The organism is Clostridium fallax, from assembly GCF_900129365.1.
GTDB lineage: Bacteria > Bacillota > Clostridia > Clostridiales > Clostridiaceae > Clostridium_AH > Clostridium_AH fallax.
Genome location: NZ_FQVM01000021.1, coordinates 1 through 42,463, shown reverse-complemented (window position 1 = coordinate 42,463; position 42,463 = coordinate 1). Strand labels below are relative to the sequence as shown.

43 protein-coding genes and 1 CRISPR repeat array are annotated in these 42,463 nt (G+C 23.5%); of the genes, 7 read left to right on the top strand and 36 right to left on the bottom strand.

Going from position 1 to position 42,463, the window contains the following annotated elements:
- Positions 1–1,148: a CRISPR direct-repeat array (repeat unit 30 nt; unit sequence ATTTCAATACATCTCATGTTAAGGTTAAAC).
- Between the two features lie 183 nt (positions 1,149–1,331).
- The 13 genes from cas2 to BUA70_RS09865 all read right to left on the bottom strand — a co-directional run bounded on the left by cas2 (position 1,332) and on the right by BUA70_RS09865 (position 12,090).
- On the bottom strand, positions 1,332–1,625 hold the full coding sequence (gene cas2, locus BUA70_RS09920; RefSeq protein ID WP_072896904.1) for a CRISPR-associated endonuclease Cas2: 294 nt from the start codon (positions 1,623–1,625) through the stop codon (positions 1,332–1,334).
- 1 nt (position 1,626) lies between these two features.
- Positions 1,627–2,625 (bottom strand): type I-B CRISPR-associated endonuclease Cas1b, encoded by a 999-nt coding sequence (cas1b, locus tag BUA70_RS09915; RefSeq protein ID WP_072896902.1) that lies wholly within the window; start codon positions 2,623–2,625, stop codon positions 1,627–1,629.
- 43 nt (positions 2,626–2,668) lie between these two features.
- Entirely contained in the window at positions 2,669–3,163 is a 495-nt protein-coding gene (gene cas4 / locus BUA70_RS09910; protein WP_072896900.1) for a CRISPR-associated protein Cas4, read from the bottom strand.
- Positions 3,164–3,183: 20 nt separating this feature from the next.
- Positions 3,184–5,733 carry a CRISPR-associated helicase/endonuclease Cas3 gene (locus BUA70_RS09905; RefSeq protein ID WP_072896898.1) on the bottom strand — a complete coding sequence of 850 codons (2,550 nt, stop codon included), beginning with the start codon at positions 5,731–5,733 and terminating at the stop codon, positions 3,184–3,186.
- 15 nt (positions 5,734–5,748) lie between these two features.
- Positions 5,749–6,552: a type I-B CRISPR-associated protein Cas5b gene (gene cas5b / locus BUA70_RS09900; RefSeq protein ID WP_072896896.1), complete on the bottom strand. Its 804-nt coding sequence runs from the start codon at positions 6,550–6,552 to the stop codon at positions 5,749–5,751.
- 2 nt (positions 6,553–6,554) lie between these two features.
- Positions 6,555–7,517: a type I CRISPR-associated protein Cas7 gene (locus BUA70_RS09895; RefSeq protein WP_072896893.1), complete on the bottom strand. Its 963-nt coding sequence runs from the start codon at positions 7,515–7,517 to the stop codon at positions 6,555–6,557.
- Between the two features lies 1 nt (position 7,518).
- On the bottom strand, positions 7,519–9,234 hold the full coding sequence (locus BUA70_RS09890; RefSeq protein WP_072896891.1) for a hypothetical protein: 1,716 nt from the start codon (positions 9,232–9,234) through the stop codon (positions 7,519–7,521).
- A 17-nt stretch (positions 9,235–9,251) separates the two neighbouring features.
- Positions 9,252–9,950, bottom strand: a complete 699-nt coding sequence (gene cas6, locus BUA70_RS09885) for a CRISPR-associated endoribonuclease Cas6 (RefSeq protein WP_072896889.1) — start codon at positions 9,948–9,950, stop codon at positions 9,252–9,254.
- A 282-nt stretch (positions 9,951–10,232) separates the two neighbouring features.
- Complete coding sequence (locus BUA70_RS13310; protein ID WP_278337203.1) at positions 10,233–10,361, bottom strand: hypothetical protein; 129 nt, start codon at positions 10,359–10,361, stop codon at positions 10,233–10,235.
- A gap of 77 nt (positions 10,362–10,438) precedes the next feature.
- On the bottom strand, positions 10,439–10,759 hold the full coding sequence (locus BUA70_RS09880; RefSeq protein WP_072896886.1) for a hypothetical protein: 321 nt from the start codon (positions 10,757–10,759) through the stop codon (positions 10,439–10,441).
- Between the two features lie 320 nt (positions 10,760–11,079).
- The gene (locus BUA70_RS09875) at positions 11,080–11,649 is read right to left on the bottom strand and encodes a manganese catalase family protein (RefSeq protein WP_072896884.1); all 570 of its coding nucleotides are present in this window, start codon (positions 11,647–11,649) and stop codon (positions 11,080–11,082) included.
- Positions 11,650–11,661: 12 nt separating this feature from the next.
- Positions 11,662–11,913: a spore coat protein CotJB gene (locus BUA70_RS09870; RefSeq protein ID WP_072896881.1), complete on the bottom strand. Its 252-nt coding sequence runs from the start codon at positions 11,911–11,913 to the stop codon at positions 11,662–11,664.
- 18 nt (positions 11,914–11,931) lie between these two features.
- Entirely contained in the window at positions 11,932–12,090 is a 159-nt protein-coding gene (locus tag BUA70_RS09865) for a spore coat associated protein CotJA (protein WP_072896879.1), read from the bottom strand.
- A 376-nt stretch (positions 12,091–12,466) separates the two neighbouring features.
- Between BUA70_RS09865 and BUA70_RS09860 the strand changes: the two genes are divergently transcribed.
- The gene (locus BUA70_RS09860; RefSeq protein ID WP_083573509.1) at positions 12,467–13,333 is read left to right on the top strand and encodes a DMT family transporter; all 867 of its coding nucleotides are present in this window, start codon (positions 12,467–12,469) and stop codon (positions 13,331–13,333) included.
- Positions 13,334–13,627: 294 nt separating this feature from the next.
- On the opposite strand, the gene BUA70_RS09855 is transcribed toward BUA70_RS09860, so the two are convergent.
- The 4 genes from BUA70_RS09855 to BUA70_RS09840 all read right to left on the bottom strand — a co-directional run bounded on the left by BUA70_RS09855 (position 13,628) and on the right by BUA70_RS09840 (position 17,950).
- Entirely contained in the window at positions 13,628–14,473 is an 846-nt protein-coding gene (locus tag BUA70_RS09855; RefSeq protein ID WP_072896874.1) for a carbohydrate ABC transporter permease, read from the bottom strand.
- A gap of 16 nt (positions 14,474–14,489) precedes the next feature.
- Positions 14,490–15,356 carry a carbohydrate ABC transporter permease gene (locus BUA70_RS09850; RefSeq protein WP_072896872.1) on the bottom strand — a complete coding sequence of 289 codons (867 nt, stop codon included), beginning with the start codon at positions 15,354–15,356 and terminating at the stop codon, positions 14,490–14,492.
- Between the two features lie 87 nt (positions 15,357–15,443).
- Positions 15,444–16,715: an ABC transporter substrate-binding protein gene (locus BUA70_RS09845; RefSeq protein ID WP_072896869.1), complete on the bottom strand. Its 1,272-nt coding sequence runs from the start codon at positions 16,713–16,715 to the stop codon at positions 15,444–15,446.
- Between the two features lie 431 nt (positions 16,716–17,146).
- Positions 17,147–17,950: a class I SAM-dependent methyltransferase gene (locus BUA70_RS09840; RefSeq protein ID WP_072896867.1), complete on the bottom strand. Its 804-nt coding sequence runs from the start codon at positions 17,948–17,950 to the stop codon at positions 17,147–17,149.
- 443 nt (positions 17,951–18,393) lie between these two features.
- Between BUA70_RS09840 and BUA70_RS09835 the strand changes: the two genes are divergently transcribed.
- A complete protein-coding gene (locus BUA70_RS09835; protein ID WP_072896865.1) occupies positions 18,394–19,023 on the top strand; it encodes a hypothetical protein in 630 nt (209 codons plus the stop codon).
- Between the two features lie 166 nt (positions 19,024–19,189).
- Here BUA70_RS09835 and BUA70_RS09830 read toward each other — a convergent pair whose 3' ends face one another.
- Positions 19,190–22,432: an SNF2 helicase associated domain-containing protein gene (locus BUA70_RS09830; protein ID WP_072896863.1), complete on the bottom strand. Its 3,243-nt coding sequence runs from the start codon at positions 22,430–22,432 to the stop codon at positions 19,190–19,192.
- A gap of 438 nt (positions 22,433–22,870) precedes the next feature.
- The gene (locus BUA70_RS09825) at positions 22,871–23,911 is read right to left on the bottom strand and encodes a PTS sugar transporter subunit IIC (protein WP_072896861.1); all 1,041 of its coding nucleotides are present in this window, start codon (positions 23,909–23,911) and stop codon (positions 22,871–22,873) included.
- 556 nt (positions 23,912–24,467) lie between these two features.
- Between BUA70_RS09825 and BUA70_RS09820 the strand changes: the two genes are divergently transcribed.
- The 3 genes from BUA70_RS09820 (at position 24,468) to BUA70_RS09805 (ending at position 25,638) form a co-directional block, all read left to right on the top strand.
- Positions 24,468–25,001, top strand: coding sequence for a helix-turn-helix domain-containing protein (locus BUA70_RS09820; RefSeq protein WP_072896858.1), 534 nt, complete (start codon positions 24,468–24,470; stop codon positions 24,999–25,001).
- A 184-nt stretch (positions 25,002–25,185) separates the two neighbouring features.
- Positions 25,186–25,374, top strand: a complete 189-nt coding sequence (locus BUA70_RS09810) for a hypothetical protein (protein ID WP_072896854.1) — start codon at positions 25,186–25,188, stop codon at positions 25,372–25,374.
- A gap of 12 nt (positions 25,375–25,386) precedes the next feature.
- Entirely contained in the window at positions 25,387–25,638 is a 252-nt protein-coding gene (locus BUA70_RS09805; RefSeq protein ID WP_072896852.1) for a spore coat protein, read from the top strand.
- Positions 25,639–26,035: 397 nt separating this feature from the next.
- Here the strand turns inward: BUA70_RS09805 and BUA70_RS09800 are convergent, their stop codons facing one another.
- The 9 genes from BUA70_RS09800 to BUA70_RS09765 form a co-directional block, all read right to left on the bottom strand.
- On the bottom strand, positions 26,036–26,650 hold the full coding sequence (locus tag BUA70_RS09800) for a VanZ family protein (protein WP_072896850.1): 615 nt from the start codon (positions 26,648–26,650) through the stop codon (positions 26,036–26,038).
- A 133-nt stretch (positions 26,651–26,783) separates the two neighbouring features.
- Positions 26,784–26,993 (bottom strand): hypothetical protein, encoded by a 210-nt coding sequence (locus BUA70_RS09795; protein WP_072896848.1) that lies wholly within the window; start codon positions 26,991–26,993, stop codon positions 26,784–26,786.
- A 100-nt stretch (positions 26,994–27,093) separates the two neighbouring features.
- On the bottom strand, positions 27,094–28,293 hold the full coding sequence (locus BUA70_RS09790) for a hypothetical protein (protein ID WP_072896846.1): 1,200 nt from the start codon (positions 28,291–28,293) through the stop codon (positions 27,094–27,096).
- A gap of 90 nt (positions 28,294–28,383) precedes the next feature.
- A complete protein-coding gene (locus BUA70_RS09785) occupies positions 28,384–28,890 on the bottom strand; it encodes a GNAT family N-acetyltransferase (protein ID WP_072896844.1) in 507 nt (168 codons plus the stop codon).
- 169 nt (positions 28,891–29,059) lie between these two features.
- A complete protein-coding gene (locus BUA70_RS09780) occupies positions 29,060–29,401 on the bottom strand; it encodes a hypothetical protein (protein ID WP_072896842.1) in 342 nt (113 codons plus the stop codon).
- Positions 29,402–29,635: 234 nt separating this feature from the next.
- Complete coding sequence (locus tag BUA70_RS09775) at positions 29,636–29,818, bottom strand: hypothetical protein (RefSeq protein WP_072896840.1); 183 nt, start codon at positions 29,816–29,818, stop codon at positions 29,636–29,638.
- A gap of 233 nt (positions 29,819–30,051) precedes the next feature.
- Positions 30,052–30,498 carry a hypothetical protein gene (locus BUA70_RS09770; RefSeq protein ID WP_072896838.1) on the bottom strand — a complete coding sequence of 149 codons (447 nt, stop codon included), beginning with the start codon at positions 30,496–30,498 and terminating at the stop codon, positions 30,052–30,054.
- A 58-nt stretch (positions 30,499–30,556) separates the two neighbouring features.
- Positions 30,557–30,700 carry a hypothetical protein gene (locus BUA70_RS13075; protein WP_159429648.1) on the bottom strand — a complete coding sequence of 48 codons (144 nt, stop codon included), beginning with the start codon at positions 30,698–30,700 and terminating at the stop codon, positions 30,557–30,559.
- Between the two features lie 352 nt (positions 30,701–31,052).
- On the bottom strand, positions 31,053–31,562 hold the full coding sequence (locus BUA70_RS09765; RefSeq protein ID WP_072896836.1) for a QueT transporter family protein: 510 nt from the start codon (positions 31,560–31,562) through the stop codon (positions 31,053–31,055).
- Positions 31,563–32,344: 782 nt separating this feature from the next.
- Between BUA70_RS09765 and BUA70_RS09760 the strand changes: the two genes are divergently transcribed.
- On the top strand, positions 32,345–32,743 hold the full coding sequence (locus BUA70_RS09760; RefSeq protein WP_083573507.1) for an HsmA family protein: 399 nt from the start codon (positions 32,345–32,347) through the stop codon (positions 32,741–32,743).
- Positions 32,744–32,858: 115 nt separating this feature from the next.
- On the opposite strand, the gene BUA70_RS09755 is transcribed toward BUA70_RS09760, so the two are convergent.
- The 8 genes from BUA70_RS09755 to BUA70_RS09720 all read right to left on the bottom strand — a co-directional run bounded on the left by BUA70_RS09755 (position 32,859) and on the right by BUA70_RS09720 (position 41,525).
- Positions 32,859–33,068, bottom strand: coding sequence for a zinc ribbon domain-containing protein (locus tag BUA70_RS09755; protein WP_072896832.1), 210 nt, complete (start codon positions 33,066–33,068; stop codon positions 32,859–32,861).
- Positions 33,069–33,218: 150 nt separating this feature from the next.
- Positions 33,219–33,557 carry an inorganic diphosphatase gene (locus BUA70_RS09750; protein ID WP_072896829.1) on the bottom strand — a complete coding sequence of 113 codons (339 nt, stop codon included), beginning with the start codon at positions 33,555–33,557 and terminating at the stop codon, positions 33,219–33,221.
- A 168-nt stretch (positions 33,558–33,725) separates the two neighbouring features.
- A complete protein-coding gene (locus tag BUA70_RS09745) occupies positions 33,726–34,727 on the bottom strand; it encodes an amidase domain-containing protein (RefSeq protein WP_072896826.1) in 1,002 nt (333 codons plus the stop codon).
- A 116-nt stretch (positions 34,728–34,843) separates the two neighbouring features.
- Positions 34,844–35,686 carry an MBL fold metallo-hydrolase gene (locus tag BUA70_RS09740; protein WP_072896824.1) on the bottom strand — a complete coding sequence of 281 codons (843 nt, stop codon included), beginning with the start codon at positions 35,684–35,686 and terminating at the stop codon, positions 34,844–34,846.
- Between the two features lie 57 nt (positions 35,687–35,743).
- Entirely contained in the window at positions 35,744–36,499 is a 756-nt protein-coding gene (locus BUA70_RS09735) for a YoaP domain-containing protein (RefSeq protein WP_072896821.1), read from the bottom strand.
- A gap of 146 nt (positions 36,500–36,645) precedes the next feature.
- A complete protein-coding gene (locus BUA70_RS09730; RefSeq protein ID WP_111944827.1) occupies positions 36,646–38,379 on the bottom strand; it encodes an ABC transporter ATP-binding protein in 1,734 nt (577 codons plus the stop codon).
- The gene (locus tag BUA70_RS09725) at positions 38,376–40,187 is read right to left on the bottom strand and encodes an ABC transporter ATP-binding protein (protein WP_072896819.1); all 1,812 of its coding nucleotides are present in this window, start codon (positions 40,185–40,187) and stop codon (positions 38,376–38,378) included. The genes BUA70_RS09730 and BUA70_RS09725 overlap by 4 nt, the downstream gene beginning before the upstream one ends.
- A 351-nt stretch (positions 40,188–40,538) precedes the next feature.
- Positions 40,539–41,525 carry a helix-turn-helix domain-containing protein gene (locus BUA70_RS09720; protein ID WP_072896817.1) on the bottom strand — a complete coding sequence of 329 codons (987 nt, stop codon included), beginning with the start codon at positions 41,523–41,525 and terminating at the stop codon, positions 40,539–40,541.
- A 346-nt stretch (positions 41,526–41,871) separates the two neighbouring features.
- On the opposite strand from BUA70_RS09720, the gene BUA70_RS09715 reads away from it, so the two are divergent.
- A complete protein-coding gene (locus BUA70_RS09715) occupies positions 41,872–42,120 on the top strand; it encodes a hypothetical protein (protein ID WP_072896815.1) in 249 nt (82 codons plus the stop codon).
- The last annotated feature ends 343 nt before the right edge of the window (positions 42,121–42,463 follow it).

Genomic DNA, 42,463 nt, shown 5'->3' with positions numbered 1-42,463 from the left:
ATTTCAATACATCTCATGTTAAGGTTAAACGTAAAAGATACAGAAGAACAGAAGGAGGAATAAAAATTTCAATACATCTCATGTTAAGGTTAAACTCATCCCCTTTTAAGACTTTTATTAAAGGATCTTGATTTCAATACATCTCATGTTAAGGTTAAACTTTGACAGAAAACTCATCATCATCATATTTAAAATAATTTCAATACATCTCATGTTAAGGTTAAACAATGGGAACTAATAAAACTCTAGACTTAGATATTTCATTTCAATACATCTCATGTTAAGGTTAAACTATTGACGGAATGAAGGTTAGACACTATTGCTCCAATTTCAATACATCTCATGTTAAGGTTAAACTTCTATTCAAGCAATAAACTTCACTTAATCTTTGTTATTTCAATACATCTCATGTTAAGGTTAAACAATTAGTAAATTAGCCGACCCAGATTCCTTAGGTTGATTTCAATACATCTCATGTTAAGGTTAAACCAAAAACACAATTGAATTTTACAAGACAAGAGTTCTTATTTCAATACATCTCATGTTAAGGTTAAACTAAATTTGCTAAGTTTATGTAGGTGGTTTAAATGTTATTTCAATACATCTCATGTTAAGGTTAAACTAGCAAGTGCAAGTGTATCTGCATTTGGCAAAGATAGATTTCAATACATCTCATGTTAAGGTTAAACAACGCCATTCTTACTATCTCACTTTTGTCTATATCAATTTCAATACATCTCATGTTAAGGTTAAACATATCAGCTATATAGTCTTTATTACTCTTCATATCATTTCAATACATCTCATGTTAAGGTTAAACGCATAGAAGGTTTTGCCATAGTAATTAAATTATTAAATTTCAATACATCTCATGTTAAGGTTAAACCTTTTTAAATTAAATATTATTCCATGTTAGAAAAAATTTCAATACATCTCATGTTAAGGTTAAACTTTAAGGTTGCCTTACAGGTAGCCTTTTTTTATTTAATTTCAATACATCTCATGTTAAGGTTAAACGAACTAGCATCTAATTTCTTTGCTGTATTTAACCAAATTTCAATACATCTCATGTTAAGGTTAAACTACCAGCATAAAGTATTCCATATCTTTTACCACCCATTTCAATACATCTCATGTTAAGGTTAAACCACTGAAAACAAGCCAAATTATACATTATTCAATTTCTTGTAACATAGATAATTCAATATTAAATATAATATTTATCCCAAGTTAATTATTACATTTTAATTTTAATATATAATATTGTGAAAAACAAGTATTTGTCAATGTTTAAACAATAGTTAAGTTATTTTAGCTTGGGATAAATTAAATTATAAGATTAATGATTCTCCATTATCATCACAACTTCCTAATATTTCTTCTCCATAAACATTATTATTAAGAAGTTTTATTATGCATATAAAATCATCCTCTTTTTCTATAATTTTATTTAAGTCTCTTTTTAAACTCATTAATTTGGATGGAGTTATCTCTCCTCTAAATACAGATTTTTGAAAATGACTAAGATATTTTTTATATACTTTAAAAACTTTATTAACTCTTTTTTCTCCCACATCATAAAATAAAAAAGCATAATTATAATTTATATTTTTATTAGATGCCATTTTACATATTCTCCTTTAAAGAAAATGGTTTAAATTCTTTATCCTCTAATACAGTTTTAATAAGTTTATATCCATCAAGCTTTATTAGGCTCTTTATCTTAATTCTTCTTTTTAATTTTGGATGTTCAATGACTGTATCAAATCTTTTTTCTAAAGCTTCTATAAATATTTTCTTGCCTTCATCATTTAGTAAACAATAATTTACTTTTTTATTAAAATGCTTATGTATATTTATCTTTCTGTTGTTTACAAGATCAAAAATAGTTTTATATACTATTACAGGTTTAAAAACTTCACTTAAATCTAAACTTAAGGAAAATCTGCCTTCACTTGGTTCATGCAAAAAACTTATACTCTGATTTAAATGAGTATTATATATGGAAGTTACAGTCTTCGCATATAATATACTATTCCCAAAAGAAATCATAGCGTTTAGTGGATTATCTGGAGGTCTTTTTACTCTTTTATTAAAAACAAATTCTTCTCTTAAAATATATTTAAAGGTAGAATAAAATCTTTGCCATATATCTCCTTCAACACTAAGAATTTGTTTTATATCTTCACAACAATCTAAATTTTTTAATGCATCCTTTTTTAAATATGTTAAATCTTCCTTTATTTCATTTTTCCCATGTTTATAGTAATGATTTAAAGTTTCAATTATATTCTCTCTTATACCATTTACAAAAGCTTTAGCTATTATAATTCTTTTTTCTTCAAATGCCTTAACTTGTTTTATTGTAAGCTTTCCACTAATTAGATATTCTTTAGGATAAAAAGTCCCACTGTAGCCTCCGTAATAGTTAAAAAAATGCATAGTTATATTAGCTTTAGAAATGAAATCTAATAATTTAGAATTCAATGATACTTCATTTAAACAATATATTTCAGATGTATTTTCTATAGGTATATAGACATTCTTGCCATTTTTTCTATAGCATAAAGAATTATCTTTTCTCATAAGTTCTCCCATAGATGTTATATATTTAGTTTTTCCCATAAATTCCCTCCTGGTAATTTTTTACATCATTAAAATATTTTATTTAGATATAACAATATTCATAATATGCACACTTTTTACATCCTCTTTTTAAATCTGCTAATGGTATTTCTTTTCCTTCTATAAGACTTAAAATATCTTTTTCTATTTTTTCTAGTTCTTTCTCATTGTTATCAGTTAACTCTACTAAAATAAATTTATTATTTCCTTTCTTTTTCTCATCAAATATAATTTTACCCTTTTTATTTATACCCTTTTCTTTAAGTATTTTAAGATACAGTAGAACTTGCCACTTAGCAGCTTCTATATCCGTATCTGATTTTTTTAATTCCACTAAAAACTCATCAGTTATTTTGTCTATTTTTATATTTTCTATAGATAATTCTGTATTCTTTTTATTATCTGTTTTTATTTCATGTAACACTCTACCTATATGAACATCCTCACTATTGTCTTCTAAATTTATTCTATTACCTAAAAGCCAGCATTGTCTTTTACAATGAAAATAATAATTTATCAAAGTACCAGTAATTTTCATTATTATACTCCTTTATAAACTTATAAAATATTAAATCCATCTTGCTTTTCAAAAAGTTCTCTATCAAATTTACCTTCATTGAAATATTGCTCTCCATCTTCTATATAAAATAATTGTCCAATATTATCATTATAATCTTGATTAAATTTATTTATCTTATAAGTAAAGCAATCTACTTTTTCCATAATCTTAGAGATTTTTATTCTTTTCTCAGCATAATCCATCTTATTATCTTTTATTAACGATTTATATTCTTCCCATACTTGATCTCCATATAAAACCTCACCATTATCTAATTCTACTTTAGTGTTTAAAAATATATCATATTCTATTTGATTTTTATTTATCAGTTCCATATGTTTATTAACTTCTTTAAAATTTAGATTTCCAACTTCTTTTTTAAATTCTTTAAAACTATTATCATTAAATTCACTTTTACTTTTTTGCAAATTAAATATTACTTCAGAATAAAATTTTGAAAAATCTTTATTTTTTAAAATTTCTTTAATATCCTCATTTAAAAGTGATAGATTTTTATTATTTCTATAATCATTTTTATAAATATTATTTGCTGCATCTAAATTAAAAAAATAAGCCTTTGAGTTTTTCTTTTTACAAGATCTATTTATTCTACCTAAAAACTGCTCTTCACTATCTAATATAGATATATCTTTAAATCCTAAATCCATATCTATATCCACACCAGCTTCTATTACTTGAGTTGCTATAAGTAAAATGGATTTTTGTTTTTTAACTTTATTTATTATTTTTTTCCTATCTGCCTTACTGTCATCTCCTGTAATAAGTAAAATATCTTTTTTCTTATTTTTACTCACTTCATTTAAAATATCTTTATAAAAATTCAAAGCACTTTTTTTCTTTATAAATTCCACTACAACTTTATTATCATCCCAAGAATCTAAAACTTTCTTTTTAAGGGACTCTAGTACATATTCTTCTTCTAATAAAGAATAATCAATATTAACTCTATTCTTAAATAATGGATTAGAATAATATTTTTCTCTATTTTTAATTAAATAAATAGGTTTATTCTTTTCAGAACCTAATTTTTCTAAATTAGGTAATGTTGCAGACATAATAATAATTTTTATATTAAGTAAAGACGAATATTCTTCTAGAAATGTTATTATTTCTTTCCATATACTATTTCTATAACTTTGTATTTCATCTAAAATAACTACACTATTTGCTAAATGTGTTAACGGAAAACTTTCTTCTCTACTACACCCAAAAAGATAATTAAAAAAATTTATATGAGTTGTTAATACTATTGGATAATGGATAAATTGTCTATCTAACAATGCTTTTTCATAATCTATTTTTTTATTCTTATCACAGCTAACATTTTTTCCATCTTCTTCTTTATCTTCTACTTTTATAGGAGTTATAGAATTTATAACTGCAATATCTTTAATTAAATTATTGTTTAATAAATTTTTAAAAGTTTCACTAGTTTGTTCTACTAAAGTATTAAAGGGGAATATATAAAATATCTTGTTAAGATCTTTATTAAGTTCTAGTTGTTTAAAAGCTAAATTTATAGAAGTGATAGTTTTTCCACTGCCTGTTGGTGCCTCTAAGTAAAATAAATTTTCATTTTTATTTTTTATCAAATTCTCCTCCGCCTCTATAAACATTTCTGATCTTAATTTATTTATATCTTTATCATCAAAAACTTTCTTGCCATTACCTTTTAAATAATCCTTATGCTTTTCAATCCCGTTATAAATGGAAGATTTTTTAAATTCATCATAATATATATTAATATCTTTTATTAAACCTATTTCTTTTACCTCTTTATTATTTTTAAAATGAGATGTAGCATAAAAATCCGCTGATGTTAAAAGAGAGGAGACTAATTTACTATAAATATAGACATATATTGATATTAAATTATCTTTATCTAAATTTATTAAGATTTGATCCCAAATTTTATTAATTCTATTTATTACATTACTATCTAAATCAAAGTTAATATTTTCTTTAAAATCTTTATAAGTCTCTTGTTTACCTTGAAATTCCTTTATAATATTTTCAAAATTATTTAAATAATCTTTTAAACTTCCTAATTTTCCATGATGTTTACTTATTATATATGAATTAATAATTAAAAATAAAAGGAGAGGTTTAGAAACCTGTCCTTTTATCTCCTTTAATTTATTTAAATAAAAATCAAAATATATTATAGAGGATAGGCTAGAGTGTTTTGAATCATATTGACTTAGTTCTTTATATTTATTATTATCCATTTTATTAAATTGAAAAGATCCATTTATTTTTCCTATATCATGAAGATATATAGAATTAATTAAAAGTTCTTCAAAAAATTCTATATCTCTAGAATTATAATTATTTAAAAATATATTCTCAAAGTTATTAAAAGTTTTTATTAATCCCTTTTCTTTAATAATTTTTTTAAAGTAATATAAAGTTAAGTCTAAATGGATTTTTAAAGACTCAAGATTATTATCTTTTTTGTGAGCATATATACTATTTAAGTTATCTACATAATTTTCTAATTTAAAAATTTCTATATCGTCAAAACACATATTAAGATCTCTCCTCTAAAAGAAATATAAATTTAAATCTTTATATCTAAATATTTTTTCTTCTTTATTAACTTCTACAAAATAATTAGTGAAAACCATCGGTTCAGTTACATATTGATTAGTAATCTCCTCTAATGCTACTGGTAACCTCTCCTCATATTTCCATAGCTCTTTCATAGAAAATATAGCATTGATATCGTTTATTAATTTAAATTTATTTTTTAAGAATAGACTATTAATTTCTTCATATTTTTTTTCTTCTTCAATATTTATTATTTCTACTTCATTAATATTAGCTAAATGATCATTTTTCCCTAAATAAGGGATATATACTGCTTGTCTTTTACTTAGTCTTTCTTTAATTTCTTTTTCATAGCTTTGTCCATTTAATAATATATATATATCCCATCTAGGAGACTCTAACCATTGTTCTTTAGTTATTAGATTTCCGCCTTCTTCCTTAGAAGCATATCCTACAGAATTATTAAATACTTGTACTTTTTTGTTTATATATCCTTTATCATTTTTAGGTACTATAGCTATTTTCAAATCTTTTAACTTATAATAAAATTCAGGATATGTAATACTATATTTTATTTCATCATCTAATTGATTTTTTTTATCACTTTTTTTAATTTTCTCATACTGATTTTTATAATAATTCTGTTTTTCATATCCCCCTAATCCTATTACAGCTCCTAGTATACCTAAAAGTGCAATCTTATGAATATTTCCATAAGTAAAATATATATAATTATTTACATCCGGTTTTTTAAAGAAAGCTGTTTTTCCATTTAAAGAAAACTTTAAAGCTTTCATTTTTATACCTCTTTTCTAGTAAATATATTAAAATATTTTGCATTAGGAATTTTATTTTCTATTTCAATCTTATATGAATTATAATAAACTTCTATACTTTCTATGCTTTCTTTTACACCTTCTAATAAATCATCAAAATTAAATATTATTATGTCTTTATTATTGCTTTTTCTAAAGTCTATATATTGTGAAAGCTCGGGTAGATATAATTCTTCATTAGTCTTTATAAATAATGAGAATTCATTTTCACATCCTATTTTAGAGTTAGTATTGAAAGCTGTTGCACTAGTTAAAGCAGCTTCTTTAAATTTTTCGTAATCTTCTTCTTTGTATCCTTCAGTAACATCCATATTAATATATTGTTCATAAGCCTTAGGATTAATAGCAAAAGGATAAAAATAATGAGCTTCATTACTAACTATTTTTGTTCCTAATGTTGTTGAGTTTGCTTCATCTCCTTCTTCTGAATTTTTATTTCCTTTTTTCTTACTAGTAGCATCTCTAAAAGGAGATAAAATTTGTTGTTCTTCTGCCATTGTATCTTCATATTTATTAAATCCTTGTCCTATTTGTACTGCTCCAGTTATTCCTATATTATTTCCTGCTTCTGCAAAAGTTGCTCCAAAGTTTTTAACATCTATTGCTGTAAATAGATTTTTTAAAACCTTTTCATTATCTTTTTCATCTTTTAAATCATTAACTTGAAATATTTCTTCATATCTTTCTTTTAAGGACTTAGGTCTTACTTTAATACCTTCTTTTTTATCTTCTTCTACCTTTAAAGATTTAATATACAAAACTTTTTCTCCATTTTGTTCCCACATCTTTTTCATAGGATATTTTAAAGCTTTATCACTTCCAAAAACTTCTCCAGTTGATATTGTCTTTGGATATCCTGAAAAATCAGCATTCCAATTTGACATTATAGATTTAATTCCTATAACTCCAAAATATCTATTTTTCATATTAATTCTCCTCCTCTTTATCTTTCTTATAAATTAAGCTTGAATGTAAATATCCAGCAATTAACATATCTTGATTTATATCTTTATTTGGAACATATCCTTCTATCATTGCATATAGATTATTAAATCTCTTGCTATGCTTTTCAATTGTATAATTGTATTTTATAAATAATTTTTTTATCTCATTTTTTAGTCTCTCATCATTTCTACTATTTAAAATAGGATTTATTAATGAATGCATTTTTTTACTAGACCTATTTAATGATATTAAATAGCTAACAACTTGGCCAACACCAAAATAGTATTCTTCATCATTGTTAAAACTTTGTGTTTCTTTACTATTTATTTTTTCTTCTAAAATGTCAGATAATTTTTTTAGTTTATCCGCCATATTATCTCCTCCTTTAAAATATTCTAAAAATGCAACTCTTAAATTAAATTGCTCTTTAGCCCTTAAATAAAAACCTTTAATTATAGAATTTTTAATAAGATTTAAAGACATATTATCTATAAATCCCCTTACTATTTTATTATTTCCTTTAAAAAACCAATCAAAAAAACCTTTTCTATACTTTAATAAGGCTTCTTTAATTTTATTATCATTTAATGTTATATCTTTTGGTTCTGCAAAATAATTATTAATAAGAAATTTGTTGAAAAATATTTTATCTACATACCTTTGAAGATCTTTTAGTTCTAATATAGGACCTTTACTTAAAGTTTCATCTTTTTTTTCTTTGTAATCAATATCAATAGGCATTGTAATAAAAAATCCTTCTAAGTGAGGATTATAATCTACTATTGTATCAAAATCTAAAATCTCTACCTCTTTGCCTTTTTTTAATTTTAAGTAATATCCTGAAAATCTTCTGTCTATGTTTTCTTCATTATTTAAAAAATGTAAATCCTCATCTATATATACATTAGACTTTCCTTTAACTAAATTATTATATAAATGATCAAAAAACTTCTTTTGAAGCATTGCTTCTTCTTCAGATATTAAATAAGGAATAGAATTTTTTCTAGTTTTATGCTCTAAATATGGTTTTTTTGCATTAAGACTCATATTATCATTAGGTAATCCAAATATATAATCATTTATCTTTATATTGTAATCGTTTTTATTGAAGTTATTAGGTATTATATATTTATTACTTTCTCTTTCATATTCCTCTATATCTAAATCTAAAAAAATCTTTATATAATTTTTGTCATCTTTTACTTCATTTAATATATTTTCTAAGTTATTCTCTATCCAATTTTTTACAAAGTTAAGATCTTCTAAATTAGACTTCCCATATTTATCTAAAGCTTTATTATATAGTTCTAAAGTTTTTCCTGAATACTTTTCTGAAGGATTTTCTAAAGTCTTATAAAAGTTTTTTACAATCTTATGTATTTCTTTATTTTTTATTTTTTCTTTTAATTTATCTTTTTTCCCAATAAAAGCTAAGTAGTTGTTACTAAGAATTATTTTTTTCCTATCTACTGATTTATTAGTATCTGTAATTCTTGATAAATAATCTAAATTACATAGTTTTCTATAATTAGAATTACTTTTATCAAAATCTTTAGTAATTTCAATAGGTTCTTCATAAGTTCCATCTTTTTTTAATAAAATATAAGATCCTATTCCCAAATCATAATTATCAGTTATAAATTTTTCTCCTATCATCTTATATTTTGGCTCAAATGTATATATAACATCTTTAAGCATTTAATCACCTCTCATTCTTAAAGATATTTATAATTGACAAAGCCACACCCCCTAGAATTCAACTCATTAACACCTACTCCAATAGCCATATAAGCTAATAGTTGAGATAATTCATCATTGCAAATTCTTATCTCAATCTTATCGCCTAACAATTTTATTGATTTTATATTTATTGCTATTGGTTTTTTATTCTTAAATTCTATATAATCAAAAAGCTGAAAATTTTCATCTATTTTTTCTTTTGTAAATTCATTATATTTCTTTATAAGGTTAGATTTTATTCTATTTTCAAATTCGCAAAGACTATGATTTTTTCTCCAATATCCATCTTTGAATTTACAAACTGCTGGAGTAATGCTATAAAGTTTATCTATATTTTTTTTAGCGATAACTCTAGTTTTAATAGTTAAAACCTTTATTTTTTTTGTATAACTATTTACTAAATATTTTTCTAAAAAATCTTTTAGTGATTCATCTATAGTTCTTAACCTAAAACTATAGATACTTCCTTCTTTATAAATTCCATCTTTTTCTATTGGATATAAATTATCAAATACATAAAGTTTAAATTTATTTTCCTCATGAAACTCTTTAAAAACCTCGCTATTTAAAAAATTATTATCAATAAGTTTGCATAAATTAGAAGAACACTCCTCCTTATCTATATCTTTTGTTAGATATACTTTTATTGATAATTCATATACTTTAAAGCTCATATAATCACCTCCTTAAATTTCTTTAATTTCATTATATTACCACGAAATTTTATTTTCAATATATTTATCATCAAATTCTGATAATTATTAATTTTAAAATAAAACAAACCTATTGATAAATATATATTTATCAATAGGTTTGTTTTATTTACATCTTATGTTAAAGTTAATGTAATATGAAATATTTGTCATCAAATTCATTTCAATACATCTTATGTTAATATTAATATATATTATATATTTTTTTAATATACATATCAATATTTATATACCTAAAATATCCTATTTAATAACTCCATCTTCTATATATATTATTATATGACAGTTTTTTGCTACAACATCATCATGAGTTATTGCAATTATTGTTTTACCAAAATTATTTAATTCCTTTAGCTTGTCTAAAATATCCATTCCAGTTTTCTATTCAAAACTCCTATTGGTTCATTTTCTAAAATATTAAATTTATCAAAAATCTAAATAACTAAAAATTAATGTTCCATTTCTCCTTTAATTATTTTAAATAATCCATATATAACATCTATAAAAACAATAACTATAGCAATATATCTAATAAAAGTTATATTAGCTAAAAGAGAGGTCCCAGCTAATATACCTGAAATTCCCAATAAGCCTAATAGTATTCCAGAAAATCTACATAATTCAATATTATTTTTTAGTTTATTTTTCTCAGTCTTTGTTCCTATAATATAATTAGTCATTAAAAATGGTGGAATCTGTTTTATATAAGTTCCAATGCCAAGAGCACAACATATTAAGCCAACTCCTATTAATATAATACCTATAACCATAATTTTTCTCCCCCTTAAATCTTATAAACTTCATAGTTAAATTTCTTATTTATCTATTTAAATACTTCTAAAATTATTACAATCTTTATTATAAATATAGCATAAATATTTCTATAATATTTATACTCATTAAAATTATTTGAAATTTAATTTATTTAATATACTATAATAAACCATAGGTAAAGTATAAAAAGATTCTTAACTAATTTATATTTTTAAACATAAAAGACATTCCCTTTAAAGTAGATTTTAAAATGTCTCTCCATTCTGACTACTTTAAAGGGAATGTTTTAGTTAAATGATATTTATATACATCTTAACTATTTATCTTTACATTTATAATTATCTTGAACGTCCATTAAGGCTTCTCCAAATCTTTGATAATGAACTATTTCTCTTTCTCTTAGAAAACGTAAAATTTCTTTTATATCTTGGTCATCAGTTAAGTTTATAAGCCATTCATAAGTAGCTCTAGCTTTTTGTTCTGCAGCCATGTCTTCATGTAAATCAGCTATAACATCACCTTTTGCTTGAATATAGGTAGCTGTCCATGGATTCCCTTGGGCATCACAATAATATAATGCTTTACCATGATCTGTGTAGTGACCTGCAAGTCCAGCCTTTTTTAAATCTTCAATTGAAGCATTTTCCATTAATTGATAAATCATAGTTGCAATCATTTCTACATGGGCCATTTCTTCTGTACCTATATCAGTTAGTAACCCTTTAGCTTTATTTGTTGGCATTGTATATCTTTGATTCAAATATCTAAGTGCTGCACTTAGTTCTCCATCTGGACCACCATACTGAGAAATTAAAAACTTTGCCATTCTAAGATCATTACATTTTAGATTTATAGGATATTCTAAAGTTTTTACATAATACCACATACTCAAATCCCCCTAACTCTTAATTTCCCAAGGCCAAGGTCTGTTAATCCAAGAATCTGGATCCTCAATACAAGCAGACCCAAAATTTGTGATAGGGCCATATTTAAGCTCATACTCACCTATTAATTCCTTTAACCTTTGAGAAACTTCTCTATAATCTTCTATAGCTTTTTTATTATTAGGGAAATTATCAAGATAAAGATTTAATTCTACTGCATAAAATTGCATCCTCTGTATACGATTTAACAATTCAACTGATTTCATTTTTTACCTCACCATTATTTATTTCTTCTCTTTATAAGGTTTATATAAATCTTCAAATATTGTGCCTTTCCTAAAAGCCTCATCAACTGAACATATCAAATTTTTATATTTCTGAGGTAATATATATGCACGTGCATACTCTAAATTATTTTTTTCATGGGTAAAACAAGACGACATAAATAAAATCCTTTCATCTATAACTATATTTATATATTATGTAGATAAAAATATAATGTTACTTAATATATAGGCATTTTAAAAAATAAGCAAACTTTATTATGTGTCAATTCAAGATAAAAGTAAATATATTTAATCCAAAAAAATCTGCTTTTATATATTTTATTATTAATCAATTCAATGATCTCTTATTAAAATATAAAATTGATTTGTGCAAATTATAAAATTTTAATTTGACACCTATTATTTAAATTTAAATATAGAATTTAAGTTTATATTTATATAATAATATATATTTGCATTTATAAATTTAATAGTATATGGTAAACATATAGAATGCAGGAAAGTTCCAATTACAAAGGAGATGCAATTATATATGAAAGATAAAGACAAAGCAATTTTATTATTAATAACTTCAGCATTGTTTTATGCTCTTATGAGCACTTTTGTTAAACTTTCAGGAAATATCCCAGCAATTGAAAAAAGTTTTTTCAGAAATTTAGTAACCTGTTTTGCTGCCTATTATCTAATAAGAAAAAATAAAGATAGTCTTTTTGGAAAAAAAGAAAATAGAAAGTTTTTATTTGGAAGAGCTTTACTAGGTACTATAGGTATAGTAGCTAATTTTTATGCTATTGAACATTTAATTTTAGCAGATGCTAATATGCTTAATCAACTTTCTCCATTTTTCGTTATAATATTTTCTAGTATATTTTTAAGGGAAAGAATTACAAAACCACAACTAATAATTTTATTAGTAGGTTTTTTAGGAAGCTTATTTATTATAAGACCTTCCTTTAATTTAACAATAATCCCTTCTCTAATAGGAGTTTTATCTGCTATTTGTGCTGGCGGTTCATATGCTTTTATTAGATATTTAAGCAATAGAGAAAAAAATGCTACCATAGTATTTTTCTTTGCATTTTTCTCTGCAGTATCTACTTTTCCCTTTATGCTATTAAATTTTAAATCCTTTAGTTTTATTCAATTAATATATTTATTAATGGCAGGAGTTACTGCATCAATTGCCCTCTTTGCTATAACCGGTGCGTATAAATTTGCACCAGCAAAAGAAATTTCAATTTACTCTTATACTCAAGTATTATTTACAGCACTTATAGGATTTATATTATTTGGTGAAATTCCAACAAAATTTAGTATTATAGGATATATAATTGTTATTTCAGCATCTATTTCAATGTTTGTATATAATAATAAATTATCAAAAGAATCTATTTCTTAAGTTTAATATTAACTTATATAATTAAAATAATATTTTAAAATTTTATCTTAAAATATTATAAACCTCTTTCTATAATATATTTTTAATCAAACAAAATAATACATTATATAAATATAATCTAAAGTTAAGTTTTTAAATAATCTTATAATAGATTTCTATTTTAATAATTATATATTATAATTGTTTTCTATAAAAAGGAGCTGTTTAAAATAAAAACTAAATTTTCATTTTAAACAGCTCACTTTTATTTGTTATATTAATATTATCTTCTTAATCTTTAATATTTTTATTTTATTATCCTTTAACCGATCCTGATGTAAGTCCTGAAATAAGTAGTTTTCTAAATAAAATTGCAATAATTGTCGGTGGAATAATAGAAAATATACCACAGGTAGCAATCATTCCATAACTTATAGAATCTCTAGACATAAATTCTGACATAATAAGAGTTACAACTTTATTTTCCTGTGAAGATGTTAAAATAAGTGGAATTTGAAATTGATTCCAACTCATTAAAAACATTATAAGCATACATGCAAAAATTATTGGTGTTGATACAGGAAGAATTACTTTAAAAAATGCTTCCCTTTCATTACATCCATCTACTTCTGCCGCTTCCCAAATTCCCTTTGGAATACTATTAAAATATGTCATCATTATCCAAGTATTCATTGGTATAAAAGAAGATACATATATAACACTAATCCAAAAAAGGCTATCAAGCATATTATATTCAGAAAAAATACCATATATAGGTATTATAGTTGTAAATACTGGAATTACTGTTGTAATTAATATAAATTTCATCATAAAGTTTCTTCCTTTAAATCTATACTTTGAAAAAGTAAATCCTGTAATTACTGAAATAGGTATACCAATTAAAAGTGTTATTACACTTATAGTTAAAGAATTTTTAATTCCATTAAATAAAATAACATGAGATTGTGTACTTGGATTTAAAATCTCTTTATAATTACCTAGGGTAATACTACTTGGAAGTAAACTTGCTGTTTCTTTAAGCATTTCATTTTCTGGAGTAATACTTATTATAAAGCACCAAATTATTGGTCCTAAAGTAAAAATTATAAAGATAAGAGTTGCAATATAATATATAGTTTTTTCTGAAAATTTTTCTTTCATATCTCTTATCTCCTTTCTATATAATGTCTTTACTCATGGTTCTTATGTAGAAATATCCTATAATTCCCGAAAGAATCATTATAATATAAGTAATTGCACTTCCAAGTCCAAAATTCATAAAGCTAAATGTATTCATATAATTATAAATTAAAAGTGTTTGTCCTTCAAAAGCATATCCATTAAGAGCTACTATTTCATCAAATACGTTAATTGCACTGATTGTAAGATTTATTAGTATTAATGTAAGTGAAGGAAGAATTAATGGTAATGTAATCTCAAAAAACTCTTTAACCTTTGTAGCACCATCAACCTTTGCAGCTTCATAAAGTTCACTTGGAATAGTTTGAAGATTTGCTAATACTACAATCGCACAAAAAGGAATAACTCTCCAAGCAACTACAATTGATATAACAATCATTAAAATATATCTATTTGTTGTCCATGTAATTGGTTCATTAATTAAACCACTATTAATTAATATTTTATTAGCAAGTCCATATCCTGGATAAAAGATAAATTTCCATATTATTCCGTTAACAACTGGTGGTAAAGCCCATGGAATTATAGCAATAGCAGTAAGAACTGGACTTAATCTAGATTTTTTATTTAATAATAATCCTACTAATAAACTACAAGTAAAGCCTAATATAATAACAAAAGCAATTATAATCAAGCTATTTATTAGGGAATAGTAAAAATCACCACTTTTAAAAACTTTAATATAATTTTTTAATCCTATAAATTTAATGTTTCCTGGTTCTGTAAGATTAAATCTATCTAAACTAAATAAAAATGTTTTAAAAATAGGATAAACTACTAAAAATAGCATAATTACAGATACAGGAATCAATAATATCCATGAAGTTAAATTTTTCTTATTCATATTTTTCATCCTTTATAACAAAACTATAACAGAATTAAATAATATAAAAATGAAAAGAAACCTAAGGTTTCTTTTCAAAATTTAAGTTTATTCTGCATTTTCTTTTGCAAGAGCATCAACTTTATTTGCCATTTGATCTACTGCTTGCTCTGGTGTTAATTTACCATTAACCATTTGATTTATTGTATTAAAGATTTCAGTACTCATCTTTGTATAATATTTTGGCACTCCATTAGGAAATGGTGATTTAACTATCTTAGCCTCTTCAAGTAAAGCACCTGCATTTTTTATTTTTCCTTCATCTATAAGTTTCTTAAGTACATCTGTTCTTGTTGGCATTGTATTAAGTTCTTCATTTAATTTAATTTGGGTTTCAGGAGAAGTATACCATTTTACAAACTTTTCACAAGCTTTAGGATTCTTAGTAAATGATGATATACCTATACCTTCCGCATATGGTACTGTAACCTTTGCTTTTCCTGTTTTACCTGGTATCATTATTGGTTCAACTTGATCTACAACCTTAGATTCCTTTGGATTATTTACTCTGCTAACAAAAGAAGATGGTCCAACCATAAAACTAGCTTCTCCATTTGTAAGTTGTTTATATGCTGTCATTCCATTTGAAGTTCTATTAGCAGGATTTATGTAACCAGCTTTATTTAATTTATCAATAAGAGTAAGTGCATCAAGAGCACTTTCTTTATTTAATGTGTTATCATTATTGAAAATCACTTCATTTCTTGTATATGCAAGCCATATAAATGAAGTTGTTGCATTTTCATCTGCTCCAAGTGGAATAGAAAATGGATATTTTACTATATTGTTATCCTTAAGAGCTTTACAACCATTTTCAACAGCATCCCAAGTTTGAGGCTCACCTTGTATACCAGCCTTTGCAAATTGATCTTTATTGTAATAAGCTATTCTAAAATCATTAGCATATGGAAGAGCATAGATTTTATCATCTACAGTAAAAGATTTAATTGTAGGCATATCCTCTATATCCTTTTTATCCATTTCTATTGGCATAAGCCAACCTGCACTTTTAAACTCACCAACCCATGACCAATCTACTTCAAAGATATCTGCTGCAACTTTTTTACCTGCTGCTGCTATTGATACTTTATCCCTAATGTCATCCCAACTTGTTGGCTGAACTTTAACAGTAATACCTGATTCCTTTTTAAATTCATTAAGCATTTCTTGTGTTGGAGCACCCCAATCCGGAATCATAAAGGTGATTTTATTGCTTTCATCTTTCTTTACTCCAGAATTGTTATCCTTTTCCTTAGAGCATCCAACAAAACTAAGCAATGCTACAATTAATACTAAAAAAAACGATAAATATTTTTTCATAATAACCTCCGTAAAAATATTTTCTAATTATATGATAAATTATACATTATTAGTGGTTTTTTGTTGCTATTTTTTTTATAAATCTTGAAAAAATAATGCTTATTTTCTTAAATATTTCAAAAATCTATAGTAATTTTTTTATATTTAAAACAATTTTTGTAAAATAATAATTTGTATTAATTTATCTGTAATTGTTTTAATATATCTTTAGCAATATATAATGATTTTATCCCTATATATTTATAGCAAATATTTAGTGATTAAATAAAGCTAGTAATTATTTTAACTAAGATTTCATATTACATAAATTAATAAAAAATTATATAAATTTATTTTGAAAATATTTATACAAAAGCTATAAAATTAATTTTTAATCTTTAAATCTATTATTAATAGTGACTTTTAGAAAATATCATATCATTGCTTATTCACTAAGAAAATTTTAAATGAACTATTTTATTACAAGCTCGTTTTTTAATCCCTGGAATTAAGGCTATCCAATGTAACCATCTCCATCTATCTTTGTGATAGTCAAGATAATTCCATTCAGAAATAAATTTAATTTTGTTATTATATTTTATCATTTCTCTTCCACTATTCATGCCCCATTTAAATTTAACTCCAACCTTTTTTGCAGTGTCATGTTCTTTGCTCATTTTTACTATTGTTGGTGGCATAACCTCAAGAAGCATTTCTGCATTTGAAAATGATACAGCTAATTTATTCATTAATTTTTTTATTTCTTCTTCTGTAAAATACATTAATAGTCCTTCAGATATAATCAAAATTGGCTCATTATTATGTGCTTTTACTTCATCTATCCATGAATAGTCAAAAACAGATTTTGCTATCATTTTATATCTTTTTGTTTCATTAAAAAATTGTTTTCTTATTCTAATTGGTTCAGGTAAATCTAATTCATACCATCTTATTTTGTTATTATCTAGTCTAAAAAATCTAGTATCTAATCCACAACCAATATTTATAATAATACTATAAGGATATCTATTAATAAAATTCTTAGTCACTTCGTCTAAAATCTCAGTTCGCACAGAAACTCCAACTTGAGACATCCATCCATTATCAAATTTTGAGAAATCATAATCAATAGATTCCATCATATCTAAAGCTTTATAATCTTTTATTATAGAGTTATTCTTTTTAGTTTCTACTGCTCTTGCCCAAAGTGGAATAAGTAATGTTTCAGGAACCCCATTTAAACTTTGTTTTACCATACTTATCATCCCCTATATGATATTGATATTCATTATCATAATATTCCTAAAAGTAAATTATGTCAAATATAATAATATAATGTTAAAAATTTTCTAATTCTATTTCAATAACTTCTAAAAAACTAAATACCTTATAAAGTTTAATTTTACTTTTATTTAAGTCTACTATTCTTTTGAATGATGAATTGCATATATACTAATTATAAAATAAACTTTTCTTTTATAGTTTTCACTAGTAAGTTAATAGCTTTTATTAAACATCATCTTTATTATTTTAATTTTATAGTATATTTTTATAAAAAGTGATAAACTTTATATTATTATCTATTAATTAAAATTTAACTATGATTTTAAAATCACATTAATTTTTAATGATATACTTATTTATGATAAAAAATTTTTATAACTACATATACTAAATAAAAAAGATAGGTGTGAATATTATGAGTAAAGGCAAAAAAATTTTTATAAGTATTATAACTGCAATAGTAATTTTATGTGTATCTTTAACTTGTGCATATTACTTTTCCTTTTCACCTAAGGTTTCTGTTACTCCAATAAGCTCTAACATAACCTTAAATAAAGCTAAACTTTTTGCTAAGTTTTTACCTGATAATTTTAAAATAACTTCTAAAGAAGCTTATGTTGAATCTAACACTAATTTTAGCAGTGATGAATTAACAAACTTATTTATAATTGCCGTAAAAGAAAACCCTGAACTTAAAGACTTTATAACAGGATTAAAGGTATCAATAGGAAATAATGATATTGATATTTATTGTGACGTTAAATATCTAAGCCTCCCTATGGAAGCTAAATTAACTTTTACTGGTGAAGCTAAAGATGGCAAAGGAGTTTTCCATTATAAAGAAGGTCATATTGGATTTTTAAGTATCCCTAAGGATGTTATATTTTCAAAACTCCAAAATACTTCTGTAGTACAATTTGATAAAAATAATGGAGATATAATTTTATCCTTTGAAAGTATAAAAGAGTTAGAAGTTAAAAATGTTACTGTAGAAAATAATAAAGTTAATATAGTATTTAGAGGTACTTTAAAGTTTAAGAATTAATATTTAAGGCAATACAGAGAATATTTTAAAATTTTTTATGAAAAAAGAACTAGATAAATTTATGTAAAGATTTAATTTATCTTTTAAATAAACTATTTTAATATGATTTATGTTTTTTTATAAAACTAAAAAGAACAGATTCTTTAAAAATCTGCTCTTTTTTCTTTTAATCTATAGAAAATAACTTTAAAATATCTTCTTCTGTTAGGGATATTAAGTTTTCTGCTTTAGATAAATCATTATCCATTAAACTTGATATAAGTTTTTTCTTTTCATTTTGAAGATCTATTATTTTCTCTTCAATAGTATCTTTTGCTATAAGTTTTAAAACCTCTACTACTTTTTTTTGGCCTATTCTATGAGCTCTATCTGTAGCCTGATCCTCTACCGCAGGATTCCACCAAGGATCAAAATGTATTACTATATCTGCAGAAGTTAAATTTAAACCTGTTCCTCCAGCTTTTAAACTTATTAAAAATATAGAATTTTCTCCTTCATTAAAATCCTTAACTATCTCCATCCTCTTCTCAGAAGATATAGAACCATCTAAATAACTAAAAGAAAATTTTTCTTCTTTAAGTCTTTTAGATATATTTTTTAAAACTGATGTAAATTGAGAAAAAACTAATATTTTATGACCTTCATCTATACTTTGACTTAATATTTCTATTAGTGCTTCTATTTTTCCACTATCTCCAGTATAATCTTCCATAAGTACTGAAGGATCTAAAACTATCTGTCTTAGTTTTGTTATATATGAAAGTATTTCTATTTTACTATTTTTAAACTCATCATCCTTAACCTTTTTTTCAATAAGTTCCATAGCATAATTAGCATAGGTTCCATAAACATTTTTCTGTTCTTCTGTTAAAGATACTAAAATCTTCTTTTCTATCTTATCTGGTAGTTCTTTTATTACATCTTTTTTTCTTCTTCTTAAAATAAAAGGTTTCACCAAACTATTAAGTTCTTCTAGAATCTCTGGACTTTCCTTTAATTTTTTATAGTATCTTACACTAAATCTTTTCTCATCAAAAAGATAGTTAGGCATTATAAAATCAAAAATAGACCAAAGTTCCATAAGAGAATTTTCAATAGGTGTACCAGATAAAGCAAATCTTTTTTTAGCCTTAATTTCTTTTGTAGCTATTGCATTTTGAGAACTTGGATTTTTTATATATTGAGCTTCATCTAAAATACAATAATCAAATTCTAAGTTTTTATATTCTTCAAAATCCCTTTTTATTAAATTATAGGTAGTTATTATAACATCATAATTTTTTACATTATTTATTATTAAATCTCTATCTTTTTTTACTCCATTACATATGCCTACTCTTACTGTTGGAGCAAACTTTTGAAATTCATCATTCCAATTATATATTAAAGAGGTTGGAGCTATAATTAAAGTTTTACAATTTTTATTAGATAATATAAAGGTTATAGTTTGAAGGGTTTTACCAAGCCCCATCTCATCTCCTAAAATACCTCCAAAGCCTAAATAATCTAAAGTTTTAAACCAATTATATCCTGATTTTTGATAATTTCTTAATGTAGCCTTTAATCCTTCTGGTTCTTTAAACTTTAACTTTTCTATATTTTTAAATTTGTCTTTTATTTCTTTAAGGTGATTTTTACCCTTTATATATCTTATTTGATTTTCTTCTAAATAATTAGATAGAAATAATCCTTTACTTTTATCTATTTCTATATGATTATTTTCTAAATTTTCTGGTGAAACCACATCTAAAAGTTTTAAAAACTTTTTAAGCTCAAGCTCCTCTAAGTCAAGAAATTCCCCACTTTTAAGTTTATAATACTTTAGATTATCTCTAAATGACCTTAATATATCCTTTGTCTCCTCTTCAGATATATCAGAAAGCTTAAAATTCATCTCAAAATAATTATAATTACCTGTCTTTATATCTCCTTTTATTCCCTTACTTCCAAGAGATTTTATTCCTTTAAAGTTTTCAGAATAAAAAACTTCTCCTAAATTTTGAAGTATATTTATTTTGTTTTTAAAAAAATCAAAAATATAATCATCATTAAATATAAAATAAAATTTTTCATTTATTTCTTCAAATCCTAATTCCCTAAGAGATGATAAAATTCTTTTCTCTTTTTTTGAGTCTCTATAGATTATCTTCTCATTTATATCCTTAAAAATATTAAATTCATATTTACCATATTTAACTTTAGTTGTTAATGTAATATCTTTTCTTTCTTTATCAAAATAAAATTTAAACTCTACTGGCTCAATTACAACTTTATCTTTAATAGATTTAGATAAAGTTATATTACTAGAAATCAAGTTTAACTGAGGAATAAGATGTTTTAGTATTCTATTCTCTTCTGATTTTGGAATAACTACACTTTTAGAATTATTAAAAGCTTTTATATAAGGTGCTATTCTGTAACAAAAATCATAGTCTGGAAGATATATAGTAGTTCCAAATAAAAAAACATCCTCTTTATCACTTAGAGGCTCTGCGATTCCATTTGGCATCTTTAGTATATAATCATTTTTTACAGTTTTTAAATCAAATTCTATAGGAACATTATCAAAAACAATTTCTGTTTCAACTGTTCTATAAAAAAATCCTTCATTTAAATAAACTCTATTATTTTTTACTCTTTCAAAAAATTCTCTAAGTAAGTCTTTAGGTATTTTTATATACTTTCCATCTATATTTTTACTTTCTGACCTATAAACTGCTCTTTTAGGTCCTTCCATGGTTTTTAATAACTCTATAAAATCAATTATTCTTTTTTCTTTAGTATTAAATTTTTGCTTTTTTATATTAAAGGTAAAGTTTTGACCATACTTTATAGGTATTTTACTATAATACCCCATTAAAAACTGCTCAATATCCTTTATTACATATAACTTGCTAGAAGTCATTGTTTTTATTCCTATTTTAAATTCTGCTGAAATTTTATCATTCCATTGGTATCTATTTATGTATACTTCCAATTTAAGCTCTTCTTTATCTTTATCTTCATCTAATAATAAAGATAATATATTTTTATCTTCTTTAAATTTTATTTTTTCTTCTTCCTCCTCATTTAAAAGAGGGTTTTTTAGAAGATCATCTAAAGCTTTATAAAAGCTAGCTACTATATGTTTACAACAATAATTTCCACTTGTAAATTCATGTTTTTCATAATCCTTACAGGTGCAAGAGGTAGATAAAACTGATTTATTTGTTGCATCTATTTCTATAGTTACATTATACTCGCTAAAAAGATTTTCAGAAATCACAGTTCCATCTATACAAATTAAGTTTTCTTCATCTGTAATTTCTATAGATGATACCAAATCATTATGAAAAACCTTCTCTCCCTTTAGATAATTTTTACCAGTAGTCTCCTCTTTAAATCTTTGTATTAATAAATCTCTTCTCATATTTTCTCCTAATATAATAAAATTTCATCCTTTTATTATATCATAAAATATAGTTTTTTTCTTTTTACTGGATTTTTACAGTTATATATTGTAGCTTTATATAATTGTTTCTATAAAAAATAGATATTACTTTGATTTTTCTTATTTGTAATAAAAAAACACTATCTAATTATTATAGAATTTTAATAAAAATTCTAATAAATTTTGATAGTGCCTTTTTGTTATGAATCTATTATAATAAATTTTTTATAATTATCTTAACAGATTTCATAATTTATATTGAATTTTGCTTTAATTATATAAATATGTAAATAACGAACTTTTTTATTATATATGAAAAACTAATACTAAATGTATAAAAATTAATCTACTAATACTATTTTTAAAATTATATTAAATAAAAACCTCTCTATTATCAATGTATAAATTCCAGTAAATTTATGCTATTAATTCTTTTCTTAAGTTGCCATTTCTTATTTCATCTACAGTTCTTATCTTATAGTTTTTAAATACTATTGCCCCAAAAAATCCTACTGCTGCAGAAGAAACTGCACATAATACTGCAACTAATGTAACTTTTAAAGGATCATTAAATCCGTACATAACCATCAAACCTGCTATAGGTGTTGCTGTTCCTGATGCATTATTTATTAAACCAAAACTTGCAATAATAATTCCTGAAATTCCTCCACCTATAAAATTAGTTAAATAAACAGGTATAGGATTTGCAGAAACAACATCTGCTTGAGTTAAAGGCTCTATAGCTACTGCAATTGTAGTACTTCTATCACCAAATTTCATCTTATGGAAAAACACAAGGTTCATAAATGAAGATCCCATAACTGAAAGTGCCCCAATCGCCATAGGTACTCCTTGTAAACCTAACATTGCAGTTAATGCCATTGAACTTAAAGGTGCTGTTGCTACAACTGTTATAACTCCGCCTAATATAAAGCCCATAACCGTTGGATTTTGAGTAGATGCATTTGTTATTATTCCACCTATATTAATCAAAGTAGCATTTACAACTGGTGTAGCTAAATTACCTATAAATCTAGCAATAGGTGCACAAAAAGCAACACATATTACCAAATCTAACCCCTTAGGTATTTTATTTTCTATTTTCTTTATTATAAATGCCATAATATATCCTGCTACAAAACCTGGTAATATTCCAAGACCTGCACAGGCACACCCTATTAAAACTCCATATACCGGTGAAACTCCTAGAGCTATAGGAACTAATGCTCCTGCTGCCGCGCCTCCCATACCACCTGCTGCAATACCAGTTTCCTTTAATAGTGGAATATTAAGCATATCTCCACCAACATAACTTTGAAATGCTTCTACAAGAAAACTTGCAACAGCTGCATCTGCTAAGGCTCCCATTGCCTTCATCCCCTTAGGTGCCTTTAAACTAAATATTGTAAATACAGACAATACCGTCAGTAGTAAAATAGTCCCTTTAAATAACTCCATATATTAATTGCCCCCTTTTTCAGTACCATGAAATTATTCATAGTTTTTATCTTTTGTTTTTGTTTGGTATCTAGATACAATAATAGATTATCTTAAAATTTTAATATTGTCTAGTACTTTTTTCACAAATTTATAATTTTTTTTTTATATGTGAAAAAATATAAGCTTAATTTATTTATAATATTTAATAATAATTTATTTATCTTCAAAGAAAAACCTTTAAACTTAAAGATTATAGTATATTTATTTATATTAGTATAAATAATAGTGTATATTAATATACTAAAAATTCTTTATAACTATATATTCATTATTAAAATATTTAAAAATCTAAGATTTTTTTGTTTTTTTTATATCTTAATATTTCACATATAAATAATTTCACCAATTTGAAATTATTTATATAATCTATTGTATATACATTTTTTTTCAATTATAATCTATTAGAGAGGTATGTTATAGATATTTTTTACATTATATCTATTAATATTTAATATTTTACAAAATATTGACTTTGAAATAGACTTGAATAAATATTCTAATAAGGAGAATTAAAATGTCACTAGGAGAAAGAATTAAAAATTTTAGAAAGAAAAAAGGACTTACCATTAAGGATCTATCTGAAAAAACAAACTTATCTATAGGGTTTATAAGCAATTTAGAGAGAGATTTAAGTAGTCCAACTATACATAACTTAGAAAATATATGTGATGCCTTAGGAATAGATCTTATTGACATATTAGATTCAAATAATGAAAATGAAGATATAGTTCATAAAGATGAAAGAAAGCAAATATTTTCCACTGAAGATAATAAAATAACTTTTGAGTCTCTATTAAAAGGAGCAAAAGAATTAAATGCTTTAAGTATAACTATAGATGGAAATAATTCGTATAGTCATATGTGTTGGGGACATAATTATGATGAAATAGGTGTTGTAATAAAAGGTTGTCTTGAAGTTGAAGTTGAAGGTAAAACTCACATTTTAAATGAAGGTGACAGTATTTATATAACAAAATTTACTCCTCATAAGTACAAAAATCCAGGTGAAGAAACTAACATAACCTATTGGTTTTCACCAAGAAATTAAAATATTGTTTTAATAATAATATTTTAATAAAGGGAATGTATAATAAATTTTATTGTGCATTCCCTTTATTAAAATTAATTATAAGATTTATAATGTACCAAAATATTCTTATTTTTAAAATAAGAATATTTTTTATGCTTTTTGTAACAATATTATTAAAATATAAATTAGGAGTGATTTATTTATGTCAAAAAATTTAAATGAATTAGAACTTCAACATTTACGTCACCTTATAGGTGCTCATGAAACAATTTCAAATAAGTTAAATGATTATGCAAAAAATTGTACTGATCAAGAATTAGTTCAAATATTACAATGTGATGCTAAAGATGCTCTAAATAGCAAAGAAAAATTAATGACATTTTTAAAATAGGAGGATTTTAAAATGAAAGAAAAAGATATTATAAATGATTATTTAAGTACTCTTAATTCTAGCTTATCAAGCTATGCTAATATGATAGCTCAAACAAATAACGAAGAATTACGTCAAACATTACAATTAATGAGAGACCAAGATGAAAGTCGTCAATATAGAATATATAATATAGCTAAAGATAAAGGTTATTATAAACCTGCTCAAGAAGCAACTCAAACTGAAATAAGTACTTTAAAATCAGAATTAACAATGAATAAATAATTATAATATTAATAAAAATGCTAGAACTATTAATAGTTCTAGCATTTTATAATTTAACAGTAAGCATATATTTATAAATATATGCTTACTTGTTATTATTTTCTATAATGTTATAATAAAAACAAATTTTACTATAATTATAAAAGGTAGAGTTATATATAAAAAAGACATTTAAGGATATTCAATAATTGTACTTCACCGAGATAATTACTAGATTAATAGCTATTTAATTTATGAAAATTTAAAAGAAAGGTAATTATTTATAATGAATTCTTTTCAATTAAAATTAATATGTTTTTTATTAGCACTTTTAATCGTAATACTATTAAGATTTTTAGGCAATCTTAATCATTATAACAAGAATAATATGAATAACATTCTATATGTATTTTTATATCTATGTAATATTTAATATAGCTTTTAACTTTGTTTTATATAAAACTTTAAAAGTAAAATACCCTAATATTCCACCTAAAGTGTTTAAAATAAGATCATCTACATTTACAGTCCTATAAGGAGATTTATTTAAATAGTTTTCAACTAATTGTAATAATTCTATAGATAAAGAAATGATAAATGAAACCAATAAAGTATTTTTAATAGTTCTTATTTTACTTACATAAGAACAAAGATATAGTGTAAAAGGAATCAATAATAAAATATTTCCTATAATACTCCTAATAAAATAAATATTTATAGTTTCAATACCAAAAGCTTTAACTGAAGAATAATAATCATAAAAGGGAATTAAATTTATTCCTAGCCTTCTCGTTAAAGATGTATTGTTAATAAATTGACTTTTATCACCAAAATAAATATTAATAGGAATTAACGTTATATATATTAATAATAGTAAATATATATAGAATAAATTATTAATTACTTCTTTACCTAAAAGCAATGGTTTTCCCCTCTTCTTTCTCCTATATAATATGTAACTTCTAGTAATAATCCAAATTATAATTATTGCAAATAATATATTCTCTGAATCAATAGTTATGCCTAAAGACAAATAATACACCCCACTTCAAAACTCATTTTTTTAATTTTATAAACTTAGATGATTATATAAGCAATAAAATATTATATTTCTTTATATAAATAAAAACTATAATTATATTTTTATATAAAACCTTTTTAATACATCATTTCTCCTTATTAATCCCCTTTAAAATTAATCCTATATTGCTACCAAAAGTAACTCCTAAACCTAGAGCTAAAGCTAATTTATTATACTTAATTCCATAAATTACTCCTAAGGAAATTCCCATGGCTAAGCAAATTATGTAATCTATTTTAAGATTAGATTTTTTATAAGAAGCTTTTTTATTATTTTGACTTAAATTATTATTCATAAAAATTTCCTCCAAAACATATAAACTTTTTCTTAAATTATTGCAATATTTATATTATAAAAATTATATTTTATTAATTAATATAAGGTTTAAATTTATATTAATAATCTTCTAAAATAACACTTCTTTCGTATCTTCCTTCCCCTTTTATATTATTAGGTGATATAATAAATCCTTTCTTAGCTAAATATTCACTAGTAAAGCCAAAGATTTGATGCCATAGTTCATTTCCTACCTCCTTTATATTAACTCCATGTTTAATTGATGTTAAATCAACCTGATTATCTTTTAGATTTTTAAAAGATTCTTTTACTATAGAAAATATATTTGAAAGTATAAGATTTGCTATTTCTTTAATAATTATTTGATCATTTTTGTAAAACACTGGTACTTTAATTTTTATAGAATTATCTAAATTATTTATATTAACATATTGAAGCTCTTCTAAAAATTTAATTAAGGCTTTTTCTTTATTTGTTAAATGATTATATTTTATGTTTCTTTTTATTATATTACTAACTAAAATTCCACAGTTTCTTGTTATCTCTTTATTCATATTATTTAAAATATTAATATAATCTAAATTTAATTTTTCAAAAGGAGTGCCCCTAACAGCATTTTTCTCCATAAGATTAAAGAATCTATACATATCTTTTCTATACCCATTTGAATCCCCAAAGCTATTAAAAGTAACATTTGTTGTTTTATAATTATTGCTACTACATAATAACTTATTACTATATATTTCTATTTCTTCATTATCTTCATAGGCTACTATAATATAATTTCTATTACCTGGTTGAATTTTAGATGTACAAAATAGCTTTCTTTCTTCAAAAAAACCAAAGGCAATATCATCAAAAATCTTATCACAAACAATATGATAAAGTATTCTTTCCTCACTAAAGTTTTTAATGCACTCCAAATTTAGTAGCATATCTCTAATTGAATATCTTAAAGATATAATCTTATCTCCTATTATTTTTCCTAACCCAATTAAATATTCTTTCATTTTTATAACGTCTTCTTTTAAAAAAACTGGAAACTTTATTTTATATTTATTGTTGTTTACTTCTATAGCATTAATTAACTTAAGATTTTTAATAACATTATTAAAATCCTTTTCATTAATTTTTAAAGAATTAATTATTTCATATTTAGATATAGAATTAGGTTTATTTACTGCAATTATATATAAAATTTCAGGTGCCCAATCCATACTAAGAGTATAGGAAGGATTATATTTATCATATTTTCCAACCTCTCCAAAAAAATAAAAATTTAATTTATTATCTCTCATATTCTCTCCCACCTATAAAAAAAGAGTTATAAATAAATAACTCCTAACTAACTTTTTTCTTTAATATATTATTTATAAACAGTTTTTTAATTAATCTAATATTTTTTCAAAAGCTATTCTTTTACTTTTATCTTCTAAATATATTACACCACAATACTTAAACCCATTATTCTTTAAAAAATTTTGCATAGATAAGTTATCTTCATGGGTGTCAATCTTAATGCTTCTTATTCCTTTATCCAAACAAGTATTTTCTACATTTTTCATAATTTTAGATGCTAGTCCTAATCTTTTATAATTATTATCAACAGCTATTCTATGAACAACAGCATATTCATAATCACTTATCCAATTACCATCATAAATGTTTTCGTAAGTTTTTTCCCCATCAAAAGATATTGCAGCAGTGGCTACTATATTTTTATCCTTTAATAATACATAGCTGATTTTATTAAATATATCATTTTCTATAACTTCCTCATTAGGATAATTATTTTGCCATTGATCTACCCCTTGTTCTTTAAGATATAATTGAGCTTGAACTATAATCTTCATAATATCTTTAATATCTGATTTAACTGACTTTCTAAACTCCATTAAAATTCTCCTTCATTATGTATAATCTTTTATACTATTCTATTATTAAATGCTATAACATTCCAATATATAAGTTTATAAATAACAAACATTTTTTAATCTTATTTAAATATTCTTTTTCCTATTCACTTAATATCATTATACTATTTTAATCTTATAAAACTATTTATTAATATGTTCTTTTCTTTTTTTTACCTAAATCATAACCGAGAATTGCAGCAAAGCTACATAAAATTATTCCCCAAACTCTTAGATAACTATATATCTCCGAATTTATTATTCCAATTATTCCACCTATTGCATAAAGTATTATGGATAATATTAAACTAATAATATTATTCTTTATTAAGAGTAGTATACTACCTATAAGTACAATTATAGATATTAAAATTCCAATGTAAGATACTATTTCTCTACTTTCTATTAAATCATTGTTAAATCCTATCATATAACTTTGAATTAAAATTACTATAAATAACAATATTCCTATTAAAGATATGGTTTTTCTCAATTAAATCGCCTCCCCTCTCAGTTAAAATTTTACTATTTGCTGTTATATTTTTCAACAAAACCTATATATAGGTTTTTAATTTTATATATAATAATTTACTTATATAAGATTTTAAAATATAAATATACTTTTATTATTAATGTACATAAAAATAAGCTTGCAACAATATTATTTTTAATTTTGTTTGCAAGCTTAATTATTTATATATTAAATTTAATAATAGATACTTTAAAATTACTTTAATTCCTGTCCTTCATTTCTCCATTCATAAGTTCTATCAGATCTTTTTCCTTGAGCATAGGCTCCAATTTTTACTCCATTAATAATTCCTAAATCAGAATTTTCTTTAGGTTTCATTTTTCTAAGCTCAGCGTTACTTTTAGGTTTATCTTTCATCCTATTTTTATTATTATCCATATTAAGCTCTCCTTTAAAAATACTTTATATTTATTTTTTGCAAAGAAGTAAGCTTTTATGTATTCCTTTATTATTGATTATTTTATATATAATAAAAAGATAAGGTAAACTACCTAATTTACTTATATAGTTTACCTTATCTTTATCTCAAATATTAATAATACTTTAACTTAAAAACTTGTTTGTTATTTTTTATATGTAAAAAAACTATTTTATTAAAATGCTTATATTTATTAATTTTCTATTTTATTGCCTCTTTTTGTTAATTCCCTAATCCATTTATCAGCAATTCTTTGTTCATGTTTTTTGAAATGTTCATATTTTTTATATTCTCTTAAACAATGTTTTAATTCCTTATCTAATCCTTTTAAGTCCATTTTATCCATTGTAGCTTCTTCTGTATAAATCTTTCTTAATGCTTTAAGAGCTTCTCTTTTATCTCTGTCATTCTTTAAATTATCTAGCATTCTCTTTAAGAATGATTTTTTCTCAGTTAATTTAGGATCAGTCCCCTCTTCTGCCATAGCTATAAGAGCCTCTAATCTATCTTTTGTATGTTTTAGGGTAATATCTTGTAACCCATCTTCTATTCCATAAAACTTTAAAAATTTATTAAAATCATCTAAGTTATCTTCACCAGTAAGTACTTTTTCAATGTCAACTTCTTCATATAATTCCATTATATTATCCTCCTCTCACAACAAAAATCTAATATTTTTATTATAATAAAATTTATTTTTATTTTCTTTTACCTTCGCCTATTTTTTCTTTTTCCTTTATGATTTCAGCTTCTTTTTCCTGCTCTTTTCTCATCTCACCTATTTTATCTTTTTCATAAATTATAGTTTTTTCCTTAAGCCTTCTATTACCTTTATCACTCATCATAATCACCTCTGCTCTTAAATTTAACTAAATAATAGCACTAAAGTATTATACTGTAAAAATAAAATTCTCTTTATTTTTATCATATTAAAGCCAATTACTTAATTACATTTAATATCAAGAATATTTTCATATCGTATTATAGATTTTCTCTAATTATTGTGAATTATCTGTATGTTATTATTAAATTTACTTTCTAGTAATATTGTTTATAATTTTATTAAAAATTACTTAAAACTTTATAAATAAAAGAACTTATATAATAGTTTTTATTTCTATTATATAAGTTCTTCTTCGCCTTTAACTTTGAATTATTTTCCATAATATAAAATTAAAGTTCCATTATAAAATCCTATATTGAAAGTTTGTCATAATATTTACCATACTTTTTTGTAAAAAACTTAAATAATGGAACTCCTATAATAGTAACAATAAAAAATTCTCCAATGGCAACTTGAAAAATTGATAATGCCAAAGGAATATTAAGTATATAATGAAGCATAGTCCCTATTATTAATCCATTAAAAATAGTTGGCCATAAAGATGCTATAAAAATACCTCTAGCTTTATTTTTAATAAAATTACCTGTTACAGCTATTGCAGAAACACTTAAAAATGTTGCTAAAGTTCCAAAGATAATATCTGTAAGCCCATTAGGTCCTAAAGTATTTGCTATAAAGCAACCTAAAGTTAGTCCTATTATATATGATGGATTTATAAATGCTAAAAGAACCATAATCTCTGAAATTCTACATTGAATATTCATATAAGATAATGGAGCTATTGCAATAGTTAAAACTACATATATTGCTGCAACTAAAGCCATTTTAACAATTGTAATTATTTTTCTGTCTAAATTCATTTAACCACTCCTTAAGTAATAAAACTTGAAAATCCCCTGTAAAATAAAAAAAATCGTAGAAATTATCTACGATAAAATTAAGCTTATATTTCTATACTTATATTATTTACGATAAAAGTAAGCATAGAAAATAGAAGAATTACTATTAAAATAATTCTTTAATTAATTTACCGTAGTTTTATTTAAAGACAGGAGGCTTTCGAACTGTCTTTTTTAAGTTTTTCAAATTTTATTATAATTTATAATTATATATAAATCAACATTTTAATATTGTATTTATTATTTTATAAAAAATCAAATATTTAACTACAATATTAAATTAACAAATAAAAATAAATTATTTACAAATATAATTTTGATTTACAAATATTTTTAATCTTAGTTCATAATTAATATTAATTTGTTCGTATAAAAATAATTATAGTTAATAATTAATAATTTTTTCTTATATTTATTTTTATTTTTTTAAGTTTATTATAATTATTGTAATTTATATTTTAATATATTAATATTTATTCATTATTAATTAACAGTATAGTCATTGTAAGATTTTTAAAATAGTATTATCATCTTAAATAGTTAGTATACTAATTAATTTAATATTTAAGAAATTAAAAATCTAAAAAAGCAATTCTTACTCAAAATAAAAAATAATCTATTTAAATTCTTATTGATTTTCTATAAAACAAAAGAAACATATAATAAAAATCAATATAACTGGTATAGTAGATAGCTTATTAAGAGTATAAGAATAATTATAAAAAATTAAGGAGATGATTACTGTGCCAAAATTATTAATTCCAGCTATTATATTTATAACCCTAGCTTTAATTTTTTATACTATAGGTGTATGGGGAGAGCATAGAGCAAAAATCTTAAAGAAAAAACATGTAATTATTTTTTGGTGTGGTTTAATTTGTGATACTTTAGGAACTTTTACAATGAGTAGAATAGTTGCTTCTGGTACAGATAAAACTATATCTTCAACTCAATTATTAATTCACCAAACTACAGGTATGCTTGCAATAATTTTAATGTTATTTCATGCTGTTTGGGCAACTTGGGTTCTTAATAAAGGTAGTGAAAAAGCAAAAGCAGCTTTCCATAAATTTAGTATGTTAGTTTGGGTTATTTGGTTAATCCCTTATTTTGTAGGTATGTACATAGGAATGACTAGCTAAACTTAAAATATTACATAAAAGCTTAAAGGAAATTTAATATTAAATTTCCTTTAAGCTTTTTCTTAGTATTTATATAAATTTATATAATTTTAAAGCACATAATAAATTTTAAATACTATGACATTAAAAAGTCTAATATATTCCATCCATCTGTAGTTTCAGATTTATATAACTCTGTATATCCACATCTTTTACAACTAATTGTAATAAATTTTTTATTTTGAATATCAAATATCTTTGCAAAGTTTCCTCCTGTAGCTTGAAACTGGTCACTTTCATACTCAGTATATCCACATTTACAACATACATACTTTTTTTTCTCCATTTAAATATCTCCTCATTAATTCTTTATTATATATTATTAAGCAAAAATATAACACATAGTCAAATTAAAATCATAAATAATATACAAATATAATTATTCATATATTATTTGAAATTTTATTATTTATTATCATATTACATTAATAATCTTCTATTTAATCATGGTTACTACTTGAGATTTAAAAAATCTCTCTTGAAATTCTACTAATGATTTAATTTGATCTTTATTATACTTATTAAATTCTCTGCAAACAACTAGCTTATCTTCAACATCATTTTCTCTTTTTATTATAGCTACAACATATCCTTCATATTTTTTAAGAGGTTCAAATTCTCCTATAATATAACAATCAAATTCCTTTCCATCACCAGAAATAGTATTAGGAATATATCCATAATTTAAAGTATATATAAGGTTATACTTAGGATGATTAGATCCTAAAGGTCTATCAATAATAACATTAACTCTTTTACCTAAGTAGTTTTCCAAAATCTCATCTTCTCTCTATTTTAATATCTTTTGTTAAATAAAGCTTAGGAAGTTTTTAGTTATATTAATTATATATATTTATATAAAAATTTCTAATCATATTTAAATTTACCTTTTATACTTACTGCTAGCAATTTCTATTTATTAAATTCTATTATTTATTATAATTTAGCTAGTTAATATTAGATATCTTCTTGATGTTATATAAGTTTCCAAAGCTCTATTATAATAGTCTCCAGAATGGGATGATACAAATAACTGATTATCGTAGCTTTTATAAGTTATAATTAAACTATGATATATAATTCCATAGTTATTTTCTAATTGTACTAAATCCCCTTCCTTTGATTTTTCTTGCCATTTTAATTCCCTACAATATCCTTTATTAATTAACCAATATCTAAGCTCTCTAACTCTTATCCATGCATTACTATCTTTAAACCATACATAATCTGTAGGAATTCCACCTGCTTTTATGCACTGAGATACAAAGTTAGTACAATCTCCACCTTTTCCATTGTAATCACTATAGAAAGGATTATAATCTAAAGAATATTTAACAGCATAATTTTTAGCTTCATTTCCATCATAATTAAAGTTATTTCTTATATTTTTTTTATTAAGATTCTTAGATGACGATTTTTTTAGATTTTCCTCATATTCTTTAGCTAATTTATCTAGCCTTTTTAAATTATTATTAAATTCTAAGGTTTTTATGTGAATCTTTTTATTAATATTCTCCTTAATAAAATCTCTATTTATATTATCATCATTTACCATAAAAAATTCATCTGCTAAGTGATCATTATAATAGTCATCTATAATAAATAAATTATTATTTATGTTTTTTAAGATTATTTTATGAAATTGATTTCTAAGCTTTTGTGTTACATTCTCACTTTTTTTCAATACTAAATCATCACCATAAAATAAATCTACATATATGGTATCTTCTTTAAAGGTAATTTCCTTTATTTTTATATATATTTTATAGTCTTTAATTTCTTCATCTAACTTTTTAAACCATTTTACCATAAATCTTAATTTACTCATTTTAAATTTTATAATATTAGAATTATAAACTAATCTTTCTAATTCTATACTGCTTTCATTTTGTAACTTTAAATTTTTATAATACCAATTAAAATAATCCTTAATAATACTTTCCATAATTATATTTAAAGCCTCATTTCTTTTACATAAAAAATAAAATCTAATTAATATTTTTTTACATTATAGTCGTTACATTATATGATATAAGACCTCAAATTATAATTTTTATATATTTAAATTTGTATTTTAGTTCCTGTTGATAGATATTTTATTCTTTCTCCTAAAATATTTTTTAATTCTTTATAAGCTTTTTCTCCTGTGCAATGACCTGTATATATTGCTTCTATGTTTTCATTTATAATGATATTAGAAAGTATATCTATTTCACCCCTTGAAGGTTTTAAAGATTTTAATATTGGTATTTTAATTAGATGAAAGCCACCTATAAGAGCTTTAATTTTTTCCTTATAAAAAATACTTTTTACTGTTTTTATCATATTAGCTACACCATTATGAGAACAACCAGTAAATATACTTATTCCATTGTCCTCTTTTATTACCATAATTAATTCATGGTTAAATGTATCTCTAGTTAAATTTCCATTCTCAGATATAAACATATATTTGTTACCTTTAGCAATTTCATACCTTTTATTTATATCTGTAATGATATAAATATCTTTATATATCTCCTTAAAATCATCAATATAAATAATTCTGTCAGAATACTTTTTAAATATTTCCTCATTAATTCTTATACTTCTATTAAAAAACATAAATTTAAAATAATAATCTTTTGAAGCTTCTTTTTTCATATATACCTTACCTTTAGTATTTTCTCTAAAAAATGCTAAAAGACCATCTCCATGATCATGATGCCCATGAGATATTATTACAATATCAATATCTTTTATATTAATCCCAAGTTTTCTTGCATTGCTAATAAAATTATTACTTTTACCAACATCAAATAATATATTATTATTATCTTTTTTTATATATAAACATAGTCCTTTTTCATTTATTAAATCTTTGGACTTATCAACTGTATTTTCTATTAAAGCTATTATATCCATAAATTTATCCCTTCTAACTTGGCTAATTATAATTACTATATATAAAATTTCAAAACTTTATAATTCTTTTTCTATAAGAAGTTTTTCAAATTTTTTTTCTGATAAAATATCATTTGTTACAAATTCTCCATTATAAAATAAGCTATAAGTTGTAAAAGGTGAAGGTGCATTTTGTGCCTCTTCTTTACTTTCAAAAAGAACAGTTTTAAAAGGAATATTCTTTTTTTGTGCTAAACTTTTAATAAGAGGAACATACTTAGCTGTAAAAGGACATTGATGGGAGTAAAATAGAACAAAACCCTTTTCTTTAATATTAATATTTCTTACTGAGTCTTTAAAGAAAGGTTTATTTGAATTATCACTAAAAGGTAAATATAAAAGTTCATAATAAGGATTTAATTTATCTGCTAATTGAAATCCCTTATATCTTAAGAACTTCCCATCGGATATATATGGCATTTTTTTCTTACTAGATAATATTACAAGTCCCTTTTTTCCTTTTTCTTTACTATCTTTAATACATTCATTTAAAAGGATACTAGAATTTCCTTTTCCCTTAAACTTACCTGAAACCCATAAGCAATTAATAAACATATATGAAGGAGCCTCAATAGGACACCAAGCCATTTCACTAGGTATGTACTCTATAAAACATTTACCTCTTACATTTCCTTTCTTAAAAACTAAACCTTCATCAAATTCTTTAGATAACCATAACTTTTTAGCAGATACTCCACAATCATTGTTATTTCCAATTGCACAACAGATATGTTCTTTCTCTAAGTTATCCTTTGTAACTGTAATTATATCCATTTAATCACCTCACCTTTTAAAATATATTGTATATTATACTGAAATTTTACTTAATTTAAAATAATTATTATCTTAAATTTAAAAGGCTTTGTTAGAGTTTATCTAACAAAGCTTTTTATAATAAATCATAATTTTATTTTGTCTTTTTAATTTAACCTCCATCCACCGGATTCCATTTGTATGTTCCACAACTTATTATATAATCCCTTTTTATCTAACAATTGTTCATGAGTTCCTTTTTCTTCTATTCTGCCATCATTTAATACAACAATATTATCTGCATTTTTAATTGTTTTTAATTTATGGGCAATTATAACAATTGTTCTTCCTTTAATTAATCTATTAATAGCACTTTGAACTTCTAATTCATTTTCTGGATCAAGACTTGCTGTAGCTTCATCAAGAAGAATTACTGGTGCATTTTTTAATAATGCTCTTGCAATAGATACCCTTTGTTTTTCTCCACCTGATAAGGTAGATCCGCCTTCTCCAACTATAGTATCATATCCTTTTGGAAGTTTCATAATAAATTGGTGAGCATTAGCTTTTTTAGCTGCATTTACTATTTCTTCATCTGTTGCATTTTCTTTTCCAAATCCAATATTATTTTTTATAGTATCTCTAAAAAGATATACATCTTGGAAAACCACTGAAATATTTTTCATTAAATCTTCTGAATTTATTTCCTTTTCATTTTTATCTCCAAATAATACTACACCTTTATCTGGATCATAAAATCTTGAAATCACCTTTATTAAAGTTGTTTTTCCACATCCTGATGGTCCTACTAAAGCTGTTATACTTCCTTCTTTTAATTTTAAATCTATACCTTTTAGTACAGGTTTATCATTATATCCAAAGGTAACATTTTTTAGCTCTATTTCATGATTTAAAGGAGCATTATCTCCTCCTACCATTTCTTTTTCATTCATTAATTTAATAATTCTCTTTCCTGCAATAGAATTATATCTAAATTCAAAAAAATTATATAGAGCAGATGTTAAAGGATCGTAAACTCTTGTTCCAATAATTAAAAATCCTACAAAAGTTAAAATGTCAATTTTTCCTCTAAGAATAAGATGTATTCCTAAAATAATCATTAAAGTTAATCCACATCTAATTAAAATTACAGCCATAAGAGCAAAAGGTCCAGTTAAAACTTCTAATCTTAAGCTTTCATCTTTAAAGTTTTTAAAGGAATTATCTAATTTTTTAAATTTATATCCTGTAAGATTATAAGCTTTTATTACTCTTATTCCATTAAGATATTCCTGTAGTCTATTTCCTGCATCTATTTTTGCTCTCATATGTTTTTCTGTTAACTTATTTTGAACTTTAGTTGAAAATATTAAAACTAATACTGCAACTGGAAGGGATATAAACATAGAAATCGCCATAGGTAAATTCCAAAAACAAAGACCTATAAATGCAATTACAGGCATTATAACCCCACCTAAAGCTTGAGGAACTAAATGAGATACTCCTGTTTCAATTAAGGTAAAATCCCCCATCAACATATTTACTAAATCTCCAGGATCTCTATTTGAAAAATATCCAAGAGGTAATTTTCTTAATTTTTCTGCAAGTTCAGCACGACCTTTAGCACTTAAATCATAGGCATCTCTATAAGAGCTTCTATATGCTGGCACCTCGCTTAAATACATTACAATAAGATATGCAAAAAGAAATATTGAAATGCTAATTAACTTTTTAAAATTTATTTGTCCATTATTTACATATCCTTCAAAAAATGTTCTAACTACTTCTATAGAAAGAGCAACAGGTACAATATTTACAATATTACAGATAGTAGTATAAAAAATAGATTTATAAAGTTTTTTAGGTTTCCCTGCTGATATATTATATAATAACTCTATCATATTCCTGCCTCCTTAATTAGTTCCCAATTATTAGAATCAGAATAAGCAGCCCACATTCTATAGTACATACCCTCTAGTTCTATTAACTTTCTATGAGTTCCCTTTTCTATTATTTTTCCATTATCCATAACAATAATCTGATCTGCATTTTGTATAGATGAAAGTCTATGAGCTATTACTATAACTGTTTTATCTTTTATAAGCTCTGTTAAAGCTAGTTGTATTTCATATTCATTTTCAGGATCTGCAAAAGCAGTAGCCTCATCTAAAACAAGAATAGGAGCATTTTTAATTATAGCTCTTGCAATGCAAATTCTTTGCTCCTCTCCTCCAGAAAGAAACACTCCTCCCTCTCCTATTAAAGTATCATAACCATTTGGAAGACTCATAATAAATTTATGGCATTGAGATGCCTTTGCAGCATTAATAACCTCTTCTTTAGTTGCATCAGGCTTTCCAACTTTAATATTTTCATAAATACTATCATAGAATAAAAAATTATCTTGAAATACAAAAGAAACAATATCCATTAGTTTACTAGTAGGAATATCTTTTATATTTACATCGCCTATTTTTATTTCTCCTTTTTCAATATCCCAAAATCTTGGAATAAGATTTGCAATTGTAGATTTTCCAGACCCAGATGGTCCAACTAACGCTGTAACCTCTCCTTCTTTTGAATGAAAACTAATATCATATAATGCTAAATGTCTTGTACATTTATCCTTTTCATTATAAGAAAAATATACATTTTCAAAGGAAATATCATAGGATTTAGGTATTTTAGGATTAGTAGGCTCTTCAACTGATTTTTCATTCATAATTAAATCGATTCTTGCTACTCCTTCACTAATATCTCTTAAACTTGACGCAAGTAACATTAGTTTAAGCATAGGTGCAGATGCTCCTGGAGCCATTACTATGAAAAATAAAAATGTAAGTCCAAAAGAAATACTATGTGGATTTTTACTTAAAAGAAAAATTCCAATAGGTAACATGAATGTAAAAAAGTTTCCTGAAAGTACTTTAAAAATTATAAATCCTTTTTCAAATTTATCTGTAAATTTAACTGAATAATCTCTATATGCTTTCATATCATCATAAAACTTTTTAAAAGAATATACAGTTCTACCAAATATTTTGACTACCTGCATTCCTCTTATATACTGTACTGCTGATGAATTAACCTGCTCTAATGAATCATAATATTCTTTCACAAATCCTTTAGCTTTTTTTCCAAACCACATAGAACTTTGAATTAGCATTCCAATAATAAAAGAACTTATACAAGCAATTGCCATAGGAATATTTAAATATAATAAAGCTCCAACCATAATTACTGCTGTTGCCAATACATTTACTAAATCAGGTATTTTATGGGCAATAAAAAGTTCTATCTTCTCTACATTTTGTTCTATGGTTTTTTTTACAACTCCAATAGATGTATTAGAAAGATAGCCTAAAGGTAAAGTTCCTATATGCTTTGCTAATTTCATACGAATATTATATAAAATATCAAATGCAGCTAAATGAGATGATATTAAGCTTGCATATAAAGTAATAAGGCTAATAACTAAAGCTCCTAAGGCATAGTAACCTTGGTTTAATATGTACTTTCCATTAATATTAGAAATATTAAGTCCACTTTTTAGTATTTCCTTTAAAATATAATATACATTTAAATATGGAATAAGCATAAAAGTTGCACTAATTGTAGATAATATACAAGATATTATAACTAATGTTTTTTTCCTTCCTGCAATTTCTAAGAGACGGCCTATGCCACTCTTTTTCTTTTCCTTTTTCATTATATTCACCGCCTTAAATAAAATATTTTTATAACCTCTTAAAACTTTTATAATTATATCTTTAATAAGATTGTTAAAGGTATATTTTTAAAATATAAATAACTATTTGACTGATTACTATAATCTAAAATAGAAATATAATTAAAAGATAATTTAAAAATATACGTACTTATAACCCTTTTAAATCTCTTACTTTTACAAAAGTCTTAATTAATATTTTTTATTTATCATAATTAATTACACCTCCTAAAAAAATATAGTAATGAGAATAATTCTCATTACTATATTTTAATAACATATTATCTTTTCATCCATAACATATAGGTAGAAAAACATGACATATAAGTAAAACTATCTGCTTCTAATATTCACAGGACTATATCCATGTCTCTTTTTAAAAGCTCTTGAAAAGCTACTAGGATCGTTATATCCAACCATGTATGCAATTTCATTTATTAAATATCCTTCATCTAATAAATTTATACTTAATTTTAATCTCTTATCTATAATATAAGAATAAACAGATTGTCCAAAAATACCTTTAAACCCTTGTTTTAACTTACATTCATTAATTTTTCCTAGCAAGGCAAGATCCTTAATAGTAATTTTTCTAGTAAATTCTTTATCCACATATTTCTTTATTAACATAATGCTACTTATATCTGTTTTAGAAAGTTTGCATCTACTGTAATTAAAATCTTTGTTATTAATTTGACTAATAACAGTTGTAAAAATCTCTAAGGCCTTTGATTCTATGTACATATATTTTATATCGCTTTTATAAGGACAATTTTCAATATCTAATATTGCCTTTCTAATACTTTCATTTACCTCAAAAGTTTCTGCAAAAAATTTATTTTCTTTTAAAGAGTTATATTTTAAAATCTCTTCTATATTAAAATATTCCTTAAGTCTTTCTTTACTTATAGAAATGCTTAAACAATTATATTTTTTCTCTTTTTCTAAAATACAAGATTCAAATATTTCATTTATTTTCATAAATGCTCCTAGTTTTTCATTTATACTAAAATCCCTTTTACTATATTCTTCTCTCCAATTCATATCTTTATTTAAAGAAAAATATAAACTATAAGCATCTCCAAAAGATTTGCCTGACATTTTTGTATCTTCATTATATTTAATTTTTTCAGTAGAGATCTCTATACTTTTTCCTAATAACATACGTTTATAATATCCATCTCCAATGTCTTTAGGTGCCCAAAAATACTTTTCTCTCGTTTCATATATATTATTAAAAAACCGATTAAGATTATAAATTGTATTTTCCATTAAACTATCATTAGTATAGCATTTTTTAGATAAAAAATTGTTTTTCACCAAATTATCACCCTCATATTATGGATTTTATTATTGTAACTATCTTTATTTAATTTTAAAATTTATGAGAATAGCCCTAATAACCAATATTTATATTTTTTGTTAGACTTTTAACTTATATATTAATTATAATATAATTGAAAATAAAAATCATTATCTCTATCGTAAGAAAATATCTTATTTTTTATTCTTTCTCATATTAATTAAAAATTAAATTTAAGATATATTAATAAGTTATAAATTTCATTATATGTTAACTTTATTCTTATTTTTTGTATTAAAATTTATGGTACCATATAAATTATAAAGTTTATTTTTAAAATTTTAATAAAGGGAGGTTAATTACATGTTAATAGTACTAAAGGATAATCATAGTAACAGTATTGCAGAGACTAATTTAGAAGATGGTAAATGGTGGTTTATAGGTGATGTTGGTTCTTGGAAGGATACTTTAGATGAAGCTTTTGATTATAGCTTTCCTGATAAAAGCACCAATGAAAACTATAAAACTTTAAAAGATTACATAGAAGAAGATATGGAAGAAGTGTTAAATGCTTATTCTGAAAGAAAAGATGAATTTAATTTTTACAAATAGAAATTTCTAAATATATATTGAAAAAATTTAAAAATAATAAGATTTATTCTGTTAGGTAAAAAACTTACTAAAATAAAAATCAGTATCTTAATAGCTTATTTTTATAAAAATATAGAAATTATATTATTAAATTAAAAAGAGAGATGTTCTCTAAAATGATTTAAAATTCATTTTGAGACATCTCCTTTTCTCCTAATTCTCTGCATTCATATATAATCGCAATGATTCCTTGAATTTTACTTTTCAAATCCAATATTTTACATTCCTACCCACATAGGACAGCAACAAGAAGTTATCATTAAATCATCTTCAGTTTTTACATGATTATTAAATTCTACAGCTT

Bases quoted from the DNA above. Each gene is read 5' to 3' on its own strand.
- cas2 (WP_072896904.1), bottom strand. From the start codon at position 1,625: ATGGCATCTAATAAAAATATAAATTATAATTATGCTTTTTTATTTTAT.
- cas1b (WP_072896902.1), bottom strand. From the start codon at position 2,625: ATGGGAAAAACTAAATATATAACATCTATGGGAGAACTTATGAGAAAA.
- cas4 (WP_072896900.1), bottom strand. From the start codon at position 3,163: ATGAAAATTACTGGTACTTTGATAAATTATTATTTTCATTGTAAAAGA.
- BUA70_RS09905 (WP_072896898.1), bottom strand. From the start codon at position 5,733: ATGTGTTTTGACGATATAGAAATTTTTAAATTAGAAAATTATGTAGAT.
- cas5b (WP_072896896.1), bottom strand. From the start codon at position 6,552: ATGAAAGCTTTAAAGTTTTCTTTAAATGGAAAAACAGCTTTCTTTAAA.
- BUA70_RS09895 (WP_072896893.1), bottom strand. From the start codon at position 7,517: ATGAAAAATAGATATTTTGGAGTTATAGGAATTAAATCTATAATGTCA.
- BUA70_RS09890 (WP_072896891.1), bottom strand. From the start codon at position 9,234: ATGCTTAAAGATGTTATATATACATTTGAGCCAAAATATAAGATGATA.
- cas6 (WP_072896889.1), bottom strand. From the start codon at position 9,950: ATGAGCTTTAAAGTATATGAATTATCAATAAAAGTATATCTAACAAAA.
- BUA70_RS13310 (WP_278337203.1), bottom strand. From the start codon at position 10,361: ATGGATATTTTAGACAAGCTAAAGGAATTAAATAATTTTGGTAAAACA.
- BUA70_RS09880 (WP_072896886.1), bottom strand. From the start codon at position 10,759: ATGGTTATAGGTATTATATTAATAGGAGTTGGCTTAATATGTTGTGCT.
- BUA70_RS09875 (WP_072896884.1), bottom strand. From the start codon at position 11,649: ATGTGGTATTATGTAAAAACTTTAGAATATCCTATAAATCTAAAATGT.
- BUA70_RS09870 (WP_072896881.1), bottom strand. From the start codon at position 11,913: ATGAAATCAGTTGAATTGTTAAATCGTATACAGAGGATGCAATTTTAT.
- BUA70_RS09865 (WP_072896879.1), bottom strand. From the start codon at position 12,090: ATGTCGTCTTGTTTTACCCATGAAAAAAATAATTTAGAGTATGCACGT.
- BUA70_RS09860 (WP_083573509.1), top strand. From the start codon at position 12,467: ATGAAAGATAAAGACAAAGCAATTTTATTATTAATAACTTCAGCATTG.
- BUA70_RS09855 (WP_072896874.1), bottom strand. From the start codon at position 14,473: ATGAAAGAAAAATTTTCAGAAAAAACTATATATTATATTGCAACTCTT.
- BUA70_RS09850 (WP_072896872.1), bottom strand. From the start codon at position 15,356: ATGAATAAGAAAAATTTAACTTCATGGATATTATTGATTCCTGTATCT.
- BUA70_RS09845 (WP_072896869.1), bottom strand. From the start codon at position 16,715: ATGAAAAAATATTTATCGTTTTTTTTAGTATTAATTGTAGCATTGCTT.
- BUA70_RS09840 (WP_072896867.1), bottom strand. From the start codon at position 17,950: ATGGTAAAACAAAGTTTAAATGGGGTTCCTGAAACATTACTTATTCCA.
- BUA70_RS09835 (WP_072896865.1), top strand. From the start codon at position 18,394: ATGAGTAAAGGCAAAAAAATTTTTATAAGTATTATAACTGCAATAGTA.
- BUA70_RS09830 (WP_072896863.1), bottom strand. From the start codon at position 22,432: ATGAGAAGAGATTTATTAATACAAAGATTTAAAGAGGAGACTACTGGT.
- BUA70_RS09825 (WP_072896861.1), bottom strand. From the start codon at position 23,911: ATGGAGTTATTTAAAGGGACTATTTTACTACTGACGGTATTGTCTGTA.
- BUA70_RS09820 (WP_072896858.1), top strand. From the start codon at position 24,468: ATGTCACTAGGAGAAAGAATTAAAAATTTTAGAAAGAAAAAAGGACTT.
- BUA70_RS09810 (WP_072896854.1), top strand. From the start codon at position 25,186: ATGTCAAAAAATTTAAATGAATTAGAACTTCAACATTTACGTCACCTT.
- BUA70_RS09805 (WP_072896852.1), top strand. From the start codon at position 25,387: ATGAAAGAAAAAGATATTATAAATGATTATTTAAGTACTCTTAATTCT.
- BUA70_RS09795 (WP_072896848.1), bottom strand. From the start codon at position 26,993: ATGAATAATAATTTAAGTCAAAATAATAAAAAAGCTTCTTATAAAAAA.
- BUA70_RS09790 (WP_072896846.1), bottom strand. From the start codon at position 28,293: ATGAGAGATAATAAATTAAATTTTTATTTTTTTGGAGAGGTTGGAAAA.
- BUA70_RS09785 (WP_072896844.1), bottom strand. From the start codon at position 28,890: ATGGAGTTTAGAAAGTCAGTTAAATCAGATATTAAAGATATTATGAAG.
- BUA70_RS09775 (WP_072896840.1), bottom strand. From the start codon at position 29,818: ATGGATAATAATAAAAATAGGATGAAAGATAAACCTAAAAGTAACGCT.
- BUA70_RS09770 (WP_072896838.1), bottom strand. From the start codon at position 30,498: ATGGAATTATATGAAGAAGTTGACATTGAAAAAGTACTTACTGGTGAA.
- BUA70_RS13075 (WP_159429648.1), bottom strand. From the start codon at position 30,700: ATGAGTGATAAAGGTAATAGAAGGCTTAAGGAAAAAACTATAATTTAT.
- BUA70_RS09765 (WP_072896836.1), bottom strand. From the start codon at position 31,562: ATGAATTTAGACAGAAAAATAATTACAATTGTTAAAATGGCTTTAGTT.
- BUA70_RS09755 (WP_072896832.1), bottom strand. From the start codon at position 33,068: ATGGAGAAAAAAAAGTATGTATGTTGTAAATGTGGATATACTGAGTAT.
- BUA70_RS09745 (WP_072896826.1), bottom strand. From the start codon at position 34,727: ATGGAAAGTATTATTAAGGATTATTTTAATTGGTATTATAAAAATTTA.
- BUA70_RS09740 (WP_072896824.1), bottom strand. From the start codon at position 35,686: ATGGATATAATAGCTTTAATAGAAAATACAGTTGATAAGTCCAAAGAT.
- BUA70_RS09735 (WP_072896821.1), bottom strand. From the start codon at position 36,499: ATGGATATAATTACAGTTACAAAGGATAACTTAGAGAAAGAACATATC.
- BUA70_RS09730 (WP_111944827.1), bottom strand. From the start codon at position 38,379: ATGATAGAGTTATTATATAATATATCAGCAGGGAAACCTAAAAAACTT.
- BUA70_RS09725 (WP_072896819.1), bottom strand. From the start codon at position 40,187: ATGAAAAAGGAAAAGAAAAAGAGTGGCATAGGCCGTCTCTTAGAAATT.
- BUA70_RS09715 (WP_072896815.1), top strand. From the start codon at position 41,872: ATGTTAATAGTACTAAAGGATAATCATAGTAACAGTATTGCAGAGACT.